The following is a 51,969-nucleotide window of genomic DNA, read 5'->3' on the forward strand; positions in this document are numbered from 1 at the left end:
GGCGAGCTGCTCACCGACGCCGCCGGTCAGCGTGGTCTCGGTGCTGTCGTGCACGATCCGAGCAACGATCTGCATGGTCAGTCCCTCCGTTCGGTGGTGCGGTGCCGGTAGATACCAAGCGACTGCCGGATGGCTTCGTCGTCGGCGACCTTTCGCGACGGCCGGCTGCGGCGGGCCTGACCGTTTAAGCCGGCGACCATCGCCTCGAACTCGAAGTCGTCGAAGCCGCCGGTCGGCGGGGCGAGCGTGGGCGTGGACATCACAGGCACTCCTCGTCAAGGTCGTTACGGGGTTCGTAGGTGGCGACACCAACCGCGATCCGGGTATCGACCGTCAGCACGGCGGTCAGGTCGTCGGGTGTGTCGTCGTCGTGGACGTCCAGCCACAGGTCCAGCAGGACGTCATCGGTGGCGACAGCGGGGGAGGTCATCGCAGTGCCTGCCGGCCCCGGTCGGTGGCCTCGACCGGCCCGTCCTTGCCGGGCATCCCGCCCGCCAGGTAGCCGTTACGCATGAGCGCGCCGATCCGGATCCGGGTGTCCTCGTCGACCGGACGGCCGCGCAGCAGGAACATCGACTCGGCGGGCACCAAGTGCCCGTAGGCCAGGCCACCTGCGTCGGCGGCCTCGATCAGCATCAGATCGAAAATGCAGAGCATGGTCATCGGATGGCCTCATCGAGGTGCAGGATCACGCTGCCGTAGCGGCGGTCCCAGGTGGCGTGCAAACCGTTCGTGGTGAACGCGTCGACCAGCAGATCGGCGAGGTCGGGGTGCCGGTGGTTGAACGCGAAGTACACGACGTCCACGGGGCGCCGGGTTTCGCGGTGCAGGAACACGTGCTCGTCGTCGGACACCACACCGCCGAGCTCGTCGGAGCCGGGGCAGGCACCCACCCAGCGCGGGTTACCGGCGGCGTGCTTGAGGTGCGAGTTCAGGTCGTCTTCGCCGACGATGCTGGAACCGGACCGGTCCACGTTGACGGCGATACCGGCCTGTCGCAGGGAGTCGACGGCGGTCGTGAACCGCTTCGCGTTGGTGGTCATCAGACGTCACCGCTCGCGGCGCGAATTTCCTCGAGCACCTTGCGGCGCTCGTCTTCGCGGGCGTTCACGATCTCTGCGGCCCGCTGCCGGGCGGCCTCGTCCAGCCACCGCTGCCGGGCCTGCTCGTTGTAGGCGTCGATCTGCTCGGCGAGGCTGTCATCACCGGCGTCGACCCCGAGCTTGTCTCGGAGAACAGCGATGTCGGCGGGGTCAGCGCCGGCGCGGGTCAGGATCCGCAGCCGGACCTGGTGCCGGTAGTTGATGCGCCACCGCGCCTGGTCGGGATCTGTGACGAACACGGTGGCGTACCCGCCGCCGCTGGGGGTGTGGGTGGTGCTGTAGCCGAGTGCTGCGGCCAGGTCGTCGAGTTCGTTGCCGGGGTGGTAGTCGAAACCGTCGGTGGCGATCAGGTATGCGGCACCGGTGGCGGCGTGGATGCGGCCGAGAAGGGCACCGAGGTCGGTGTTCACGACGCCACCTCGATGCCGTAGTGGGCGAGCATCAGGTCCACGTCTCGGGCCGTCCGGTCGTCGAGCTCGTCGACCTCGATCGCCGCCAGCTGGTCGAACGCCGTCTGGTCACGGACGGAACCGTCCGGGTTGAGGGCGTCGATGACGAGGGCGTGGACCGGGCCGATCGACCTGAGAAGCTGCTCCGCCTCGGCGGGGCTCAGTTCGTAGTCGGCGGGAGCGCGGAGTTGTGCGGTGTGCACGGGATGCCTCCTGGGAGGTATTCCGGCCGGGGCAGGGGAACCGATCGCGCCTGCTTGCCCGGCCGGGAGCTTCGGAAAGGTGCCGCAGTCAGCGGCGGGCAAGCGCAAAAAGCGCGGCGCGAACAACAGCCAGACCGTGGCGGAGAGCCGCAGCCGGCGAGAGAGTGACCGAACGCTGGGCGAGTCCGCCCTGCCGGTGGTCGGTGTACGTGATGTCGACGAGGGTTCCCTCGGACGTGCCATCCGCGGCGTCGTGACGAACCACGTCGACACCGATGAACTCGTCGGGGCCGCCCTCGGCGGACAGGACCCCGAGGTGGAACCGTTCGCCGTTGTCGGCGGCGGCGCAGTACAGGCCGCCACACCACGGATGGATGCAGGGGGTCGACGGAGGTGCGGTCACTACGACGTCGTTACCATGCGACATGGAGACGCCTTCCTTCTCTTAGCGGTGGAGTGGGTGCTCCGTAGGCCCCTGGGCTGGCGTTGCAGTCGCCGTTGCCTGGGGGCCGCCTTATTGGTTCCGTTGCTCCCCTGCGCTGGGCGTTTAGACCCTTGCGCTTCGGCTTGTTTAGGGGGCTAACTCAGCACATCACAGCCCCTTGGCGGCGTCAAGGATTCTGGCCAATATCGTTTAGTGGGGTATCGCGCCTAGCGTTTGTAGGTATAAACGTGACTACACTGAGCCCGCCCCTTACACGGACGGAGACACCCGGCGCATGGAAGACCCCGGCACCCTCGCCAACATCGAAGACCCGCGCCAGCGGGCCACAGCCGCCCACGCCCTCATCGAGGACTACCAGGCGGCCATCGGCGAACTGTCACGCATGCGCCGAGACGCCCTCGAAGAACTCCTCGCCGGCGACATGACCCAAACCCAGCTCGCCGACATGCTCGGCGTCACCCGCGGGCGTGTCTCCCAGCTCCTGTCCGCCGGCACACGCGCCGAACGGGCATTCCTCGGCACGGGCAGCGTCACCATCGCCCTCGGCGGCAAGCATGAGGCAGGGAAAGACAAGCCCGGCGCCGTGGTGTCCGCCGAAGCGATGGCCGCCTACGAGCGGTTGGCGGAGCTTGCCCGCACTCTCGGCCTCAAAGCCGACTACGAAGTAGTGCCGCCGCCTGGGTTCGTCAAACTGAACCGGCCCAACCTGATCGTCGCCTGCGGACCCCGGCTGTCGCCGCTCGTACAGCAGCTCCTCGAGTCCGACAACAACATTCAGTTCGCCAAAGATGCGGACGGGTGGCACCTCGTCGAACTACAGACTCGGACCGTGCATCGCTCGCCGAGCGACGGCGGCCGCAACGCTGACATCGCCTACATCGGCCGGCTTCCCCGACCCGACGGCAAAGGCACGTTCCTCTACATGGCAGGCATCCACGCCATCGGCACAGCGGGCGCCGCGCACTTCATCGAACACAACCTTGCTGACCTGCACAAGGAAACCAAGGGCCGCCGCTTCTCCATGGTCATCCGCTGCGAGTTCGATCCCGAGACACGACAAATCACTGGCAGCGAACGCCTGTCCCCGATCTACCGGCAAGACGGTGCGGCATAGTGAAACCAGCCGTGCCGGCGCCACCAAACCGGGACGCCTCGTTGAAGAAGCGTGAGGACGACTGACGTGCGCGCAATGCTCGCCACCGAGCCCGGCAACCCCGACAAGCCCAACGAAGACTGGGCGCTCGTCTCACCGGGCCTTGCTGTCGTCCTCGACGGCGCCACCGCCCGCACCGACACCGGCTGCGTTCACGGTGTCGCCTGGTTCGCGCACCAGCTCGGCGCCGCCATCGTCGCCAATGCAGCCGTCCGCGCCGCGAACCTCGCCGGATGCCTCGCGTCCGCCATAGACCGTGTTGCCAGCCTGCATCCGCAATGCGACCTCAACCATCCCGGCACACCGTCCGCCGCTGTCGGCATCATCCGCATCCACGGCAACGAACTCGAATACCTCGTCCTCAGTGACATCTCCATCTGCCTCGCCACGCGCGAAGGCGGGCGGCAGGTCATCACCGACAGCCGGGTCAGCGCCACCGCCCGCCGCGTACGAACCGAACTCGCGAACCTTGCCATCGGCAGCGACGAGCAAGCCGAAGCGCTGCTGCGCATGAAACGGGCCGAACTCGCCGCCCGGAACCGGCCCGGCGGCTACTGGGTGGCAGCCAACGACCCGACCGCGGCAGAGCATGCCATCACCGGCGCGGTGCCGCTACGCACCATCGAAGACCTCGTCGTCCTGACCGACGGCGCCGCCCGGATCGTCGATCCGTTTGGGCTGATGAACTGGAACGAGTTCGTTGAATCGCTGCGCGACCAAGGGCCAACGGAACTCCTCCGGAGAGTCCGCGAAGCCGAGGCCAAAGACCCCGACGGGCAGCGTTGGCCGCGCAACAAACGCAGCGACGACGCCACCATCCTGCACCTCAGCGACATTCCCCGCGGGTAAGGGCAGCGTTACCGCCGCTCACAATGCCCTGGTGCGGGATCCCTAGCAATCATGCGATCCTAGACTCCGGGCTTGACACCGGGCCCGATGAGACCAGGGACCCGCATGAACAACCCCGACCTGCAGCAGTGGCTCCTCGCACCCGACGGCATCGCCACCCGCCTCCGTGCGCTGCGCGGCAACACCAGAGGAACGGTGATCGCCGAAGCGGCCGGCATGCGCACGTCGAAGCTGTCAAAGCTCGAACTCGCCCAGCAGGAACCGACCGCCGACGACATTCGAGCCATCGTCGCGGCCGCCGGACAGCCAAAGCGGGTCGCCGACGAACTCGTGGCGAAGCTGGCCGAGAAGCCGCAGGTTCGCAGTTCGGCGCGGGTGAGCCGGTTCGGGCAGGCCGCCAGCCAGCAACGCCTTAACGCGCTGCTCGCCAAGAGCAGCCACGTCAGGTTGTTCGACGCCACCTACCTGCCCCGGCCGATGCAAATCCCTGAGTACGCGGCTGCCGTTCTTGAGGCTGCAGGCCGGCTACGGGGCATCACCGACAGCCCAACGCAGGCAGCTGCCGCACTCGCGGCCTCATCGCAGTACCTGTACGAACCCAGCCGCACATTCGAGATCGTCATCGCCGAACCGGCCCTGCAATGGGCGGTCCTTCCGGTGGCTGGCATGCGCATCCAACTGGAGCGGGTCCTCGACCTGGCGCGGCTGCCGAACGTCGACCTGCGAGTCCTGCCACTCCGCCAGCCCGGCATCGTTCCGCCGCCCTACGGGTTCGGTCTCGTAGACGGCGCTGGCTACACCGACGGCCTTGAAGGGCTAGACGACCTCGCCGATGTGCGGCTTGCCGGTCACATCGAGGCGATGGGCCGCCTCGCAGAGGCATCGGCGGCTGGCAAGGAAGCCAGCAATCTGATCAGGGAAGCGCTCAGGAGGCTCGCGGCATGACCTTCCGCAGAAACGAGGGCAGTGGACCGCCGATCGTGCTCATCGCGCAGATGGGTTGCGGCGCCGACATCTGGAAACCCCTGCTGCCGCACCTCGCCGGTCTTGAAGTCGTCACCTACGACCGGCCCGGCACCGGTGACACACCGCCGCGGCCGGCACCGAACCCGGCACTGCCGCACAGCGTGTTCGCCGCCGAACTCGCCCAGCTCCTCGACGACCAGCACGTGGCCGGTGCGGTCGTGCTGGTCGGGCACTCGTTCGGGGCACTCATTGCCCGCGCGTTCGTCGCCGCCCACCCGGACCGGGCGGCAGGGCTGGTCATCGTCGACGGCAGCATCCCGCAGTTCCACCTACACCCCAGCGCCGACCCGAAACTCGACGGGGACGGCTCGGACGCCACCGAAATCGACGTGGTCACCGGCCAGGTTGAAATCCTGTCCGCACCAACCCCCGACGTGCCCGCGCTGGTTCTGACTCGCACCCACGGCCGGTGGGACGGCGAAAACCCGCCACCCCACCCCGCCGTCGAAGACCTGTGGCAGGTCAGCCAGCGCCTGCTCGCCCGCGACCTACGCTGCCCGCTGCTGGTCGCCGACAACTCCGGACACCAGATGCAACATGAAGCGCCCGAGCTCGTCGCCTACGCCATCCGGGCCGTCCACACCGCGGTACGGTCCGGAGGACCCGTGCGCGTCGACCCAGCGGCGGTAGCGGACGCCGGAGGTCAGCTCGACTAGCGGCGGCCCGCACCCCACGCGGTGCGGCACGATCGGCTCCGGTCAGTCCTCGATCAGCAGCGTTTTCTGGCCGTTCTTCACGCTCGCATACCAATGCGGTTTGGACGTCATCACGTCAACGTCCATGTGCAGCGCCATCAGCGCCGCTGACGCCCGATCATGGGCGCCGGTCATCTGCTGCAACGCCACCAGCGAATCCCAGTCCTCCCCGTCGTCAACGATCAGGAACGTCGCCGGATGCTTCAGCAGCAGATCCAGGCGCTCCCGGTCGACCATCCCGGTCTGGTCGCCAGCCTGCACCAGGCACCACAGCGGGATCAGGACCGCGCCGCCCTCGTCGTCGATCTCGGCGAGGGTCTCACCCACCGCGAGGGAACCGCGCACCCACGACGTGACCGCGGTGGTGTCGAACACCAGGCAGACGTCACGCGGCTGGGTCATGCGGTCCGGGTGCGCAGGCTCGCCAGGAACGCGGCATTGCCGTCAGGGTCGCGATGGGCGGCCGCAGACTCGAGCCGTCGGCGCCGGGCGCGGGCTTTGCCCTCGTCGGTGACGGTCATGCCCATCCGCTCGAAAACCTCGTCCGAGCTGAGCTTCGAACTGGTGTCCTGTTCCATGGTCCCAGGGTAGACCGCATCCCTTGCCAAGCGGTATCGGCTGCCTGCCTACAACACCCCGAAGTGCAAGAACACGACGCAGTGCTCGTCCTCCCGCACCTCGTAGTAGGCGACGACAGGGCGCCCGTCGACGTGCACAGGCAGCCGATACAGGTCGAAGACCCTGGCGCGGACCCCGAACCAGTCTTCGAACGGACCCTCCTCGTTGAGGAACGGGTCGGTGTCGGCGTACGGGGCGTCCTGGCGGCTGTAGTGCCAGCGCTCGACTTCCGCAATTACCTCCGGGGGAGGCAGTGTGCAGTTCCTCCAGTCGCGCACCGCCTCCGGGAAGTTGTCCAGCCGCCATTTGTCGGGCCAGTCGGGCATGCGTGCTCCTTCGGGCGGGATCAGCCCCCGGTGTGCGCCTTCCGCCGGGCGGCGAAGTCCTCTGCTTCGCCCGCGGTGGGTGAGCTCTGGCGTTCGGCGGGGCGCCGGAACCAGTCGGTCAACCACGTCCACTCGATGCGGGGGTCATCGTCGTGGCGGCTAGCCAGCTGCCAGGCGCTGGAGATCTGCACCAGGGACAGCAGGTCGGCGTCGCTCATGTCGGCGTACCGGTGCAGGGTGTAGCCGATGAACCCGAGTTGCCGGTTATTCAGCGGCGCCTCGTCGGTGTCGACATCGACGTGCACCCCGGTCGGGGTGGCGAAGATCGGCTCGGCGAACAGTGGGGCGCCTGTGCCGGCAAGGTAGTGGCCTTGGCAGAAGAACAGCAGCAGCTGTTTGCGGGCTTCGGTCTGGTCAGGGCGTCGTGCGTCTATGGCTTTGATGACGGAGTTGGCGCTCGAAGTCATCGGTGCACGGTACTGCTCACGGTGAGATCGAATCGTTCCGCTTTGCAGGCCACCCACCCATTGGTCGTCTGGCTGATTGGGGGGTCGGTTGATCGTTGAGGTGGTCATCTGCGTGCCCCCGTTCGCGCCGCCGTCAACACGAAAGGTATCGATGTGATTACTCAGGGTGTGTCGGATCGAGGACTCGTGAGGGTGGGGCATGTTTCCTCCATCTGCAAATAGCGGGGTTGTGATCAGACGGTCTAATTGGCCTCGGTGCGGGTTCCGGCGCGTTGGGTGTTGAGCCACTTCTGATGTTCGAGTTCGGTTGCCAACTCTTCCGCCGTCGGGTCCGACTGCTTGGGGCCAAGAACGCGCCATAGGTTGGTCGACGCGCTGACCTCCTCGACCTCGCCGCCGTAGTCGGCCGGCGTGACGGCCGCAATCACGCGAACGTTGCCGCGTTCATCGCGCTGGATCAGCCAGCCGGCAACCGGGTTGGCAGTCCAGGCTGGTTCGTTCGTCTGCTGGTCCTCGAAGACGTAGACCGCGCGCCATCCGTGGGGTGCGGGCTTGAAGTCGATCGTGGTCCAGTCGGTCATGTCGTACTCCGTTCATCCAAGGTCAAAGGCGCGTCGAGGGGATGCCAGTGAGGGGTCTCGCGTGTGCCCCGCTAAGGGGTCTCAGGGGTCTCGCGTTGAGACCCCTACCGCAACCTGGGGCCCTATACGTAACGATGAATTTGTTGTTTACCTGGGGAAACGCAAACGCGATCTTGAGGTTTTTTGGCTGAGGGGTCTCAAACCGAGACCCCTAGACCCCTTAACGTGAAAAGTATTTGTGTCCGCTCTGGCCGCGGTACGCGATGCCTTCGACGCGGATCTCACCGGCGACCTCCAGTACGTCAACCGCCTGATCCATAAGAGAGCCGAGCGCCCCGAGCTTGCCCCGCAGCTTCGCACCCGAGACACCCTCGTTGCCCGCAACGCGGATGTAGCGCCGCACCCGGTCGACAGCCCGCCTCAGCCGCTCAGCCTCAACCCGCTCTTCGACGACCAGCGTGCGTTGCGCTTCGGCTTCACCGGTACGCCGGTTTTGGTCGCGGCCAACCTCCTGCAGCGCCCGTTGACAACGGCCCCGCTGATCATCGGACTCGGCCATGACCGCGCCCGACAATTCCCAGTCCTCGTCGAGGATGCTGGTTCGCCCGTCGAGGATTGCCAGGGCTGCCGCGACCTTCTCGCGAGTGAGCAACGCGTGCCCGTCCAAGGCGTCGCCGTCACCGCGTCGGCGGGCCTTGCGGGCGGCGATGATGGTTTCGCGGGCGGCTTCGCAGATCGGCATGACCTTACGCTCGTTGCGCCCGTGCCCGGTGAACGGCAGCTCGGTCCAGTTCGGCGCCTGCCACACAACTGGGGTGGGCTCCTCCACATCGTCGTCCGGGGCGTCCGGGTCGTCGCAGGACAGCCACACGAACCGCTGCGGCGTGCCGCCGTCGATCTCGTCGTCGTTGAGTAGCACCCCAGACCGCTTTGGCTGAATGCCCGCCAGCAGGCACAGCCGGTACGAATGCTCCGGCACCATGAGCCGTTTCGTCTCGTCCACGTAGAAGAACCCGAGTTGCTCACCCATGGCGGCCTGCCGCAGCTGCGGCATGATGGTGGAGGATTGGCGGCCCTTGAGCGAGGCAAGGGTGTCGATCTCCTGAATGGTGACGATGGCGTTGGCGTTCACCATCTCGATCTCGCCTTTGACGTTGCGCATGAACATGTGGGCAATGCCCTCGCCGGAACCCAGCGGGTACACCGGGGCAACCCGCTGGTCGAGGTCCACGGCTTGCTTGGCGACTTTCTCCGAGGCGCCCTTGGCTGCTCCTGCCGCGCCGACGAGGCCGATGAACAGGTTCAGCGATGCTTCGGTGCCGACGATTGCTGGGAGTTGGATTCGAGGCGGGGTCGCAGCGACTACGTGTGCAAGAACGGCGCCCAAGGTGGCCCACGGTGCGACGAGTCGAGCGCGGGCGAACTGCTGGATATGGGTGAGGATCGGCCTGCTCTTCCAGAAGTGCTCGCGCACGTTGTCGATCCGGTCCGCCTCGGCGGCCGTGAGAACGCCGCGCATCACAGGAGCGGTGCGCTCGGGGGTGACCGGCACCGGTTCGTCGGCCGGAGGTGCGCTTTCGTTGAGAAGCTCGTTGTCCCAGTGGACTGCGGTGGGGTCGTAGGTCACGCGGCCACCTGCGCAGGTGGGGTGTCGCGACCCCGGAAGTCGCCGGGCCGTGGAAGTCGTGCAGCGGCATCAGCCTCCGCACGCTCGGCGGCTTGGTCGTACCAGCGGCCCAGCGTGAACACCTTCGGCGGAGGCCAGGTTGCGTTCTCTTCGTCCACGCGCGCCCGATAGCCGGCGTGGAAGCCGCCGGCCTCTGTGATGCCGAGTTCGTACCCCGACTGGAAGGCGGCGTGGATCAGCCACGCGGCTTGCGCGCGATCGAAGCTGTCCTGGGTCCGAAGCGCCTGGGCGACGCGGTCGGCGTCGGGTTCTGGCGGAGACTCCCGCTGCGGGGTGCCATCAGTTACCGTCATGGAGACTCCTGCGTACGAGTTAGTGCGCGTCGAGGGCCGTGGTGATTGAGCACCGCGGCCCTTGTCATTTCTGGGGTTCGGCTGGCGCAGGGGCAGGCCAGGTGATCGAAAACCCCATTGCGCGGGCTTCGTCGGCCCACTGCAGAAGCCGGAGCAGGTAGGGCCGCATGTTGCGGGGGCCGGGCCGATTGTTCTCCCAGTTGCTCATCGAGCCGTCCGTGACGCCGAACTCGGCGGCGGCTTGTTCTTGAGTGAGTCCCTGGCTGCGGCGTAGCAGCTTGCGGATCGCAGGCGGCGGAAGAAGTTCGGCAGGGTCTTCCGCCGGTGGAGGGCTGATGTTTGCGCTGGTGCGCGTATTGGTGGTGATGGTCATGGACACGAGACTACATCCCTGACGCGGGATTCTCTAGGTATCCCTCGCCAGGCGTGTTACTGTTCCACCTATGCCCACGACGGTTGCCGCTCTGCGCCCCGACACCCTCCCCACCCCCGCCAGCACCACCACAGCGGAGGCGGAAGGGTGGATGGAGCGCGCCCAGCCGGCGGTTGCCGGGCCGGCGGTGACGGCATGAACAGCCGCCAGCACCTCGCCGAAGACCTCGAACGCCTCAAGAAGCGCACCCAGCAAGTCGGCTGGGTCGCCTGGTTCGTCGCGATCTTCGTCATGATCTACGGGACGCCGATCGTCTACGGGCTCGCCACCGCCCACGGCATCCCCGCCGGGGTCGCCTGGATGCTGTCCCTCGCCGCCGACGGCGCCCTCGTCGTCGGCCTCATCGCCACACCCGTCCTCGCCCAGCTCGGCGTCAAAGCCGGATGGGTAGGCACCCTGCGCTGGGTGTCCGGCGGCATCACCTGGGCACTGCAAACCGCGTCCAGCTGGATCGCCGTGAACGGCCCCGACTGGGTTGGTGTCGGCGTTCACACCGCCGGGCCGGCGCTCCTGTTCTTCGTCGTCGAAGCCGCCAGCTACTTCCAGCGGAAGGTCTCGACGGCGATCGAGACGAAAGCCCGCGCGCTTGCGGCAGCGGAACAGTCCGACGCCGACCGGCGCACTCACCTCGCCGAAACCGAAGGAGCCCTGCGGGCCCGCACCGCGGAGCTAACCGCCGCACGTGCCGAGATTGAATCGCTTGCTGAACGGCTTACGGCAATCGGCCAGCACGCTGACAGCACCAAGACCGAACTGGCCCTCACCGGTCAGCGGTACGAGAACGAGATCGCGTCGCTGCGGCAAGCTCTCACCGACCAGCGGAACACCCTTACCGCCGAGCACGACGAGACAGTGCGTCGGCTCCGGGAGAAGCACCGGGAAGCCCTCACCGCCGCCCGCGCGGAAACCAAGACGGTAAGCCTTACCGCCTACCGCAACCGGGCCGCCGGCGGAACCCGATCCGCAGCCACCGGTAAGGCCGAGCTGAGCGACGAAGACGCAGTTCAGATGATGCTTACCGCCCACGCCGACCCGAACCATGAGTGGTCGAAGAACGCGGTCCGCACCCTGACCGGTGTGGGCCTCAACAGGGCGCCGAAGCTCATCGGCCTTTGGCTTACCGCTGCCACCGAGAAGGCGACCGGCAGTAAGGCGGTCGGTGAGTGAGCCGCCGCCAACCGGTACGCCCCTACCGCAGCCACACCGGTGAGCCGAACGGCCGCCGTCCGACTCTCATCGAGGAGACCTCATGACCTTCGTTCTGGCGTTCGCCGGCACCGTGCTCGCCGCGCTGGCCGTCATCGCCTACGACCTGTACGCCACCCGCAACCCGCTGACTGGAGACCCGCGATGACGACCATGCCGCGTGAGGTCGCGATGCGCCGGCCCGCGAACGCTCCCGCCCAGCGCAGCAACGTGATCGAGGGCCGGTTCACGGTCCGCCGTAGCCCTGCCGCGCAGGCCCTGCGGTTCTTGTTTTACCTGGTCACCGCGTTCCTGCTCGCCGGGCTGCTCCTGTCCCTCGGCACCCAAAACCTGCTCTGACCAGCCCAAACTATTGAAGGAGACCGCCGTGACCGACGCTGCCACCGCCTACGGGCCCGCGCCGCGGGTGCGTCCCACGGGTGCGCCGTCGCGCCCGGCGGACCCCCGCCCGCACCTGCGGGCTGTGCCGAACCCGGACACTCTGCAACCTGAAACTGCAACGGAGGAGAACACCCCCTCCGGACACGTTTCCGCAGGCCAGATCGTTTCGGATGACGCGAATCCGGGTGCCGGGCCGTTGCAGATTGCAGGCTGGCGGGCCGCTGTAGCCCGCTCCCGCGACTACTGGACGCCGCCCGCGATTCACACCGACCAGCCGGCCTCGATGGCGGAACTGGCCGCCTACGCCCGCACCGCGCCGTGGACCGCCCAAACCAGCGGGCCGCTGCGCACCGCCGGCGTCATCTACGGATACGGCGTCGCCGTGCCGTACACGTACACCACCCGCTACCGCGAATGGGTCGCCCAGCGACCCGGCCGCCTCCTGCTCCACCTCGGCGGCATCAAACTCGCCGCCATGACCGGCCCCGGCATCTGGCTGGTCGACCACCTCATCTACCCGGCCGCGCACCTCGTCGGCCAGATCCTCCTCTAGAAAGGACCCCTCGATCATGGCCGGACGTAATCTCGTCGCCGAACGCGAAGGCGTACAGAAAGCCCAGCAGATCTCCATCTACATCCTCGGCTGGGCGGCCCAGGCCCTCGGCATCGTCGCCGGCGCCTACGCCGCGAACGCGTGGCCGGGCGGCGCCATCCGCTGGGTGTTCAACCTGATGCCCGGTGACTGGCTGATCCCGCTCACCCTGTTCATCGGGTTCATCGTGTGGGCCATCGACATCATCAACGACCTCACCCCGAACCAGGCAGCCGTGACCTTCGGGTTCATGGCCCCGATCCTCGCCCAGGGCACCGACAGCACCCTCGCCCTGCGGGTCCGGGACTGGTCGGATGCGCTGCAGGCCGGTGTCGGCGGGCAGATCGCCCCGTGGGTCGGCAACGTCGGCGCGGGCTGGCTGTCGGTGGCGCTCATGGCAACCGCCGTCATCATCGGCAAGCGGGTCCTGCAGAAGCAGGCGTCCGCTGCTGGCCGCGGTGGTGGGGGTGGCCGCTGATGTGGCTCGTCTCCGGCCTGGTGTTCCTAGCGAACCCGCTTATCGGCGCGGTGCTGCTGATGTCGGCGGCGATCACCACGAACATTCGTGCCACGAAGGTCGACGCCGAGTACGCGAAACGCGGTGAACTGCCCCCGACGGCCCGCCTGGTCGACGCCTGGCTGAACCGGCAGAAAGCCGCCGGGAAGGCACCGGAATCGGCGAAGGTGCGCCCGTACGGGTCGCTGGCGTACGCCCGGCAGCGGTGGCTGGCGATGTGGGAAGACCTGGGGGAGAAGCACCGCGAGCAGCGCGCCGCCCACAAGAAGCAGCTTGCGGAGGCGAAGAAGAACGGCACCCCGCCGCCGAGCAAGCCGTCGTTGACGGAACAACTGGGCGGTTGGAAGTGGTCGATTCCCGGTCTGACCCGCCGGGACGAGCCCGGCAGTCCGCCGCCTTCCGCCGCGAGCGCTGACCCGGAGCCGGCTGTCGCCGACGGGCCGGTCAGCACCTGCGACGAATGCGGCGTCCAGCTGCCCGACGGTGGCTGGAAACACCCGCCCGGCTCGACCTGCCCGAAAGCCGCAAAACCGTCTGGCTCCTCCGACAGCAACACTGCCGCTCCGGCCGCGCCGGAGGATCCGCTGCTGCGGTTCCTGTCGGATGCGCAGGAAGCGGCACGCCGCAACCCGATGCCCTTCGACCGGTGCCCGCGCTGCGGCACGACTGCCACGATCACCCCGTCGGGCTGGTGCGAAAAGTGCACCATGCAGGTCCCGCACGGCATGTGCGAGCACTGCCAGGGCGTGGTCCGCCTCGACGGCACAGTGTGGCGGCACGGCGCCCACTGGCCGTGCCGGCACACCCGTCCCGCGGCCGGCGACACCATTGCCTGCACCAACTGCCGCACCCGGATCCCGGTGCACCCGGCGATCGCTGACATGGGGGCGTCAGTGCGATGCCAGCACTGTGGCGCCCAGGTCGCCGCCCGCCCACCCAGGCCCGCCTCTGCCCTGCAGCGCTGTCCTCGGTGCAGCAAATGCGACGGCCCGACCGTCCCGTCGATGAACCAGCTGCGCGGCGGCTTCTGCCCGCGCTGCGACACCACCGATCTGCCGGCCGGCAGTGAACGTCACGGCAAATGCGACCGCTGTGGGCTGCCCGGCCGGCTTGTCGTCGCCCGCAAACGCAGCACGGAACTGCTCCACGACGCCAACGGGTCAACGATTTGCCCCTACGAGACGCCGCAGCTACGCGAACTGCGCCGCACCGATCCGGGCACGGCCCGCATCTACGACGAGATCGTCGCCAAGCACCTTCGCAACACCCCGGCCGTCGACACGCAGCAGACGGCCAAGACGCCCGTACCAGCCCGAGAAGAGGGAGCATCCATGCCCGAGCATTCCGGTGAAGTCACCGGCATCCCGTCCGCCGTCCACTACCTGCAGCAGATGGCCGCCGCGCACCGGCAGCACGCCGACAACGAGGCGATGATCGCCACCCTCGCGGGTTTCCACGTCGGTGCCACCGACCTGGCGCTGGTGCAGCAGGCCATTGCCGCCAGCAACAACGCGGCGGACCTGTACGCCGACGCCGCCACGACGATCGACGACGGTAACGCCGCGGTTCGGCAGGGCTACGCGTCCGCGCCGGACGCCGCCGACAAGCACGCCCAGATGGCGGAGTGAACGCCGTGACCGAGGAGAACACCGTGACCGTTCAGCAGTCCGCTGCGGGCGCCCGGCCCGCCAGTGAGATCACCGGGATCCGCTCTGCGGTGACCCGCATGGAGCAGATCGCCGCGCAGCATCAGACGCTCGGCTCTGGCGAAGGGTTCATCGGTTCCCTGAGCCGCATGGAGGTCGGCGACGACCACCAGCAGAAGGTCCGGGACGCGCAGGAAGCGTCCGGTGCCGCCGGCGCCGCCTGGGCGGAGGCGGCGGCACAGATTGCCGCGCACAACCTGCCCCTGCACGAGGCGTACCTGAACAACCCGAACGCGGCGAACAAGCACGCCAACACCAACGAGTAACCAGGTTGGCCCCGCCCACCATGGGCGGGGCCCCGAGATCTGAGGAACGGAGGCAGCGATGCCGACCCAGCAGAAACCGCAGCAGCCGGCCCGGCAGGCTGCCCCGCTCACCACCCGCGAGAAGATCGAACGTGCCCGGCTGCACGCGCAGACGGCACGCCGCCACGCGCAGACCGCGCACAGGTACACGGCCGGGGTGCAGAAGCAGGTCGCCCCGTTTGCCGGCATGGGCCTGCTCGTGCTCGCCGCGACGGCCCTGCACGCGGCGAAGGACGCCACCGCCGCCGACGCGGAGATCCTCGGCGGCACGGCCGCCGCCTGTGTGGTCATCGCCGTGGTCGCCGCACACCAGATGCGCCGGCGCCTCGACGACCGCAAGAGCCTGCACCGCGGCCTGGCGTTCGTCACCACCTGCGGGGTGTGGCTGATCACTACCACCGCCATCGGCGTGTCCTGGAACGCGGTCGGGTTGCTCGCCGCCATTGGCACCGCTCTTTCCCTGCACTACCTGCGCAAGGTGCGGATTCCCAACCGCGGCCCGGTGATGCCTGCCCCGCTGCCGGACCCGCTGAAGCCCGGCGTCAACCGGTACGTGGCCCGCTGGGACGAATACATCGGTTGCCCCGGCGGACAACTGCCCGGCTCGAAATTGGAGTCGCCGGAGCAGGTGAAAGCCGGGTGGCGGTTCGCGCTGCGGCTGGTCCCCGGCAAGCAGTCCATCGCCGCGCTCATGTCGGCGATGGTGCTGATCCGCGGCGGCCTCGGCCTGACCGTCGAGCAGGACGTCATCGCCGAACGCCACCCTGTTCTTGAGGAACCCGCCGTCCAGCTGACCGTGGTCACGAAGCCGCAGGTCCGCGACGACCAGGAATGGCCGGGCCCGCAGACGTTCCGGGACGGCTACGTCGACATGGGCCCGTTCATCGACGGTGAGGGCCACGCCCGGTGGAAGGTGTACACCAAGGACCGCATGGTCGGCGGTTACATCCAGGGCGGTGCCGGCGCCGGTAAGTCCCGCCTCATCGAGTCGATCGTGATGCCTATCGCCGACTCGCAGACCCATCCGACGGTGGTGTGGTACGGCGACGGGCAGGGTGGTTCGTCGTCGCCGACACTGATGCGCTGCGCCGATTTCTCGGCACGCACCCACGAGCAGATCAAGCAGATGTTTGCGTGCGCCATGTTGATCGTCGAGCTGCGCCAGGACGAAAACAGCGTGGAGGACGACCCGGACGAGGACGGCGAGTACGACGACACGATCGGGTTCGAACCCACCGCTGACCGACCTGGACTGCTACTCATCCTGGATGAGTGCCACAAACCCATGTCGAAGATCGAGAACGCTGAAGACTGGGTGGTCATCCAGTACATGGCGATGACCGTGGCCCGCGAAGGACAGAAGGTTGGTGTCCAAGCGATCCTCGCGTCCCAGGAGTCCACGCTCGGCGCGTTCGGTGGGGCCGGCAACAACGCGGAGATGCTGCGTTCCAACCTGCTCATGGGCAACGGTGTGATGATGCGGTCGAAGGACGCGAACGCCCGCCAGGTGTTCAAGGTCGACGACGATCCGTCGCAGTTCCCGGTGATGCCCGGCTACGCCCTGCTCATCGACCCAGAGGAAGGTGCCCGCACCGCCCCGTTCCGGGCCTACTTCCTCACCGACCGGCTCCGCAAAGAATGGCCGTCGAAGATCCGATGGCGGTCGCTGCCCGACGGCGACGCCAATACCGCCGGGATGGCCTATCTGATGCGGCACCAGCTCGCGGAGATGGCGAAGGAGGAAACCCGCCGCCGGATCAAAGAGCGCCGGGAAGGCCGCGGCATGACCAACCCCCTCGACCGGATCTTCGCGGCGGCGAAGGGTGGCGACGGCGCCGAACAGGTCACGCCGATCGAGGCGGAGCAGGTGGCGTCATTCCCGGTATGGAACCCGGTCACCGAGCAGGTCCAGGCGCGGCAGATGCATGACAGTCACCGCAAGGTGCTGGACGCGCTGAAGGTTGGCATCTGCTCGCCGAAGCCGATCGCGGAAGCCACCGGCATTGGGCAGCGGCAGGTCCACAACCTGCTGGACGAGTTGATGGACGAGTTCGGCCGGGTGGAACGTGACGGGCACGGCAAGTACCGGCTGGTGTCCACCGATGCGTGAGCTAGTCCTTGATCTCGCGGGCCAAGTAGACGATCCCGGACCGTTCGGGTTCCTCGGTGGAGATCTCGTACTGGTACACGTCGACAAGCATGAGGATGCGGCAGTTCCGTTTCTCGAAGAAGCCCACCTTGCGATCAATGAACTTGTCCCACACCTCGACTCGCACACCTGGCCGCGGTTCGAACGGCAGCTTGATGCTGTCGAGCAGCACCTTCTGGTGGTTGTCGGCGTCGATGAACTTCACCGTGACCATGCGCGCAGTGTAAGCACACTTGCACGCTGCGGCGAACCTGAAGGGGTGAGCGCGCAGTGATGGGGAAGTCGCATGCTCTGTCCGGCGCCGTCGGTTGGCTCGCCGGCAGCGCCGCGCTGACCGTAGCCGGGGTGTCCCTCGACCCGGCCACCGTGCTGTTCGGTGCCGCGATCTCCACCGGGTTCGCCCTCGCGCCGGACGTTGACCATCCGCAGTCCACGATCGCGCACACCCTCGGCTGGGCCACCCGCGGTCTCGCCACCGGAGTCAGCCGCAGCGCCGCCGCCCTGCGCACCGCGTCCTGCGCGCACTGCTCCACCGTCCCCGACCGGGGCGGGCACCGGGCTGTCACGCACACTGCTGCCGGTGCCGCGTTCGCCGGCTTGGTCGCCGCGAACCTGTGCCTGTGGGTCGGCCGGGGTGCCGCCCTGTGGGTCATCGCGATCGCCGTGTGGCTGGCCGCCCACTCCGCGCTGTCGTCGAGGACGCGGGCGCGGATCGGTGACATGATCCTGCCCGGCCGGTTCCGGCGTCTCGGCAAAGGAGCCCACCGCCTCGCCGCCGCTGTCGGGGCGGTGATGGTGGCCGGGCTGGTCGCCGCGATGGCGAACAGCGCGCTTCCCGCTGACGGCCTGTGGTGGATCGGCCTCGCCGTGTTCTGGGGCTGGCTCGCCCATATCCTCGGCGACGGCCTCACGTTCTCGGCAGTCCCGCTGTGGTGGCCGATCCCGATCCGGGGCTGCCGGTGGACGAACGTCGGCACCCCGAGGTGGATGCGATTCCGCACCGGCTCCCGCACCGAAACCGGTGTGGTGTGGCTGATGCTGCTCATCGGTGCCGGCTCGATCGCACTGCTCGGGAGCGCCTGGTGACCCGGACGCCCGATGACCATCCGGCCTGGTGCCTACGTGACGAGGTCGACGCGATCCTGCCCCGGCACCGTTCGGCGATTGTGCGGGTCGGCAGTGCCCGGCCCGGTGTGCTGTCCGATCGGGTTCAGGTCACCGTCCGGTTGACCGCGACCGCTCACGGCCCGGCCTGGGTGTCCGTGAACTGCGCCCACATGACCGGGGTGACCGTGGATATCAGCCTCGCCGATGCGGCGGCGCTGAGGGACGGACTGACTCGGCTTCTCCAGGCCGCCGAGCACAAGTAGCTGTATGACTGATCGGTGAGGGCGGTCAGATGAAAACCCTTTTCAATGTCATGTTTCGTCATGGGAGGTCTGGCCGCAGCATCACCCGCTATATCAGTCCAGGTGAGTTGCCGGAAGCGGGTGAGCGAGTCGAACTGAAGGACTCGGCAAATGACCCCTGTGTGATCGCTGGGGTGGTGGCGGCTCGCCATTGGTTCGTCAATATCGGCGTTGATAACACGGCGGAAGTTGTGGTGCTGGTTGACGTCGATATTGACGAACGCAAAGAGAGCCCCACCTCGTGGCCGCCTAGTAAGGCGGTGACACGAGGTGGGGCTCTTGTGCGTCGGGTGGCGGCAAATGTGACTTCGCCAGGGCATGCCACCCGACACGATCTTGGAGAGTAGGACAGGCGCGCTACCTGACGGTGGCGCGGCGGTCCTTCACGCCGGAGTTGATCGCGGCGCGTTGCACGGCGGTGTCGCGGAGCAAGCCGAAGTAGACCGCGACGGCGATGCCGAAGTTCACGGCGATGCCGTAGCCGACCTGCCACGCGTCGAACGACTCCCCGGTCTGGGTGGCGCCGAGCGCGGCCTCGAGGAACGCCTTCACCGCGGACAACGCCAGGAGGACGAGGCCTTTGGTGAACGCCGACCAGGACGACTTCATGAGCAGGCCGGCGAGCAGCGGCAGGATCACCGTCAGCGCGAGGGAAAGCAGCCCGGCGGGGGAGGCCTCGAACAGGTAGGTGGGCAGGGTGGGGAAGACGATCGAGTCCATGGGTGTCTCCTGCGGGGTGAGGGTGTGCGGAACTACAGGCCTGTAGTTCCTGGTCAGGGGGTGCGCCCGCAGGGTGGCGGGCTTAGCGTCGATGGATGGCCGAGCGGATCATCGGGGCGATGCGGACAGCCGACGGCTACTGGCGGGTTGAGGTCGTCAAAGAGGGCCGCGGTCAGTGGTTCCGGGTGTGGCACGGCGCGACCGTGGTCCATGACAGAGCCGGGATCAGCACGGTGCAGCGGATCCTGGGCGACACTTTCGACACGCTCCAGCCTGTGGAGATCGAGTCCGGCGCGGCCTGACCGCATGCCTCTGGGCGAGCATCGAAACGGGCCGCCTAGCAGCCACGTTGATCAATTCGCCGTGAGATAATCAAGGGGCACAAAAGGCGAGCCCGGACGCGGAGCTACCAACTCCGGCCGGGCTCTTGATCGCCGCTAGGAGGCGACCCACGATGCACCCTATTCTGCCATGCCCTGAGAACGTCTGTGCGATCAACGGGCAGGTGTTCGCATGAAGGTAATCCGCGTCATGCCCGACGAGGGATGGGTGCCGGTCGCCAATGCCGCCGCCCGAGACCACCGTCTGAGTTGGCGCGCGCGGGGCCTGCTGCTTGAACTGCTCTCGTACCCCGACGGCTGGGAGACCAGTGTTGACAAGCTGGTAGCGCAGGCACGCCGCGAAGGATCGGCCAGTGAAGGCCGACTCGCCATGCGTACCGCCATGAAAGAACTCGCCGACCTCGGATACGTCACCTACCGGCGCGGCCACGACGAGCACGGCAGGTGGACGACGGAGATGGTCGTCAGCGATGTACCCGGCAGCCCCGAAGCCTCGGACCGACGTACCAAAAACCGGAACGTCGGAATTCCGGAACCTCGGCTGCCCGGAACGTCGGAGAACCAGACGTCGGAGGATTGGTCCGTTACTAATAAGACGTACACGGACACGGTCACGAATACGGATCTTCAAAGAGGTTCCAACGAACATTCCACGTCGCTCGCTTCGCTCGCTGCCGCCGCTGACGCGGCGACGCGAATGAACGACCAGAAGCCGACGTTGGACGAGACGTATGCACTCGTCGACCGCATGCCGAAAGAGGTGCTGGCGAAAGCTTTGCTCGACCTCGAACGCCGCCGGGCAAGGATCTACCGAGAGGCGCGACGAGGAGCGATCGGCCAGTTCAAGCGGGAAAGTCCCGGAGTCTTCCGGGAAGGAAACTCATATGCGCGAGTCGACAACCTCAGCTACAAGTACGCCGTGCAGCACTACTTCCCGGACCTGCCGACGTGGATGGAGAAACCGCTCGGCTTGTTGCCGGTGAGGGGTTGAAGTTCAAAGGGGCACCGACGGCTAACCTGCGGTCATGAGCGTGGAGCGCATCGCCCTCGAACGGCTCGGCCCCGTCACCTGGGATCGGTGTTGGCGGCGCGGCACGGCGGAGATCCGGCTCGGCCAGGCCGAGGATGGGCGCTGGGTGGCCTGGCATTCGGAGAAACCGGAGGCCCGACTGTACGGGGACCCGCGCAGCGCGTGCGAGCTGATCGACGGCTGGATGCTGCGCGGCGAACCATGGACTGAGGTGGCCGCTACCGTCGAAGCGTGAACAGCCCGCAGGTCACCGTGTCGCCGGCGCACAACCGGGGGCAGCCCAGCATGCGCGGCGTCACCACCGGGCTGATCGCGGACGCGTACTGGCTCGGCGAGAACGTTGCAGACGAGTACGGGCTCCGCCGGCACGAGCTCCTAGTCGCGCTGTGGTTTGAGGCTTCGCAGGGCCAGCAGCGGTTCCGGCAGAATGAGCCCCGGCTATGGCCGATGTAGCCAGGCGCGGATAAGAACTCTCACGTCCGCGGCCCGATCCTTGGCAAATACCCAGAACGGAACCGGCTCGAATCTTTCCTGGCCCGACGTTTCGATCCAGTGCATGCCTGGGATGCGGCGTAGTCGCCGCCGCGCCTTGGTGAGAAGTTGCACGGTCACCACGGCCGTTGCGAAGTACGCAATCAGGGTTAGCCCTGCAAGGAAGATGCTCCAGGCGGAGTCTTCCGTGATCCCGGTGGTCAATAGCACTGCGGCCAGCGCAACGAGGGTCGTGGACGCCAGGGCAGCCGAGATGCGGAGTTCTTTGTGCGTCAAGTGCCGGTCGGGAATACGCCCGACGTAGACCGTGAACAGAGTCGTACAGGCCATGGCGATCAGCCATGTGATCGCGACCGGAGTCCGTGGCACCAGGCCCAGCATCACAGCCCCGCTTACGATGACGGCGGTGGCGATGAGGTTGGCGGCGACGTTGATGCTGACGTCTCTGGGGAGACGCGACCGTGTCGAGTCTGTGAATCCCATGTCTGCGATGGTGGGGTGCCACCGCAAGGCGGATCCCTCGATCGTGGCTGGCTCAGCTGCCGTCTTGCCCCGGCCGCCGTTCTTTGATCCACCTTTCGACGTCTGCAGCCAGCCACACTTTGCCCTGGCCGAGCTCGGCGACGGGCGCGGGGAACTTCGGGTGGCTGGTGAGGGCGTAGACGCGCTGCCGGCTGATGTTGCCGAGTCGGGCGCGGATCTCGTGGGCGCCCATCAGCTTGAGCCTAGATGTCATGAGACCAGCATAGGCATCAGTCAAGAGACATGGCGGTTGCCGATCCGAACCCACGGCTGGCGCCCATCCCCGAAGGCACATTCTCGCGGGAAGCTGGGTTGACGGACCGCATCTCTTCCAACCGAGCTGCTGACCAAACACACTAGCTGGTGTGGCAGGCCTGCCGAGCGGGGAAGGTGCAGAGATGAGCGACGTCTTCCGACTGTGCGTTGAAACCACTGACGGAGCCTCAACAAACATTGACAAGGTGCCAGCAACAGCCGTGATGGAAACGATGAATCGCTACGTCAACCGGCTGGGAGACGGTTTGTCGTTCATCGCCGCAGCTGGTCCCGTGTCATGGACCTGGGACGAGATTCACGCCATCCGCCTGGTGCGGGGCAGCTACACCGTCGAGGAGTATCCGTAAGGTGGCCGACCCGCTTCGGTCGGAGTGGCAACTTAAACTTCGCCGCGGCGCGGTACGGTGACCATTCAACACGTGGGGGAAGCTGGACCGAGCTTCCCCGGCCAAACCTCATTCTGCGTTCGCCCTGCCGTTCGATGACCCCACCTCGTCGGTGCGGACCATCTCCATCAGCGTCTCCCGCGACACATGCGGCGACAGCACCGCCGCCCGCCAGCGCCGCATCAAACCCATCAGCTCAGCGAGGCTGGTCCTCAGATCGGCCATCTCCTCCCGTGCCTGCCGGGCCTCCTCGCGGGCCTCCTTCGCCTCCTTAGTCACCTCCTTGACCCGCTCCTGCAGCGGCTCCACCAGGGTGAGCGCCGTATCAGTGAGCACATCTGCAGCCTCGGCCCGGATTTTGCGGCGCTGGAACACCGATCCGACCAGTGCCCCGAGCCCGCCGATGCCGCCGAGCACACCGATGACCGCCGTGACGATCTGCGTGGCGTCCACGGCTACTTCTCCTCGGCGAGCAACGTCACCTCAGCGGTGGTACCGGTACGGGCCGCTTTGGTGGCCCGGCCGATGTCCCGGACGATCTGCGCCACCCGCGCCCACGACGCGACCGCGATGGCGCCGATGAAGCTTCCGGCGGTGATGGCCTGTGACCCGGACACGGTGACGAGGGCGATCGTGTACATGGTGGTGGCGGCGGCGAGGACGAATACCCCGATCGACTCCAGCTTGAGGCTGGCGTACAGGGTGCCCGGCCAGAACACCCCGGTAAGACCGACAACGCCGCCGATCAGCAGCTCGTACGTCCAGATCTGCTGCACCACCGGATGCAGCGCGGACGCCACCGAACGCGGCGACAACTGCATGGTGAGGAGCGTGACCCCGGCCAGCGCGGCAGCAGCGAGGGTCATCACCTCGAACGGGTGCCGGCCGGTCACCACCTGAATTGGGCGCAGGAACCGGTTCGGCATCAGGCGGCGAGCATCTCGCGCAGCGCCCCGGTGACCGCGGACTGCAGTTCGTCGGCGCTGATGTCGTCCCGGTCGGCGGGCAGCATCCCGATCACTGCGGCGGCAACCGTCGGCGCGAGAGCCGCCGCGAGCGCCTTCTCGTCCACGAAGTCGAGCTTCGCGACCGCGGCGATCCCTGCCTGCGCGTTGCCGGCGTAGCCGCGGGCCGCGATCGTCGCGTTGTAGATGTTCGCGATGTATGACTCCGCCGACCAGTGGGTGTTCGGTGAGTTGTCCGGGTTCTTCGACCCGGCCGGGGCGCCGAGCACGCCGTCGGTGCGGAACACGGCGGCGGCGAGTGCGGCTTTGACGTCGGTGTCCTTGAGCAGCGTCAGGAACTCGTCCTTGGTCATGGTGTCATCCTCCTGTTGCTGCGGGGCGATGGATTGCTGCCATTCGACGTACGTCCAGCCCATGTCGATCGTCAGGGCCTTCCACATGTGCGGGAAGGAACCGACGATGGCGCGGCGGAACGAGTCGTGCCGGTGCCAGGTGTGCGTGGTGTCGCCGCTGGTCTCGTCGTCGTCGCGGTACTCGTTGTAGCCCTCGATGACACGGTCGTTGTCGATCTGCCCGAGGGTGTACGCGTAGACGTCGTCCGGGCGCAGATCGTCCGGGTCCCGCATCGCAGTGATCAGGCGCTTGGTGTACAGCGAGATCGTGCGGTAGTCGCCGCGCTGGGCGTCGCGGAACGTCCAGTCGTGTGCCGAGGTGAAGTTCTTCCACCACGGTCCTGTCCGGTCGGGTGCCCGCCGGATCGAATGGTCGGTACGACTATCGCCGAGCCCGTGATCCGGAAGCCGCGAGCCGTACGAGTGGTAGCCCGGCTTCAGGGCCAGCGTGCCGCCGTTCTCCGACTTCTCCGGCTCCAGCGCCTCGCGCATGCAGACCAGCCACCACAGGGCGTCCGTCATCCGCTGCGGGTTCGGGTTGGGCCGGGGGAGTGTGAAGTCCGGCGGAGCGCCGCGGGAGTGTGTGCGCGGGTGCATGACCATCAGGCCGCCTCCATCCGCTCCACCCGCCGGGCGGTGTCGATGACTGCGTCGGCGGTGTCGGCGTGCCACTGGTCGTGGATGCTGCGCCCCTTGTCGGGGATCGCGGTGCCGCAGATGACGCACGGGTAGAACGCGGTGTCGGTGGGCAGCGGGCGCGGGCCGATGCCGATGAAGTCGCCGCCGCTACTCACGGTGCTCTTCGAACCCGTTGAAGGCGGGCTGGGCGGCCTGGGCGAGCGCGGTGAGCCGGTCGATTTCGCGTTGCTGCATGGCGATGATCGCCGCCTGCTCGGCCAGTTTAAATTCGATGGGATAGTCCTGCTGGATCTGGCCCAGGAGGACTGCGGGGTCAAGCTGCATGCGGGTCTCCTAGCTCGACAGCAGTTCGATGAACAAAAATCCGGGGGCGGCTGCGGAGCCGCGGACCTGATGGTTCGCGGAGCCCGAGTTGCGTTGCGAGGTCAGGGCGAACGTCTTCGACCCGGACGCAACGGCCGTGTATTCCGCGTGGATGCGGCAGGTGAAGCCGACACCGGAGTTCGACAGGATCGCGTACTGGCCGATGTTGAGCTGGGTGCCGCTCACGCCGTCTTCGCGGATCCGCAGTTGGTTCGTTTCATTCACCGGGAAGGTGCCGGTACTGATCGACAGGCGGACGTCAGCGACAATCGCGTACGTCCAGCCGGCGACCAGCACCCCAGCGACGGTGAGAACCGACGTTTCGGCGGTGAACGTGGCACTGTCGGCGGTGAGTTTCGCAGTGTTAACGCGGCGCGCAAGTAGGGCCGCCGAGAGGACTTGGCCGGCTGGCATGCCACCTCCTACAGGGCCACATATGCCGGGTCGGCGAGCGATACTCGCGCCCCGCCCACATGGGGTTTGTTGACATTGTTTTTGGACCTGACCGCACCGGTGACGGTTTGCAGGTAGGGTCCAGTGCCGGTCGGGGCGGACATGCCGGCTGCGGGGACACCGATGACTTCACCGTCGATGTCCAGGTCGTAGCCGCCCGCGGTCGCCCATGTCTCCATCCGGCTCACCGTTTTGATGACGAACGTGGTGGCCGAGGCGTTCAGTGCCGCGTTGAGGGTGCTCGACAGTGAGTCCAGCAGCGAACCAGGGTCGTCGACGACCGCGACCCGCCACGGCTCAGCTGGATCCGTGTCCACCGAGGCAGCCCACGACCGTGGCGCGAGGGTCTCGGATCCGCCGACGATAACCTGGTCGATGGTGTCGACCCCGGCGATCGTCGGCTGGTTGAGGCGCTGAATGCGGGAACCGGGCCGGCACAGCAGCCAGTCGTCGATCAGGTCGGGGTTGGCGGCCAGGTCAATGCTGGCGGCCGGATAGGTGGCGCCTTGCGCGTCCGCGGTCAGGTGGACGCGCCAGCGGGCGTGATCGCCGAGCTGGGTGTCCGACAGCAGATCCAGCGTGGCCTTGCCGGGGATGGTGCCGCGCCGCTGCCGGTAAGTGGTGTCCGCTCCCCAGGTCGCCGACGACCCACCGGTCCGCTCAACCGTCCAGTAGTTCGGGGCCCGCGAGTTGAGGACTGGCACCAGCACTTGGGCGGGGTCGGTGCCCGCGGACCGGGCGTACGTGCCGAGGTCGATCACCATTGTCGGGTCCGGGTTGTAGCGGGCCGCCCGCGGCACCATCGTGTACCCGAACGCGTCTTCGTGCAGGATGGCCCCGGACTCGGCCTCTGCCGCCGCCTTGACCAAGTCCACGAAAGTGCCAGGCTGCTGAGTGTTGAGCTGGGTGATGCCGTCTGCCGGGGGAGTGGCGGTCACCTCGAACGGCACCCGTTCCTCAGCGGACAGCCGCCCAGCCCGCTTGTGGGCGGGTTCGCCCCACCAGCCGCGGTCCGCACGGTACTGGCCGTACTCGTCGACCTTGAACGGCAGCCCCGAACTGTCCGTGTTGCGCACCAGCAGGTGACCCATGATGAACTTCAGGCCCGCCTGGTTGGTGGAGGCGGTGACGTTCGCCCGGTCCGGGTTCAAGGAGATCGGCCCGAGTACGGAGCCGAGGGTGCCGGCAACCGTGCCGCTGCCCCACGTGTTCGCATTGAGCAGGATGTCGACGTCGATGTTGCCGCCGTCTTGGACCATGACGACGTCGATGAACATCCAGCCGACGAAGTTGTGGTTCGCGACGGCGACGGTGGTGTTGGTGCCGGCCTGCGTGTTGTAGGCGCGGACGATGTGGCCGGGCGTGTTGGTGGAGATCAACGCCCACCGGTCCCAGGTGCCGGTCGTTGACCATTCCAGCAGCCGGATTTCGCTGGTTGCTGGTAGGACGGCTTGGGTGAACTGGTTGACGGAGACGGTGACCGTCCACGCATTAGAGGTGACGAGGTTGGTGACCGACCCGGCCAGGCGGGCACCGGCTGCCAGGGACACCAGGTTTTTGGTGCCGTAGTTCGCCAGTTCGGCGTCGTCGGGAACACCGGTGCTGGCATCGAACACGACGGGGCCGGTGGGCAGCAGCGGTGGTTGCCCTTCCAGGGCGGACGCGGCCTGCGTGGACCGTTCAGCGTCTTCGAGCGGCCAGTAGGCAACCGGCTCCACCGCGCCTTTCTGCAGGGCGCGGCGCAGCGGTGACCACTCGGGTGCGTCCTTGCCTTCCAACCGGGTGCCGACCCCGCCCAGTTCGATCTGGGCGACGCTGTGCGCCGAGCCGTCAGCAAGCGGCAGGAAGGTGGTGCGGACGTCGGCGATGTAGCCTTCGAACCGCGAGTATTTGGGCTGCTCCACCCGGAAGTTGTCGACGGTGAACACGTACGGCAGCGCGTTCGTGGTTGACGCGAAAATCCAGGCCTGGAAGCCCAGGTAGTCCTGCCGCCCGGTCTGCACGGTCACCGTGTAGTCGATCGGCCAGTCGGAAGGTTCGGTGCCGGATGCCGCCCAGGCGCGCATCCGTACCCGTTCGCCGACGACGAGGAGCCGCAGCCGGATCATCTGCCCGGCCGCGTAGGTGAGGCCCGGCTGGCTCGCGGCAGCCAGATCCGACGTGTTGTGCCGCAGCCGTAGCCCGATGGTGCCGCCGGTGCCGAAGTCGAGGGCCGCCCACAGGTTGGTGTTCGCGGCGGTGCCCCGGAAGTAGATGCCGGCGCCGACCGCGTTGCCGACCGGAATGGCGGGAACCGCGACGTCGATGGTGGCGTCGATGTCGCGGTGCGGCACCACCGCCCGCGCCCGGCGGATCACGTCTTTCGCGGTGAACGTGATCTGCCCTTGGGTGCCGTTGGTGCTCATCGCGGCGGGGCTCGAATACGACCACATTGTCGGCCCGACGTCGGCGGGTCCGATTGAGTTGGTTTGCGGGGTGCCGGTGAACGTGTGCAACACGATCGGACCCGGCTTGGTGCGCACTTCCAGTTTGAACGGGGTGCCGGCGTCCACGTACGGCCACCACTGCGAGCCGGGATGCAGCGCGGTCAGCTGGCCGTCGTCGTTGAGCAGGTGCACGGTTGCGGACGCCGACCGGCTGCTGGACCCGCCGACGATCACACCCCACTGGATGGTGATCGGTGTCGGGAGCAGCCGGTCGGACAGGTCCGTCCACGTCCACGTGTCCGGGTCGGCGGTCAGGTCGGCACCGAACGCCGCGCTGGCGGTTATTTCCAGGTCGGCGCTGCCGGGGAACTCGCCGGTCGGGGATGTCACCAGCCCGCCCCCTTACTGCCAGGAGCCGGAGACTGATCCATGAAATAGGTCCAGAGCAGCGGATCGGCGCTCTGGCCCACCCCCGTTGGTCCGTTCCGGCACGCCATGACCCACCGGCTGCAATTCGAGCCAGAGGCTACGAACATCAGGCTTTAACAGTGGGCGTCTTCATGACGCAGTAGTGACTCCTTTAGATCCCAGCTGCACGCATGGATTCCCCTCGAATGCCGCAATGACCTGCACGTTTTCCTGTGCTGCCCCATGTCCCGCCAGCTGCTCAGAAGACCACGTCTCGCTATCCGCGACGGAGCGGAGTACCTCTCTGGCAGGGCCAAGAAAGGGCGGTTATGCGCGAGAGGTCCACCAGGCGGCTGTACAACTATGTCCAGGTCGGGGCGGCACCCGAGCGACTACTCGCCTGTCAGCGCTGGAGACGAGAAGCGCTCCAGCCTCACCCTCCAGGCAGGAGGGCCCTCCAGGCAGGAGGACTACACGAGGAGGCGCGATGCGGAAGCACCGCACCGGCCCTGCGAAACACCGAAAGCGCGAGGCTGCGCGACGCCAACGGAAGACGGCGCCGCAAACGACCCCTCAAGGCAATCGGTGGCGTCTCAACACTGAGGCGTCGGTCGTGGTGATGAGGTTCGCCACGGCGATGGTGCGGATGTTCCACACCATCAACGGAGAGGGTCCCGCCGGCTACTAACAACCGGCGAGACCCCGTTGAGGCGGGGCGCCCGAAAGCTTCGCGGGCGGAAGGGCGCTCCGTTCCTCCTCACCATCGCATGCTCCCAGCGATGTCAGGCGGTCAGAACTGAAAGCCGAGGGGGTTAGCTACCGAACGCCAACTGCGGGTCACCCCGATACGAGAACTTGATCAGGTTGCGGAAGGCGTCCAGGACTTGATCCCCGGTGGCCCCCGACACCCAGCGGGCCTCGAGAGTGCGGGAATCCGCCACCGCGAGGCTGCGGGTGATCGCCGCATCCGCGTCGAACCCGAGCCCCATCGCCGCGTCATCAATCTGCGGCAACGCGGACGCGGCCAGACGTTCGGCTGCCGCCTGCACCAGGCCGGCGTCGGCGTCGATTCCCAGGGCAAGGCCCTCCGGTACACCGCGGCCCAGCTTCGCTGCCTCTTTCGACGGCGAGTTGATGCCGAGTGCCGCTTGGATGGCGTTGGTGACATAGTTCTGCGCGAAGTTCGCCACCCGGTTCCACAGCCACGACGACAGTTCGGCGATGCCGTTCCACAGGCCGCGGACCACGTTGCGGCCGGCGGACACTAGCCACGAGCTGGCGTTCGACACCGCCCCGGTGACCTGGCTGCGGAGCTGTCCGGCCCTCGAGCGCAGGTCGCCGAGCCGGTTGGAGATCCCCGACATGAGCCCGCCGACCGCGTTGCGGCCGGTGCCGGCCAGCCACGACCCGGCGCCCGCGACAGCGTTCGTGACGGTCGTCTTCAGCTGCTCGGCTCGGCTGCGCAGCGACCCCAGCAGATTGGAGATCCCGTTCAGGAAGCCGCGCACCACGTCGGCGCCGATGCTGGCGAACACGGTGCTCGGGGACTTGATCCCGAACAGGTTCTTGACCGCGCTGATAACGCCGTTGAACGCCGCCTTCACCACGGCCTTGACGATCGGGCCTTGCGCGACGATCCCGGCGAGGAAACCGGTGACGATCCCCGCCGCGATGTCCGCGCCGAGGCTTTCGGACTCGTCGGACGAGAACGCGGACCGGATCTGCTCATACAGGCCAGTGATCTTGTTGCCGAGTTCGATGCCCTCCGAGATCGCCGCCTGCACCTTGCCGATGAAGTCTTGGATCTTCTGCTGGTTCTGCGGGTTCGCCAGGTAGTCGGCGACCTTCTGCAAGCCGATCCGGAACTTCTCCAGCGGGGACTCGCCGGGGTTTGTCGCCTGCGACCCGGTGATGATCTCGAAGATGGAGCCGATGATCGAAGCGACCGTGTTACCGATCGCGAAGATCTCCCGCAAAGCCTGGCTAGCCCGCTCGAAGAAGTCCTCAAGGCCGCCGGACCGTTCGCCCTGCTCCACCCAATCCGAGAACCGGGTAACGATCTCGGCCAGGCCCTCGCCGAGCTCCTTCAGGAACGGCGCCGACGCCTTCGCTAGCCGCCCGAACGCCGGAACCAGCTTGTTCGCGACCGCGTCGAGCAGCGGCTCCAGGCCTTGCCGGAAACCCTCCGCCGCGGCCTGGATGTTGTCCATGAACTCGGTCGTGGACAGCTGCGAGCCGAGATCCTTGAAGAAGCCGTTGAACGTGTCCGCGTACGCGCCGAGCGTCGTCTTCAGCCGCGGGATCCAGGCGTTCCCGAGGTTCGTGACCGTGCGGTCCAAGCCCTGGAACAGGCGCTGCTGCACGTCCAGCCGCAGATCGTCGAACGCGGGCTTCAACGCCTTGATCGCGTTGACGAACTTCTGCGCGGCCGGTGCCAGCTTGGTGACCTCCTTCGCCACCCCGCCGCCGCCCGAGGCGACCTTCTGCTGCGACTGGGCAAGAGAATCCTGCGCCGACTTCAGGCCATCGGTTGCGGACTTGACGCCGTCGAGGGCCGCTTTGACCCCGTCCTGCGCCGACGCGAGGGAGTCCTGGGCGTCGATGACCCCGAGCTGGGCGTCCCGGACACCCTTGAGAGCTTCTTCCTGATCTCGGTAGGCGTCCTGAACCTCGTCGGACCCCTCCACGCCTTTCCGGTTCGCTTCGTCGGTGGCCTCACCGAGATCCCCAGCAGTGTCCTTCGCCTCTTCGAGCGCCAACTGGGCGCGCTGATAGGCGAGCTCAGCGCGCTGAATGTCCGGCAGATTGCCGGTCACCCTGGCGGCCTCGAGCTCCCGCAGGGCGTCAGTAACGCCGAGCGCGGCCTCCTTCTCCGACAGTTGCGCGCCCCGCAACGCCCGGTTGAGGTCTTCGATGTTCTCCGCCGCGTCCTTACGCGCCTGGTTGATGGCCTTCTGCGCGTCGGTGACCCGCTTCTGCGCCTCCACCACCCGCAGCTGCGCCTCGGCATAGTTGCGTTCCGCCGCAGCCAGCGACCGCTCGGAGGCCTCGACCTGCCGATTTGCGGCGGCGATACCCCGCCGGGCGGCCTCCACCTGCCGGGCTGCTGCGGCGATCTGCCGGGCCTGGTTGACCGCACCCCCGCCGCCTCCACCGCCCCCACCGGTGTCCTTGAACGCCTCCCCGATGCCCTTGAACCCCAGCCCGAGAGTGCCGATCACCGCACCGACACCGGCCAGCGCACCGGGAATCGCCGCAGCAGCACCCGCCACCGCCGTGATAGCCGGCACCGCAGCCACAGCCGCGGCGGACAGCGCGGCCATCGCCGCGACAGCGCCAGCGACCAGCCCGACGATGATTCCGACGGGCCCGGACGCTGATGACAGCGCGCCGGACAGGCTGCTGCCGAGCTGCACGGCCTGACCGGCACCCCGCGAGATCGCGTCACCGAGGCCGTTGAACGCGCCCTTCAGCGCAGACACGCCGGGGATGGCGCCGGACAACATCCGGCCAATACCCGACAGCGCCCGCGACGGCTTGTCCGTGTCAACGTCAACTTCGACGTCCACGTGAACATCGGCGCCCTGACCGGCGCGCGCCGCCGCGGCACGGACCTGCTCCGGTAGCCGGGACGTGTCCGCATCCACCGGCACGCTCGCCTTGACGCCCTGCACCGCCGAGGACACGGCGGCCCGTAGCCTCTGCCCAAGTCCCTGGACGCCGTTTGTGTCGGCAGTGACCGGGACCTGTACCGGCCCGGACTGGGTGATGGCGTCCCGGATCGCGCGGGCCGGGTCAAGGTCCCGGAACGCGGCCTCGACCTTGTCTTTTAGGTCTTTGGCGAGCCGCCGCGCATCGGCGATGATCTCGACGCTGACTTCGCCGCTGGACACCGGGGAGGTCATGACACCCCCGGCCCGACTCAGGTCGTGGTGTCACCCGGCGGGATCAGCCCAAGATTCCGCAGCCGTTGTGCCACGTCCGCACCGACCGGTTTCTGCTTCGGCGTGCGCTGCTGCTGCGGCAGTTCGACCGGCTTCGGCTTAGCTCCCTTGCCACCCGACCGCTGCCAGTTCGCGCCGGCAAGCTGGTGGTCGATGCGCCGCAGCAGGAACTCGGTGACCCCCCACGCACCCATCGGCCCCCGCATTTTGCGGTGCAGTGCCGACTCCGGTGGCAGCGATTTGATCCGGACTAGGAGTTCCCGCGGGGAGTAGCGGCCTTCCTGGCGGGGACCGTAGAGCGCGTCCGCGAGCCGGATTTGGTAGTAGCGGTGGAGGTCCGCTTCGATGGCCTCCCCGTGCTCTTCGAGGAGCCGGCGGAGGCCGAGGCTTCCCCCTCGTCGGAACCCGAGTGGCTTTTCCACTGGTCGATCAGATCGAGGAGGACATTCAGCGGACGCTTCACCTTGATGAAGTCGGCGCCCTGACCGGCCCGGCCTTCGTCGAGGAGTTTCGCGAACAGGGCGGACACGTGCTCCTTGAGGACCGCGATGTCGGCTTCGGTCGCGTCGTCGCTGATGTTCGCAAACTTGCTGCCGAAGCTGAGCACATCGATGTGGGTGTCGAAGTCCAGCAGGTGAATGTTCGGCAGCATCCACCAGCGGTCCGCCCACCGGAACCAGAACTCCGGATTCTGCTCGGTGTGGACCTTCTGCAGGTCATAGCCCTGGCCGGGCGGCGGGGCGAACTCGGCGGTCACTCGGCCGCCCCCTGCCCGGAACCAGGCGCAGTCGGGGCGGACTCGGGGATCAGGCCGAGCCGCTGCAGGCGGGTTTCGACGGGAACGGTGTCGCCCTTGGCCGGCTGCTGTTGCGCCTGTCCGGCAGGGGCGACGCGGGCGGCGCGGGCACGCTTGCCGGTCATGCGGGCCTCCCGTTGCCGAGGGCCCGGTGCTCGCCGGTGTGAGCACGCCCGGCCTCCGCGGCAGACGGTGTGGGCTGCCAGCCAGGCACGTTCGCCCTCGGATCCGGCAGGTCAGGGTTGCCCCACGTTGTCATCGGCGGCTGGTTGCGGCGCTCGGGTGCCAGCTGTCGTGGCGGGATGCCCACCTGCAGCGCATCCGCTGCGACGATCAGCGACACCATCACTTTGCCGCCATCACCGGGATCGGCGACATACGCGGCGATGTCGAGGGGACGACCGTCGACGACGGCACGATAGCCGCCGTCGCCGGGCCGGTAGGCGATCTCAACACTGGTCATGCGGGGACTCCTTCTGCGGGTATGCGGGTTGCGGGAAAGGGGACGTCGCCGGCCCCCGCATCGGACCGGCGACGTCGATCATGGGTTAGGCGGCGAGGGAGCTGTCCAGCAGATAGCGGTAGGCGACGTTGCCGTTGGCGTCCGGGAACGCCTTGATCGTCCAGCCGTAGACGGTCACCTCAGTCGACGACCAGACGACGTCACCGCGCTCCGACACCTGACCGAGCGGCACGACGATGCGCTGCGCTTTGCCAGCGTCGGAGATGCCGTGCAGGATCCACGTCCGCACATCCTTGACCGGCGGCTTCTCGGCGATGGACACACCGTATGCGGTCTGCGTGATGGTGGAACCGGCGTACTGGATGCCCAGCGTCGTCAGGTTCGTTTCCATCGCGGCGAACGCGAACGTCTTCACGAACTCGCCGGGGATCGACGCGGCGAGCGCGTTGCCCTGCCACATGAAGATGTCCGTCGAGTCCTGCGACGTGGCATCAGTGAGGCCTTCGTCGGTGAGCGCGCCGACCTCTTTGTAGACCGCCGAGTTGATCGCGGTGGTCGGGTCGGTCGGCAGGACCGGGTTCGTCACTCCGAACCCGGAGACCGCGACGAGCCCGTTCTGATAGGCGCGGATCTTGGTGACGTCGACCGCCATGGGTCATCTCCTTGCATGGTGAAGGCCCGGCGGTCGCCGGGAAGGGGCGAAGCGGAAGGAAGGGGGATCAGATGCCAGGGACGCGAATGACCTGGAACTTCACGTCCGCGTTGTCACCAGAGATCTGCAGCGTGTCGGAGTAGTTCGCCAGCTCGTACGGGCCGAGCACCTTCGCCGTGTTCGCCGGCAGCGCGACCGTGCGGGTCGCCGCGGCAAGACCGTCGACGGTGGCAGTCGGCGTGATGGTCACGTTCCGCGGCGTCGACACGTTTGCGTTCGTGGCGATCACGATCACGGACTTGCCGTCCGAGGCGACACTGTTGCCGTTCGCCACATCCGCCGCGGTGCCCGCCGGGAGGGCGGTACCAGCCTTCGACGATTCGACGATGGTGAGCGGCGTGCGAGCCATGAGCTACCTCCGGGCATGACGAAAGCCCGGCGGGGCACGCCGGGTAGGGATGAGCAGGTTTCAGATGACGCCGTGCAGGATCACGCGGTAAGCCGCGCCGCGGCGAGCAACCGTCGCCGAAATCGCCGACCGGTTACTGCCGCCGGAGTCACGGAACGGCAGCCAGCACGGGGCCGCCACGGTCTCCACACCGGTCACGAAGATGCCGTTGGTGAACGTGTGGTGCGGAAGGTGGAAGCGCATCAGCGTGCGGATCTGCTCGCCCAGCGCCCGGCAGTTGTCGGCGACGGCACCGTAAATGTCAATGTCGAGGAGCGCCGTGTCCAAGGTGAGCTGGGTGTCACCTTCGTCAGCGGCCCGCTGTACGTGAATCAGCGGGGCTTCGAACTGCCAGTTCCGGGGGAGGGTGGGGTCCATCCACACCTTGTTGGTACTGCCGATCTGGTCTTGGAGCCAGTGCCCGATGAGTATTTCAGCGTCGGCGTAGTCAGGCATCAGCGACCCGCCGCCCGCAGCGCTCGCCGCATGATGTGCAAGGCGGGCGTGCCGGGATGGTTGACCCGTTTCACTGGGTGCCGTGCGCCCGGCCAGTGAAGGGCTTGCGCGTTCTTCGGTTCGATGACGTGCGGCTGGGTGCCGTGCTCCAGGATCAGCGCCTTCGGGTCGTCATTGACGACTTGCACGGCAGCCATACCCCTGATGCGGGTGCGCTCGGTGCGGAAGGCCCGGCCGTAGTCGCCGCTGACCTTATGAGGCTCGTAAATCTCGAGCGCCAGATCGATGACCCGGTCGGCGCGGCGCTCCAGTTCACGGTAGATCGAATTCGAGCGGCCGGCCTCACGGATACCACGGGTGTTCGGCCGGAACGTAACGCGGACACTGCCCACTTCGCACCCCCGGTTCCAAGTTGCGAAGACGGTGTGAAGCAGAATGTGAAGCTTGGCGCGCAGCTACCAGTAGCGGGGGTCGTCGTAACGCGGGTCGGCGGTCGGGAAACTCCAGGTGGGCGCAACAATTTCGATACCGTAGTCCGAGGTGCCCCCGGCGGCATTGTTGGCATCGGCGAGATCACCGAGCATGGCGTCAGCCCGGCGTTCCATGTCGTTGGCCCGCTGCAGCGACGCGGCGTCGTTGGGCCAGCTGCGTTCCACCCAGGCGGCGGCCAGCAGTGCAGCGACGGCGCGGGCCAGGTCGTGCATGCTGTCGCGCATCGGTGAGACGCGGGCAGCAACCCAAGCGACCGCGTCAACGATCAGCGCGTCCACGGCCACCCCTGACGGTGTGGTGGTGTGGTCGAACGTGAACTGGTAGATGTCCTGGCTGTTCACCACTGACGTGAGTGACCGTGCGAGGGTGCGGTGGGGCACGTATGTGGCGACCCGTGTCCGGGACGGTGTCCACTCCGGGCCGCCTGCAGCCGGCGACGGAACCACCCAGATCTCGATGTCTTCGGCACCGACACCTGTGCCCATCACTTGCCAGGACAGCACCCACCTGCGGGGTTGATCAAACACCACCGGATCAGCGGTGAGTCGCCGGGTCGGTTCGCCAGTGTCCGGGTCGGCGCCGAGCGGGCCTGGAGTGACTGGCACGCCGCTGCTGGTGCCGTCGGGCCGGTGCACCGTCAGCGTCCCCGTCGTGTCCACCCCGGCGGGGGTGACATCGAGGTACGGCTGGTCGACGTCACCGACGGACAGATCCGACACCTGGTCACCTCTTTCAGGTGCGGTGGGTGAGCCCACCAGAGAGACGGGACCTGTTACTGCCCGAGCGGTACCGGCCGGGGGTGACGAACACCCCGGTCCGCACGAGCGGTGTCGGAATACTCGCGACCGCCATAACCGTGGCCGGGCTGACCGTCCGGTCCGCCTGACCGATCACCGTGGGGCTCGCGATCGCCGCGACACCCGCCACCGTGGTCAGAGTGACGACCGTTTCGGTACGCACCGACGGCGCCGGGATTGCCGCCGCAGCCTGCACCGTTGCCGGCGAAACCGTGGTGGTTGAGCCCGCCGACACGGCCGGGGTGGGGATCGCGGTGGATGCGATAACTGTTGCCGGTGTGCGGGTGGCGATCGAGGTGGCCTGCACTGCTGGTGCCGGGATTGCCGTGACCGCACCCACTGTGGCGGGGGAGCGGGTGGCGCTCGTCCCGGCCTGAACAGTGGGTGCGGGGATCGCGGCAACCGCAGCGACGGTCGCGGGTGACCGGGTGACACTCGAGGTGACCTGCACCGTCGGGCTGGGGATGGCCGCGACCGCGGCAACCGTGCTCGGGCTGCGGCTGGCCGACGACGATGCGATGACCGTGGGCGTCGGGATCGACGCGACGGCCTGCACGGTGCCGGGCGTGACGTCGTCGTACCAGTCCACCGGGGTCGGCTGAACCAACCCGGACATGAGCGTGCTGGGTGGCGCGCCCATGTCGACCAGCATGTTGATCGTGGCCTGCTGCAGCACCAGTGAGGTGTTGTCGCTGCCGACCTGCCAGGTATTCGCCGAGTCCAGCGCCAGCGCGTAGTTGACCGTGCCCGCCGAGAACACGAGCGCCCCGCTGCCGCCGGGGTAGACCGACAACCTGTGTGTTGCCGTGCCCGCCTGGTCGTAGACATCGCCGGCGTCCACCAGCAACTGCCCGAACGCCACCGAGTAGGTGACGTCCGAAAGGTATCTGGCGCGGGGGTGGGCGGGTGCCATGTAGTTCGCGGCGGTGGTGCTCACTCCGAGCGGTCCCCAGCAGTTCCACTCGAAACCGAGCACCTCAGCGGGCGACGACCATGACCCGCTGGACAGTTCGGCCACCGACGTGTGACGCCAGAACGGCTGTGCCGTGTACCCGCCAGCGACGGGTGCGACCAGGCTTTTGAAGTTTGGCCCGTTCACGCAGAAGATCGACCCGAGCAGCGTGTTCTCCGGGGCGTTGCCGCCCTTGCCGGTGCCGTCCGGGTCACGCCACGCGCCAGTCCACTCCGGGCGGGTGCTGCCACGTCCCTGGATGGTCGACTTCTGGCACTCCTGCACGCGCGGGCGGCCCTGGCTGTCCGGCACTGAGCCGACGGTCCGCCAGAACACGTCATTGCCGCTGGAGAAAAACAGCGACACCCCGGCGTCGCGGGCGGCTTCCCACCCGGAGCGCATCTTGTCGCTCCAGTACTCGTTGTGGCCAACCGCAACCGCCACCGATACGCCGCCGTGTGTGCTGCCGTTACCGCGCAGGTGCAGGCCGGTCGGGTCTGCGCTGGCGTCGATGCAGCCGTAGTACTTGAGGTCGTGCCCGTTCCGCTCCAAAAACCTGATCATCGGGTACTCGGCGGTGAACAGGTTCGACCATTTGACCTGCCCGTAGCTGCGGCCGGCGTCGGCGGCGCCCCTGTTGACCATGGGGCGGTTCCAGCTGACGAACCGCGCGCAGTCCGAGTTGTACTGGTCGACGAGCGTGCCCGTGTACAGCGAGTTGCCGCCGTACTGGCCGCTGCCGAGTCCGCCCCACGCGTTGTAGGCCAGCCACGTTGAGTCGCTGGGCATCAGCATCAGGTCGGCCTGGCGGGCGTCGTCCCGGACGATGCACATCACGTGCGATGCGCCACCACCCGTGCGGGCCAGCCGCAGGATGTAGATTCCGCTCGGCGCCCAGGCCGGTGGCGTCCACGTGAGCGTGGTCGCCCAGCCCGAGCAGTCCGCTGAGATGAGCGTCGTGGACGGGTCCGCGTTGGCCGGGGCCGGCTGTGTCTTGCTCGCGGCGAGCTGCCCCGACGTGGGGGTGATGGTGCCGTAGCTTCGTGCGCCGTCGCCGCCGTACCAGCCGAGCCTGAAAATCTCGCCCGACCAGTCGGCACTCACCGAGCCGATTTTGAACTGGGCGGTCTCGGTCTTGTCGATGCTCAGGCCGTCGCAGAAACCCTGCAAATCCGGGTGCCCACCTAGGTTCGGCGACACCAGATCCCAGGTGGCGCGCGGCGTGCCCGTAAGCAGGTTCTCCGCCGCCACGATCGTCGGCCCGTACGCGACCGTGACCGTTGCTGTCGTCGAGCCGCCGTGCGTCGCCGACACCGTGGCCCGGACTGTCGCCACGCCTGATCCCGCAGGCGCGGTGTACAGGGGCATCGCGGTGTTGGCGTTCGCGAGCGACCCGGCCCCGGAGATGACCTCCCACGACCAGCCCGAAATCGACTGCCCGCCCGGCGGGGTAGCCGGCACGTCGAGCAGCACCGACTGTCCTGCGATCACTGGACGCGCCAGGCCGTTGCTGACGGTCGGCGGGACACCACCCACGGCAGGAGCCGGGATGCTGGCGACCGCCGTGACAGTGGCGGGGGAGACCAGGCCGGAGCCGGACGTCGAGAACGCAACCGGAGCCGACCACGCCGACCAGTTGCCCGCCGCGTCTCGCGCCCGAACCCGCGCCGAGTAGCCGGACGACGCGGTCAGGCCGGTCACCGACTGGCTGGTGCTCGCAGTCGTGAACGTGCGGACGTTCCCAGCCACAGGGGCCGGGATAGACGCGACCGCAGCAACCGTTGCTGGGGTGCGCGAGGCGCTGGCCCCGACGGTCGGCGCCGGAATCGACACCGTGGCCGCCACCGTGCCAGGTGAACGCGAGGCGTTGCCAGAGGTGGACACCGTCGGCGTGGGGATGCTCGCGGTGGCCGCCACCGTTGCCGGGGCCACCGCCGCAGTGAACGTCACCGTGGAGCTGTACGCCGACCAGTTCCCGGCCGCATCCCTGGCTCGCACCCGCACCGTGTAGGAGCCGCCCGGCGTGAGTCCGGTGACCGGCGTGCTCGTGACGTTGCCGACGGGAACGGTCCAGGTCGCCACGCCGCCCCCTTAGGGTCCGGTGACCTCAACCTCGTAGCCGGTCACCCCGACCGCATCCGTCGACGCCGTCCACGACACCGTGGCGGTGGTCGCACCGATCGCTGTCACCTGCAACCCGGTCGGGACCGTCGGCGCGGTCGTGTCGCCGGCTGGAACGGTGATTGACCAGACCGCCCACTCACGCGAGGAGCTCGCCCCGTACGTGCCCGCCGGAGTCAGCGACGTCGAGCCGTACGCGTCGACGTAGGCGACCGACACGTACGCGCCGTCAGTGACCGTGTCACCCGGCACCGTCGCGTCGTAGTCCTCCACGGAGGGTGTCGTCCACGTCGAGTTGTAGGCGGGGGTGGGATCGTTTGCGGCGACCACACCGGAGATCGCGGCGAACACCGACTGGCCGACCGTGATCCCCGACAGGGTGGGCGCAGTGTTCGTGCCGGCCGCCGACGTGCCCACGCCCCACGCGGAACCAGCCGGGAACTCGTACACCAACCAGGCCAGTGGGTAGTTGCCGTTCGACCGAGTCACCACCACCGACGACTCACCAGCCGTCGCCGTCTTCGTGGCGACGCTGAGCTCAGTGTTGTTGACCGGCTGCAGACGTTCCGTCCACGCGCCCGGCCACGACTGGACGATCGGGCCACCCGACACCACAACCAGGAGACCGCCTGCCGCAGCGGGCGTGAAGTTGATCGTCGCGTCGTTGACGCCAGGGGTGCGATTCGCGATGCCCACCGTCCGGTTGATCCATTCGGGCATCGGCTAGGGCGTCCAGTCGACCGTGGCCACGCCCGACGCACTCCAAGCGATCCCGAAAGTCCCCGCCGACGTCGATGCGGCCGTGATGAAGTCGACCAGCAGGATCAGGGCGTCAGCGGTCGGGGACGTCAGCGCATCCGCGTAGATCACGGCGGCCATCGCGTTCGACAGGGTGGTCCCAGAAACGCTGACATCGTTCATGTCCCACATCATCGTGCCCGCAGGCGAGATGGTGAGGGTGGGCGCCGTGCTCGTGCCACCCGCAGCAGCGGCGGACAGCAGTACCCCGCCGGCCGCCCAGCCCGTGCCGGACACCTCGTTCGCGGACAGGTTCGCCCACGACGTGTTGGTGTCGAAGGCCGGTGTGCTGGCATCAGACAGCAGCGCGATCTTGTGGGTGGCCAGGGTGAGGTCCAAGCCGACGTTGGTGGCGTCGAACTCGTCGACCATGTTCTGGGTGAACCACCCGGATGCGGTGATCGCCACGGTCAGGCCCCCTGTCCAGCAATGAACATGGCGCCGCCGCGCTGCCGCCGATGCGCCTTCCGAGCTGAGATGAGCGCGTCCGTCGCGGCCTGGTAGGCGGCGAGGGTGCCATCGCCGGGGTCACCGAGGTAAGCGGCCTGCGCGGCGATGTACTGCTCACTGGCGTCCGCGATGCGCTGGCTCATGTAGTCCGACACGCGCTTCGAGTCGTCCCCGTTCGGCCCCGCCGGCGGGTTCTCCGCAACCAGCGCGGTTACCGCCTCGTGCTTGTACGGGAAGTGTTCGTCGGGGTCGGCAAGCCGCCCGGCGCGAATCAGCGCCTGGGCTTGGACCACCGCATCCTGATAGGACTGCGGGTTATTGCCGGTCATTGGTTCTCCTCACCCGGACGGCGCGGACAGTGGCGGGCCGAACCGTCGCATCAACGCGGTCGCCCTTGGCGTGTTCAGTGGTGGTGGTCCCGGCCTCGTCGGTGGTGGCCTTCCACGGCACCCCGGTCTCCGGATGCTGGCGGCCTTCCCGGACGGTCGAGCCGGACCGGCGGGAGATAATCCCGATGCCCAACAGCCGGTCACGGTACGGATTCGACACGGCAACCCCCTTGGTGGCAGTCCCTACACTCGGAAACCCGACCGGAGGGCAGCGCGTTGGCGGACAAGCTGCAGAAAGCGCGGGCACAACGGCCCGCAATCACCGTTCACATGGCACCGCCCGAGCCCGCGGGGGAACGGTCCCGCTGGGTGGAATGGCTGAGCCTCACCATCGCCGTCGCCGCCATGGCAGTCGCCGGCATGACCTACCTCGATCAGCGGGACGTCAACTCGATCACCGAGGCACGCAACGAACGCCGGTACGCAGACCGGGTTGCGTGGTGGACGGAGGGCAGCTCGACTATCCTCCACGGCCCCAACGAGACCGTGCTGATGCTGCAGAACCGCACACCCACCCCCGTACGCGGGGTGGTCATCGAAATTTCCCTGATCACTGCAGGTGAGTCCGGCGTCAAACCCACATCGGAGCGAAGCGGGATATCCGGACCGGACGTGCCGCCCTGCAAAATCTTGCGGGTTCCTCTCCGAACTCGCGGCGACGACACCTTCTTCATCCCGAGGGCGGTGCACTTCGTTGACAGCGAGGGCCGCGGCTGGCGCAGAGACGACAACGGCGCGCTGTCCGCCGAAGACCCTCCTGACGCCTCGTTCACGGCGGATGGCCCCGTCTTCACAAAAATCTGGGGATTCGTCGCTGCGGGAGAGTCACCCGCCGAGGACTGCACGGACGCTTGAGGCGCGGGCCGGCCACCCGTCCCAGAGACCGGCCCGCGGGTTCAGGATTTCTGCTGCTCGGCCAGCTTGATCAGGTCGGCCTTGTCCACGGACTGAACGTCCTCGTACCGGCTCCCGCGAGAGACCAGGTACTCGACCCACACCGCCTGGGACGCCCGGCCATCCGGGGCCTTGCCGCCGAGCTCGGCCAGCTTCGCCTTGGCGGCGGCCCGCTTGGCGTCCACCTCGCTGGCGTTCGACGCTTCCCGCGGCGACTCTGCGGCCTTGTCGATGCCACTCTCGGCGCGAACCGCAGAAGCCACCTCGGCCGACACGTCAGAGGCAGGCGTGCCCGGCTCCTGGGCCGGCTTGCCCTGAAGGCTCTCCGTCGTCACCGAGTCCAGGCCGCGGGCCGGGTCCTGCGGCACGGACGCGTTCGGGGCGATCGGCTCCTCACCCGGCTCCGCCACAAACCCGCCCTCGAGCAGGAACTCCAGCCGCTTCGGGTCCACGCCGTCGGGCAGGAACGCACCCTTGTACAGCAGGTGCGTGGCGGTGACTCCGCTGTGATCGGTGACCGGCACGTGCGCGCACTCGGCGATCACCTGGTAGCGGGCGCCCATCAGGCGGTCCCGGTGCCGGTCAGCTTCACACCGGCGAGCGGGTCGGTGATGACCGGGACGGTGATGCGCCGGCCCCACATGTGCCACACGTCGCGTTCGGGCACCCGACGGGTCTGGACCTGGATGCCGTTCTCGGCGGTCGCGTAGCCGGGGTCGAGGTTCGCCTCATCGGCCATACCGCCGATCGCGCGGGAGTCGAACACCCACACGTCGTCGGTGCCGCCGGGCATGTTCGCGATCGGCGTGGTGAGCACCTTCAGGCCGGCGATCCGGTCGATGACACCGCCGTACACCGGGTTGTCGGTCGTCTCCCGCTTCCGCAGCGTGGCGATCTTGTCGTCGGACGCCAGGTACGCGTACTTCGCGTCGGTGATCAGGATCGTGTCTGCCCGGTAGCCCATCTCCCGGCCGGCGACCCGCGCCTTGCCCTTCTCGACGTCGAGGAGCATCTTCGGCGTGGTGCCGGTCCAGTCCGACGCCGTCAGGGTGTCGGTGACCGCCGACGCGAACGCGGCAATCGCCAGCCGGTCGATCTTCTGGGTGACGGTGTTCGACAGCACCCGCAGCGCCCAGTCGACGGCGTTGCCCATCGGGATCGACCGCTTGATGCGCTCGTCGGTGAGCTCGGTCGCCTGACCCCACTTCGACACGGCGGCGAGGGCGGCCGTGCCGGACTGCGGCAGCGCCCGCGGGTACTCGCTGCCCGGACCGACTGCGGTGACGCTGCGGTTGGTGAACAGCGGCTGGTCGTTGATCTCGTACTGGACGGCGCCGCCGCTGGTACGGAACCGGGCCGGCAGCAGCTCGTCGGCGATGAACCCGATGTCATCGAGCGCCTTCAGGCGGCGCTCGATCAGTGCCGGGTTGGCGAGTAGCCGGTTGATGGTGAGCAGGTCACCCGACAGAGTTGCCGGGGCCGGCGGATAGGTCTGGAGAGGCATCAGCCTGTCCCCTTTCGCCCTGCGTTGGGCATGAAAAACCCCGCACGCAGGGCGCCGGGGAAAGGTCTGGTGAGGTGGTGCTATTCAGTTGTGCCGGGCGGTCGGGATGCTGGTCAGCACTCCATCCAGGTGACCAGGGCGCCGTCTGCGGCGGTGGTCATGGCGATGCCGATGTTGCCGAGCCCGGCCGCCGCCGAGGCGACGGTGCCGTTCGCGGCGGCGTTCACCCGCGCGGCGGCGGTGATCGCACCGGACGCGACGGAGATGTGGACCTGGCCGCGGCCGTGGTAGGTGACGTTCGTGCCGGATCCGGCGTCGTGGGCGGCGGTGCCGACGACTGCGTTCGAGTCGGCGGCGGCGTGCGCGACGGTGCCGTTCCCGGACACCATCAGCTGCCGGCCGCCGGTGACGGCTCCTGAGGTGACGCCGGTGATCGCGTCACCGGGCATGTACAGCGGGGCGTAGTCAGCCATCAGGCACCTGCCTTCTCGCCGAACAGGCGGGCGTACTCGGCGTCGTCGAATGACGCGCCACCGGTCGGTTCCGGGCCGCCGGCCGTGCCGGACGCGGCGACCGGAACAGCGGTGCCGGGGGCGATGGACGCGAGAACGCGGGTGATCGCGCCGGGCGCCTCGTCGTAGTCGGTTTCCCACTGCGCCTTGTCAGCGGGCTTGATCTTGCCGTCCTTGACCGCAGCGTCGATCACACTGGCCTTGACGGTGGCAGCCTGCTCGGCCTTCGCCGAGGCGAGCTCGTCCGACATCGTCTTCACCTGGGACGCCAGAACCTGGACTTCCTTGGCGAGCTCCGTCTTCTCCTGTTCGGCCTTCTGCGCCTTCTCGGTAGCGGCAGCCGACGCGGCAACCATCTCCGGCGTCGGTTCGGGGGTGATGTTCTCGGCCTCGGTCAGCCGCGCCGCGTACGCCGTGAGCACGGCATCCTGGTCGGCGTCGTCGGACAGGCCGAGCCGCGAGCGGTGTGCGCTCAGATCGGTGGTGGACACAGGGTCCTCCTCCTTCGGTTCGGGGTTAACGTGCTCCGGCTCGGCGGCCGGGAGAATGGGCGCCGGATCGTCCGGCGAGGGAGCGGCGGGCTCGGATGCTTTGACCTTCTGGTTCGGCGTGTGCCCGAAGTGCTCGCGGTACCAGTCGGAGGCGATCCGTTTCGCTTTGCCGGGGTTCCCGACGTGCTTGGCGATCAGCCGGTACAGGGTGGTCCACGGATGCTTCGCGCCCGCCCACCGCTTCAGGCCTTCACCCAGCCAGTACCGCTTCAACTGGTCGTCGTCACCGGCCGCTGCGGCGACGGGCTCGCTGTCGAGGTCGTCGGGTTCGCTGATCAGCGGGATGTCGACGCGTTCGCCGGCGAACGCCAGCCGCAGCCGGTCGAACCGGACCGGGCCGACCTTCTCTGCCAGCTTCCCGACCTGGGTCAGGTCGCTGGTGTAGGCGGCTGTCATGTGGGCGTGCCACGGCCGGTGCTGTTCGGGCATCGGCACCGACCACAGCGCCTCGGACACGAGGGTGTGGACGGCGTCGAGGAGGTCACCGGACAGGCCCCATACGAGGCAGGTGTCCCGGTCGGGTTCCGCATTGCCGGGGTTGAACACGTTGACCGAGAACAGGTCGGCGCCGATGACGGGCAGCCCGTTCGCGGCGGTGGATACCGCGTCGATGACGTCCTGCTGGCCCTGCACACCGAGGTCGGCGGCCTCACCGAGGTAGGCGAGGGTGACGTGCAAGGCGTCAGCGGGTTCGCCGCCGTTGACGGCGATCCGTTCGGCGTCCTCAGCGGTGGGGATCAGGGCGACCATCGCGCCCGTGTGCTCGACGGCCTCGGCGGCGAGGATCGTGACCTGCACATGCTCCGCGCCGTCCGGAACCACAGCATCGGCGGCGGCAACACCGAGCATCGCAGGTAGGTCGTTGAGCCGGCGGATCGTCTTCACCGCGGGCGGGGTGACGCCGAGCAGTGCCACGGCGGTCAGGACGAACTTGTGCTTGTGGCCGCTTCCGCAGGTGTGGTTGTAGTTGCCCTCGATCGACCGGGACGGGTAGGCGGCGGCCTGCACAGAATGCAGCCACGGCAGGGTCACCTGGTCGCCGACGAGGGTGTGGCCGCCGTCGGTGAGGCGAAGGTTCTCGAAGTAGCCCATCGCCGGTTCGCCGTCGAAACGCTTGTCGATGTGGCCGAGCTTGATGACAGGCTTCTCGACAGCGGGGCAGGACTGTGCTTCGACGGCGGCGGCCAGATCTTCAGGTGTCGGGTTCCACGACCCGGACATGGTGGCCCAGTTGCCGGTCTTGACCAGTTCAACGCCTTCACGGCGGGCGAGTTCGATATCAGGCATCGCTCACCGCCTCAGACCCGTTCCGGCCAGTGCCACGTGCCACCCGGCCAATTGCCGGGCCCGGCCTCGTTGTTCGCGCCGCCACCCTCGCCGGTGTAGTAGCAGTCCTGGTTGAGGAAAACACCCGTCGGGTTCATCACGAACAGATCGACCGTTGTGTCGTTCTTGACGGCGGTGATGACCGCCGCGCGGCACTCCGACTTGAACGCCTGGGTCCCATCCGGGCGGACAGGGCTGCCGTGGGAAACGTAGTGCACAATGCGGCCGACGCTGGGCTTCTGGAACTCCACACCGGCCTCCTTTCGGAAGTCGGGTCGTGGTGTACCGGCTAAAGTCGGCGTGAAGTGGAAGCACGCCCGCTGAACCACAGGGCGGGAGGTCCGGTTCGAGTCCGCCTCCGCGTGCGGCTTTCTAGGAGTGGTGTAACCCGGTCGGCTTGCCGCAGCGCTGGCCGGGGCTTCTCACCACACGGGTTGCACAAAGCCTCTGCAACGGCCTCGTCCGTCGCAGGCGCGGAACGAACCGCCGCCCGGATAGTCGACAAGCGCATCCCGCAAGGTCACGTACGACTGCTTGCTCACTTCCCGGCAGGGGCTGCAGGTCGCTCGGTCCAGGGTTTCGTTCGAGCGGTAGGACCGGGCTGGATGTTCTTCAAGGACAGCCAGGCGGCCAGCAAACTGGCCGGCCGATAGCAGCGAGCCGATGTTGTCGCCGACCAGCCCATTCACCGACGTACCGAGCTCGGTGAGGTGCCGTTCAACTTCGTCCCGTACCTCCTGCGGGCCGACGCCGGCGAGCTGCAGCCCGGTTCGGGCGGCTCCGGACGCGTACCCGGCGGCGATGATCCGGGCAACCGCGTCCGCGTGCTGAACGACGCGGTCCGCGCCGGGCTGGTCCGGTGCGGTGATGTCGGTGCCCTGCGCGGCGGCTTCCGCCACCACCCCTGCGGCGGCGTCCGCGGCGAGGTCGGTGCCCGACTTGCGCAGCGGCACCGCAAGCGCGGCGACCACACCTGCTGAAACCTGCAGTTGGCCGAGCAGCGCCAGGTCCCCGACGTCGACAGCCGCACGCGCCTGATCGGCCAGCTCGGCAACCATCGGTGCGGCGAGTTTCGGCCAGCGCCGCAACAGGCGAGCCTTGACCGCATCCCACTGCTGCTGGATGCGGGCCGCCGCGTCTTCGTCGTCACCGAACAGGGACGGCTGGTTCTGCTTCCGCCGACGCGGCGACCGGGGCCGGGCCGCAGCAGCAACCTTGCCGACGTCGGATTCCAGCTCAGGATTGTCGTCCTTCGGCAGGTCCACACCCGGCGCCGTGGCCTTCGGTTTCGCCATGCCCTCGCGTTCCGGGAGCCGCCACTCGCGGCGGATCCACGCCTCAAGGGCAGGGTCCGCCGCGAGCCCCCCGGAGGCAAGCAGCATCTGCAGCGCTTCGGCCGTGACTTCCCGGCGGGAGCCGACGCCGGACACCACGATGCGGGGGACGGGTTCGTCTTCGCCCCAATTCCAGTCGACGATCCGCGCGGCGATCTGCCGGGTGGCGACGTCGGCAACGAACTCGGCCTCAGCTTCGAGGGCGAGGAGCAGGGCGTCGACGAACACACTGGCGGTGGCGCGGGAGCCGTGCGGGGTTTCGCCGAGCTCGAACGCGTTCATCAACGCCGACGCGGCGCACTGCTGATCGAGCCAGCGCAGGAACTCCTGCGTAGGTGGCAGGCTGCCGGTGATCCCGAGGATTTTCATGACGAAGCCGGGCGGGGTCGCAGCACCGGCGGAGATGCCGGCGCGGGCGGCCTGCGCAACTTCGGCGGCCTCACCCATCTGCGCCTGCGTCGGGTTCGTGCCGGGCAGCGCTTCGAGGACGGGGACGCCGGCGGACCAGCGGACGTTGGCGACGGCGAACGCCCGCCGAACCTCCTCCTTGATCAGCCACGAAGCATATGAAGGACGAAGGAGGGACGTGCCCGCCCAGTTCGAGCCCTCACGCTCACGCGCGTACCAGGCCAGGTTATTCGCCGGCATCTGCGGCGTGTGCAGGTTCGCCAGGCCGTCCTGGGTGGCGCCGGTCAGCAGGCCGGTTTTCCCGTCGGTGTGGATGTGGGAGATCGTCCACTGCGGGCGCTCCCACAACCCGGCCAGCCGCGCCGTACCGTCCGACACGTCGGCTTCGAGTTCGAACGCGGAGAACCCGAACGGCACCATGCGGAACACCGACCGCAAGTGGTCACCCCACGACACCCCGCGCAAACGGGCAGGACCGGGCGTCTCGTCCCGGCCCTTGATAGGCAGGCCGAGGCCGTCAGCGACCGCCGCGACCACCGGGGGGCGGCAGCCCGCCGGGTCCAGCTGCCACTGGGCGCGCAGCAGGTTCAGAATCCATCCCTGCTGAATGCTGGACAGCTTCGGGTCGCGGCGCATCTTCGAATACACCGGGATGCTCAGCGGGAACGTCAGATCCGGGACGTGCTCGAGAACGTCCAGGTACAGCGACGCGTAGCTGTCGTTGCCGAGGCGGTACGGGTCGACGTAGCCACGCGTGCTGGTCGGGGCGGTCACGGGACCACCACCTCAATCACATCGCCGCGCTCATCAGATCAACTTCACCGGGCGCTTGCACGCGGCGGGGGTACTGGATGCCGTTCGGCCGGCGCCACGCGCCCTCAGTCGTCCGCACGATGTACCTCAGCGCATCCACGCTGTGATCCGCATCCTTGATCGGGGCATCCACGCCCTGCTTGGCGAGCTTCGGATCCCACGAATACGACGGCAACTCGTCCAGCAGCGCCTTACACGAACGGTGCACCCGCAACTTGCCGGCCGCCATCACCGACGACACCGTGCGGATCCCATCGAGCACCGCGTTGTCGGCCGGTGTGGGGGAGATGCCGTCGCGCTGCAACTGCTGCATGAACGAAGCCGCCGACGGGTCCACAACCACCGACTCGGGCTGCACACCGCACCCGGCAAGCCAGGTACGCAGCCGCAGCGAATACTCCGCGTCGGTCAACTGGCGCAAGGTCAGCTTCGCGTCGTACCGGAACTCCGACGCCACGTACAGGGTTTGCGAGGCGTCCATGCCGACCAGCAGCGCCGAGAACGCGTTCGACGTGCCGTAGTCGATACCGACACCGAGCCACCGCCAGATCGGCGGGACCTCGTCGATGACGTACCGGTCGGCGTCCCACATGTCGTAGATGGCGCCTTCGGCCATGCACCACTCGCCGAGCACGAACCGCCGGTAGAAGACTCCGACGTTCTCGGCTTTGATCGCCGCCACGTACTCCGGGGTGAGGGCCGGGTTGTCGTCGAGGGTGAAGTGGAAGTGCGCCAGGTCCAGTTCGCCGGCGCGGAGGATGAAGTTCTTCCGCAGCCAGTGGCCGGGCCCGTCCGGGTTCGTCGTCAGCAAAGCTTTCGCACCTGGCACCGACAGGCGGGCCAGCATCTGCGAGAAGAAGCCCTCCGGCACCAGGGTCGCCTCATCAAGCAACGCCAGGCAGGCCGTGAGGCCACGCAGCCGACCCTCCGCGCGGGCATCCGACGCACCGATCAGATGCACGGTGCGGCCGAGGATGGTTGCGGTGGGCGCGCCGCGGGTGTGATGCACGTGGTCGGCGATCGGCCCGAACAGCGCCGGGTCCTGCATCGGTTCGAGAATGTTGCGTTCGATCGTCTGCAGCGTGCGCCCGCAAATCAGCACCAGCCCTGTCTGCGGCGCCCGCGACAGGTGGATCAGGAACGCCACCAGCGACCCGATGGTCTTCCCGCTGCGCACCGCACCCGACCACAGGGTCACGCGGGCATCAAACGACGCGGCGATCGACAGCACCTGCTTGCGGGACATCGGCAGGTGGTCGAGATTCACTGGCTCGCTTCCCGCGCGGCCTGCCCGATCGCCTCCGCCAGATCACCCAGCATCGAGCGGGCGCCCTCGTCGCCGCGGTCGGCGTCCAACTTCTCAAGTTCAGCGTGCCGCTGCAGGCTGATACCGATCGCCACGTACGCCTCTTTCGCCTCCTTCAGCGGAGGCAGGTCAAGGGTGACGAGTTCGGGGCCGTCGCTGCCGCGCTCGTAGTACGTGTACTTCGACCAGGCGCGTTCCCGGAAACGGGCCACGTCGTCGAGCAGGTCAGAAGCGATCTGCGCCCGCCGGGAGCGGTTGTCCGCTACGACCGCACGGGTGGCGTTTTCGGTCTGTGTCCGGGAGAACGCGTCCTTGATGCCGGCTTCGTTGGCGAGTTTGCCGACGGTGGGGGCGCTTACGCCGTGGTCTCGGCCGATCTGGGCGCGGCTCTTGGTGCCGGCTTTGATGTCGGCGAGGATCGCGGCGCGTTTATCGTCGGGGATGCGGGGCGGCACACATTCACCCCGCATATCTACGCAGTGTTACTGGCGGATGGTGTCGGCCCGAGGATCTCGGCTCTTCGGTGACTGTGTGTTGCTGGGGTGGCCCGCAGGTTGGGGTCTGCGGGCCACGTTCTCAGCGGCCGGCCTCGTCCTCGACAGGTTCGGTCGGCACGTCGGAGCCGTCGGCGTCACCGACCTGCGCGTCGGCGTCCGCAACAGCCTGCTTCAGCTCGTCGAACACGGTCTGCGCGTCCGGGGTCAGGTTGCCCTGAGCGGCGGCGAGCTGGTCGAGCTTGGCGTTGACGTCGTCCCGGAAGTCGACGAACGCGTTCTTCAGTTCGGTGAGCTGCTCTGCGGCGGTAGCCATGGTGTCCTCCAGGTTGGTGATGCCGAGGTATCGGCGAATCCGGGTGCGCATGCGGCCTCCCTATGCGGGGCCGGTGTGGTCGGTGACGAGCCGGCAGATCAGGGCGCGCAGGTCCCGCGACAGTGACAGCGGAGCCCAGTGAGAATTCCCGTTGATCACAAGATGTCCGCGGTCGCACACGTCGGCGCCGCGCAGCAGGTACGCGTCGGCGAGCCAGTCCAGGCTGAACGGCATCTCGTCCGGGTCAGCCGGGATCACCGTCACCTCGCTGCTGCAGGAGTTGTTCGATGCGGTCGAGGCGGTCACAGACGTTGTGGTCGTCTCCGGCTTCGGCGGCCTCTGCGGCACCCCAGGATGTCCAGGCTTGGGTGGCGAGGCTGAGCAGGATCACGAAGAGGACACTGTCGGACCACCACAGCAGTGCGGGGATCGCAAGTAGGACGCAGGCGGCGGTGGCGCTGCGGTGGATCCACACTCGGCGGCGCATCCCGGCTCCGTTCCCCGGACATGCGAAAAGCCCGCCGAACCGGGAAGGCTCTGGCGGGCTGTGAAGACAGTGGTGCTGGCTGTATGCATACCAGCCGGGACAGGTCGCGGCAAGTTTCAGCCCGGCGTGTTTTGCCTGCGCCGCATGGTTGCTGCTGCGGCGAGGACTTGCCCGGCGAGGTAGGTGCGTTCCCGGCCGCGCATCTTGAACCGGGGTAGCAGGGGTTCGCCGGGCTGTTCGGGGTGGTCGAGGCACGCCCAGTTCCGGATGCGTTGCACGGGCACGTTGATGAGCTCGGCGGCCTGGGCGGTGGTGAGTTCCCGGTCCGGGTCGACGATGTCCGGCTTGTCGAGCATCCAGTCTTCGCCGAACGCCGCGGCGGTCGCGTCGAGTTCGTCACAGGCGTCCACGTCGAGGGCGCGGAGCCGTGCCCTGTACATGCCGGCGACGCGGCGGGCGCGGTCGAGGGCGGTGTCGGCGGGGTTGGGCCACCGGCCGCGGCGTGGCTGGTTGTTGTAGGCCGGGTTCATGCAGCCACCTGCACCAGCTGGTCGCTGTCTTGGCCGGGCCACATCAAGTGCTGCTGGTAGTGCTCGTAGTCGGCGTACGGGCGGACGGCGCCGCAAGCCTCGCAGTGGACGTCCATGGGGTCGCCGTCGTGGGTGGGTTCGGACCGCCATAGGGGTCCGGGGAGGTCGCGGACGGGCCGGGCGTCGCAGGCCCAGCATTCGCCGGGCACGTAGAAGGTTCGGGTGGTGCGGCCCAGGGTGGCTCGCGCCCGGCTGTGGAGGCGCTGCAGGTGCTGCACGGCCTCCCACCCGTACCTGTCGGCGGGTTCGTCTTCGATGCCGGCCGGGTGGACGACGGTGGCTGCCAGCCGGGACAGGTGCCGTAGCCGTGGGGCGATGAGGTTGATGGCGCGTTGCAGGGCGGCGCCGCCGCGCAGGCGTGGCTGGGGGAGCGGGTGGCTGCGGGTGGTGGCCCATGCGGGTTGGGGGAGGAGCATGCCGTGGTTGAGGGCGTGCGCAGCCCGTAGTTCGCCTTCCCAGGTGGTGGCTGCGTGCACGATCTCGGCCTGCAGTGCTTCGACGTGGCCGGCGAGCAGCATCGGGCTTTCGTGGCCGCCGCCGGAGGTGTGTTCGCTGGGTGCCTGTGACAGGGACGCTTCGTGCAACTGGGCGAGGTCCACGTAGTCGTAGACGAGGCCGCGGATGTCGCGGTGCGCCCGGTCGAGGCAGGCGGTGCAGAACGGGTCGCTGG

The 51,969-nt window shown here is 67.9% G+C and carries 77 protein-coding genes (2 of these 77 cut by a window edge); 22 read left to right on the top strand and 55 right to left on the bottom strand.

Annotated elements, in window-relative coordinates:
- From AMIS_RS10080 to AMIS_RS10110, 8 genes are all read right to left on the bottom strand, one after another.
- A protein-coding gene (locus AMIS_RS10080) for a hypothetical protein (RefSeq protein ID WP_014442141.1) crosses the window boundary here: on the bottom strand, positions 1 to 75 show its start. It extends 135 nt beyond the left edge of the window; the window shows 75 of its 210 coding nt (coding positions 1-75); its start codon is at positions 73 to 75; the stop codon falls past the left edge of the window.
- A gap of 2 nt (positions 76 to 77) precedes the next feature.
- Positions 78 to 260, bottom strand: a complete 183-nt coding sequence (locus AMIS_RS10085; protein WP_014442142.1) for a hypothetical protein — start codon at positions 258 to 260, stop codon at positions 78 to 80.
- Positions 260 to 430, bottom strand: coding sequence for a hypothetical protein (locus tag AMIS_RS42455; protein ID WP_014442143.1), 171 nt, complete (start codon positions 428 to 430; stop codon positions 260 to 262). The genes AMIS_RS10085 and AMIS_RS42455 overlap by 1 nt, the downstream gene beginning before the upstream one ends.
- Entirely contained in the window at positions 427 to 663 is a 237-nt protein-coding gene (locus AMIS_RS10090; RefSeq protein ID WP_014442144.1) for a hypothetical protein, read from the bottom strand. The genes AMIS_RS42455 and AMIS_RS10090 overlap by 4 nt, the downstream gene beginning before the upstream one ends.
- Positions 660 to 1,043: a hypothetical protein gene (locus AMIS_RS10095; RefSeq protein WP_014442145.1), complete on the bottom strand. Its 384-nt coding sequence runs from the start codon at positions 1,041 to 1,043 to the stop codon at positions 660 to 662. The genes AMIS_RS10090 and AMIS_RS10095 overlap by 4 nt, the downstream gene beginning before the upstream one ends.
- The gene (locus AMIS_RS10100) at positions 1,043 to 1,513 is read right to left on the bottom strand and encodes a hypothetical protein (RefSeq protein WP_014442146.1); all 471 of its coding nucleotides are present in this window, start codon (positions 1,511 to 1,513) and stop codon (positions 1,043 to 1,045) included. Before AMIS_RS10100 ends, AMIS_RS10095 begins: the two co-directional genes overlap by 1 nt.
- On the bottom strand, positions 1,510 to 1,755 hold the full coding sequence (locus tag AMIS_RS10105; protein ID WP_014442147.1) for a hypothetical protein: 246 nt from the start codon (positions 1,753 to 1,755) through the stop codon (positions 1,510 to 1,512). The genes AMIS_RS10100 and AMIS_RS10105 overlap by 4 nt, the downstream gene beginning before the upstream one ends.
- An 88-nt stretch (positions 1,756 to 1,843) precedes the next feature.
- Complete coding sequence (locus AMIS_RS10110; RefSeq protein WP_014442148.1) at positions 1,844 to 2,182, bottom strand: hypothetical protein; 339 nt, start codon at positions 2,180 to 2,182, stop codon at positions 1,844 to 1,846.
- A gap of 292 nt (positions 2,183 to 2,474) precedes the next feature.
- Here AMIS_RS10110 and AMIS_RS10115 point away from each other — a divergent pair, with 292 nt between their 5' ends.
- From AMIS_RS10115 to AMIS_RS10130, 4 genes are all read left to right on the top strand, one after another.
- Positions 2,475 to 3,314: a sigma factor-like helix-turn-helix DNA-binding protein gene (locus AMIS_RS10115; RefSeq protein WP_014442149.1), complete on the top strand. Its 840-nt coding sequence runs from the start codon at positions 2,475 to 2,477 to the stop codon at positions 3,312 to 3,314.
- A 75-nt stretch (positions 3,315 to 3,389) separates the two neighbouring features.
- A complete protein-coding gene (locus AMIS_RS10120; RefSeq protein WP_014442150.1) occupies positions 3,390 to 4,202 on the top strand; it encodes a hypothetical protein in 813 nt (270 codons plus the stop codon).
- A 105-nt stretch (positions 4,203 to 4,307) separates the two neighbouring features.
- Complete coding sequence (locus tag AMIS_RS10125; protein WP_014442151.1) at positions 4,308 to 5,147, top strand: Scr1 family TA system antitoxin-like transcriptional regulator; 840 nt, start codon at positions 4,308 to 4,310, stop codon at positions 5,145 to 5,147.
- Positions 5,144 to 5,884, top strand: a complete 741-nt coding sequence (locus AMIS_RS10130; protein ID WP_014442152.1) for an alpha/beta fold hydrolase — start codon at positions 5,144 to 5,146, stop codon at positions 5,882 to 5,884. Before AMIS_RS10125 ends, AMIS_RS10130 begins: the two co-directional genes overlap by 4 nt.
- Before the next feature lie 42 nt (positions 5,885 to 5,926).
- On the opposite strand, the gene AMIS_RS10135 is transcribed toward AMIS_RS10130, so the two are convergent.
- The 8 genes from AMIS_RS10135 to AMIS_RS41560 form a co-directional block, all read right to left on the bottom strand.
- Entirely contained in the window at positions 5,927 to 6,325 is a 399-nt protein-coding gene (locus AMIS_RS10135) for a hypothetical protein (RefSeq protein WP_014442153.1), read from the bottom strand.
- The gene (locus AMIS_RS10140) at positions 6,322 to 6,501 is read right to left on the bottom strand and encodes a hypothetical protein (protein WP_041829663.1); all 180 of its coding nucleotides are present in this window, start codon (positions 6,499 to 6,501) and stop codon (positions 6,322 to 6,324) included. The genes AMIS_RS10135 and AMIS_RS10140 overlap by 4 nt, the downstream gene beginning before the upstream one ends.
- A gap of 48 nt (positions 6,502 to 6,549) precedes the next feature.
- Complete coding sequence (locus AMIS_RS10145; protein ID WP_014442155.1) at positions 6,550 to 6,867, bottom strand: hypothetical protein; 318 nt, start codon at positions 6,865 to 6,867, stop codon at positions 6,550 to 6,552.
- 20 nt (positions 6,868 to 6,887) lie between these two features.
- Positions 6,888 to 7,334: a hypothetical protein gene (locus tag AMIS_RS10150; RefSeq protein ID WP_051041891.1), complete on the bottom strand. Its 447-nt coding sequence runs from the start codon at positions 7,332 to 7,334 to the stop codon at positions 6,888 to 6,890.
- A gap of 242 nt (positions 7,335 to 7,576) precedes the next feature.
- On the bottom strand, positions 7,577 to 7,915 hold the full coding sequence (locus AMIS_RS10155; protein WP_014442157.1) for a hypothetical protein: 339 nt from the start codon (positions 7,913 to 7,915) through the stop codon (positions 7,577 to 7,579).
- 220 nt (positions 7,916 to 8,135) lie between these two features.
- Positions 8,136 to 9,542 (bottom strand): hypothetical protein, encoded by a 1,407-nt coding sequence (locus AMIS_RS10160; RefSeq protein WP_014442158.1) that lies wholly within the window; start codon positions 9,540 to 9,542, stop codon positions 8,136 to 8,138.
- Positions 9,539 to 9,895 carry a hypothetical protein gene (locus tag AMIS_RS10165; protein WP_014442159.1) on the bottom strand — a complete coding sequence of 119 codons (357 nt, stop codon included), beginning with the start codon at positions 9,893 to 9,895 and terminating at the stop codon, positions 9,539 to 9,541. The genes AMIS_RS10160 and AMIS_RS10165 overlap by 4 nt, the downstream gene beginning before the upstream one ends.
- A gap of 64 nt (positions 9,896 to 9,959) precedes the next feature.
- Positions 9,960 to 10,268 (bottom strand): helix-turn-helix domain-containing protein, encoded by a 309-nt coding sequence (locus AMIS_RS41560; RefSeq protein ID WP_014442160.1) that lies wholly within the window; start codon positions 10,266 to 10,268, stop codon positions 9,960 to 9,962.
- A gap of 70 nt (positions 10,269 to 10,338) precedes the next feature.
- On the opposite strand from AMIS_RS41560, the gene AMIS_RS44605 reads away from it, so the two are divergent.
- From AMIS_RS44605 to AMIS_RS10200, 8 genes are all read left to right on the top strand, one after another.
- Complete coding sequence (locus tag AMIS_RS44605; protein ID WP_269447711.1) at positions 10,339 to 10,467, top strand: hypothetical protein; 129 nt, start codon at positions 10,339 to 10,341, stop codon at positions 10,465 to 10,467.
- Positions 10,464 to 11,495, top strand: a complete 1,032-nt coding sequence (locus AMIS_RS10170; RefSeq protein WP_041829664.1) for a hypothetical protein — start codon at positions 10,464 to 10,466, stop codon at positions 11,493 to 11,495. The genes AMIS_RS44605 and AMIS_RS10170 overlap by 4 nt, the downstream gene beginning before the upstream one ends.
- A 183-nt stretch (positions 11,496 to 11,678) precedes the next feature.
- On the top strand, positions 11,679 to 11,873 hold the full coding sequence (locus tag AMIS_RS10175) for a hypothetical protein (RefSeq protein WP_014442163.1): 195 nt from the start codon (positions 11,679 to 11,681) through the stop codon (positions 11,871 to 11,873).
- Between the two features lie 238 nt (positions 11,874 to 12,111).
- Positions 12,112 to 12,468 carry a hypothetical protein gene (locus tag AMIS_RS10180; RefSeq protein WP_157434800.1) on the top strand — a complete coding sequence of 119 codons (357 nt, stop codon included), beginning with the start codon at positions 12,112 to 12,114 and terminating at the stop codon, positions 12,466 to 12,468.
- A gap of 16 nt (positions 12,469 to 12,484) precedes the next feature.
- Positions 12,485 to 12,985, top strand: coding sequence for a hypothetical protein (locus AMIS_RS10185; RefSeq protein WP_014442165.1), 501 nt, complete (start codon positions 12,485 to 12,487; stop codon positions 12,983 to 12,985).
- Positions 12,985 to 14,652: a hypothetical protein gene (locus AMIS_RS10190; protein ID WP_014442166.1), complete on the top strand. Its 1,668-nt coding sequence runs from the start codon at positions 12,985 to 12,987 to the stop codon at positions 14,650 to 14,652. Before AMIS_RS10185 ends, AMIS_RS10190 begins: the two co-directional genes overlap by 1 nt.
- On the top strand, positions 14,649 to 14,996 hold the full coding sequence (locus tag AMIS_RS10195) for a hypothetical protein (RefSeq protein WP_014442167.1): 348 nt from the start codon (positions 14,649 to 14,651) through the stop codon (positions 14,994 to 14,996). Before AMIS_RS10190 ends, AMIS_RS10195 begins: the two co-directional genes overlap by 4 nt.
- 58 nt (positions 14,997 to 15,054) lie before the next feature.
- Complete coding sequence (locus AMIS_RS10200) at positions 15,055 to 17,145, top strand: hypothetical protein (protein ID WP_014442168.1); 2,091 nt, start codon at positions 15,055 to 15,057, stop codon at positions 17,143 to 17,145.
- 1 nt (position 17,146) lies between these two features.
- On the opposite strand, the gene AMIS_RS10205 is transcribed toward AMIS_RS10200, so the two are convergent.
- Entirely contained in the window at positions 17,147 to 17,398 is a 252-nt protein-coding gene (locus AMIS_RS10205) for a hypothetical protein (RefSeq protein WP_014442169.1), read from the bottom strand.
- Between the two features lie 59 nt (positions 17,399 to 17,457).
- On the opposite strand from AMIS_RS10205, the gene AMIS_RS10210 reads away from it, so the two are divergent.
- The 3 genes from AMIS_RS10210 to AMIS_RS42460 are packed head-to-tail and all read left to right on the top strand — an operon-like array spanning position 17,458 to position 18,940.
- Entirely contained in the window at positions 17,458 to 18,270 is an 813-nt protein-coding gene (locus AMIS_RS10210; protein WP_014442170.1) for a metal-dependent hydrolase, read from the top strand.
- Positions 18,267 to 18,554, top strand: coding sequence for a hypothetical protein (locus tag AMIS_RS10215; protein WP_014442171.1), 288 nt, complete (start codon positions 18,267 to 18,269; stop codon positions 18,552 to 18,554). The genes AMIS_RS10210 and AMIS_RS10215 overlap by 4 nt, the downstream gene beginning before the upstream one ends.
- Positions 18,555 to 18,583: 29 nt before the next feature.
- Positions 18,584 to 18,940: a hypothetical protein gene (locus AMIS_RS42460; protein WP_157434802.1), complete on the top strand. Its 357-nt coding sequence runs from the start codon at positions 18,584 to 18,586 to the stop codon at positions 18,938 to 18,940.
- A 10-nt stretch (positions 18,941 to 18,950) separates the two neighbouring features.
- Here AMIS_RS42460 and AMIS_RS10220 read toward each other — a convergent pair whose 3' ends face one another.
- Entirely contained in the window at positions 18,951 to 19,313 is a 363-nt protein-coding gene (locus AMIS_RS10220; protein ID WP_014442172.1) for a hypothetical protein, read from the bottom strand.
- A gap of 95 nt (positions 19,314 to 19,408) precedes the next feature.
- Between AMIS_RS10220 and AMIS_RS10225 the strand changes: the two genes are divergently transcribed.
- The 4 genes from AMIS_RS10225 (at position 19,409) to AMIS_RS10240 (ending at position 21,137) form a co-directional block, all read left to right on the top strand.
- Positions 19,409 to 19,615, top strand: a complete 207-nt coding sequence (locus AMIS_RS10225) for a hypothetical protein (protein ID WP_014442173.1) — start codon at positions 19,409 to 19,411, stop codon at positions 19,613 to 19,615.
- Between the two features lie 211 nt (positions 19,616 to 19,826).
- A complete protein-coding gene (locus AMIS_RS40375) occupies positions 19,827 to 20,645 on the top strand; it encodes a hypothetical protein (RefSeq protein WP_014442174.1) in 819 nt (272 codons plus the stop codon).
- Between the two features lie 34 nt (positions 20,646 to 20,679).
- Positions 20,680 to 20,919 (top strand): hypothetical protein, encoded by a 240-nt coding sequence (locus AMIS_RS10235; protein WP_014442175.1) that lies wholly within the window; start codon positions 20,680 to 20,682, stop codon positions 20,917 to 20,919.
- Positions 20,916 to 21,137, top strand: a complete 222-nt coding sequence (locus tag AMIS_RS10240; RefSeq protein ID WP_014442176.1) for a hypothetical protein — start codon at positions 20,916 to 20,918, stop codon at positions 21,135 to 21,137. Before AMIS_RS10235 ends, AMIS_RS10240 begins: the two co-directional genes overlap by 4 nt.
- On the opposite strand, the gene AMIS_RS10245 is transcribed toward AMIS_RS10240, so the two are convergent.
- Both AMIS_RS10245 and AMIS_RS10250 read right to left on the bottom strand, forming a co-directional pair.
- Positions 21,123 to 21,659, bottom strand: coding sequence for a hypothetical protein (locus tag AMIS_RS10245; RefSeq protein ID WP_157434803.1), 537 nt, complete (start codon positions 21,657 to 21,659; stop codon positions 21,123 to 21,125). The genes AMIS_RS10240 and AMIS_RS10245 overlap by 15 nt on opposite strands.
- Positions 21,660 to 21,711: 52 nt before the next feature.
- Positions 21,712 to 21,912, bottom strand: coding sequence for a helix-turn-helix transcriptional regulator (locus tag AMIS_RS10250; protein WP_014442178.1), 201 nt, complete (start codon positions 21,910 to 21,912; stop codon positions 21,712 to 21,714).
- 184 nt (positions 21,913 to 22,096) lie between these two features.
- Here AMIS_RS10250 and AMIS_RS42465 point away from each other — a divergent pair, with 184 nt between their 5' ends.
- On the top strand, positions 22,097 to 22,321 hold the full coding sequence (locus tag AMIS_RS42465) for a hypothetical protein (RefSeq protein WP_014442179.1): 225 nt from the start codon (positions 22,097 to 22,099) through the stop codon (positions 22,319 to 22,321).
- Positions 22,322 to 22,429: 108 nt separating this feature from the next.
- Here AMIS_RS42465 and AMIS_RS10255 read toward each other — a convergent pair whose 3' ends face one another.
- From AMIS_RS10255 to AMIS_RS10330, 18 genes are all read right to left on the bottom strand, one after another.
- The gene (locus tag AMIS_RS10255) at positions 22,430 to 22,813 is read right to left on the bottom strand and encodes a hypothetical protein (RefSeq protein WP_014442180.1); all 384 of its coding nucleotides are present in this window, start codon (positions 22,811 to 22,813) and stop codon (positions 22,430 to 22,432) included.
- Positions 22,814 to 22,815: 2 nt separating this feature from the next.
- A complete protein-coding gene (locus AMIS_RS10260; protein WP_014442181.1) occupies positions 22,816 to 23,286 on the bottom strand; it encodes a hypothetical protein in 471 nt (156 codons plus the stop codon).
- Positions 23,286 to 24,320, bottom strand: coding sequence for a hypothetical protein (locus tag AMIS_RS10265; RefSeq protein ID WP_014442182.1), 1,035 nt, complete (start codon positions 24,318 to 24,320; stop codon positions 23,286 to 23,288). Before AMIS_RS10265 ends, AMIS_RS10260 begins: the two co-directional genes overlap by 1 nt.
- Positions 24,320 to 24,511, bottom strand: coding sequence for a hypothetical protein (locus AMIS_RS10270; protein ID WP_014442183.1), 192 nt, complete (start codon positions 24,509 to 24,511; stop codon positions 24,320 to 24,322). The genes AMIS_RS10265 and AMIS_RS10270 overlap by 1 nt, the downstream gene beginning before the upstream one ends.
- Positions 24,504 to 24,680 carry a hypothetical protein gene (locus AMIS_RS42470; protein ID WP_014442184.1) on the bottom strand — a complete coding sequence of 59 codons (177 nt, stop codon included), beginning with the start codon at positions 24,678 to 24,680 and terminating at the stop codon, positions 24,504 to 24,506. Before AMIS_RS42470 ends, AMIS_RS10270 begins: the two co-directional genes overlap by 8 nt.
- Positions 24,681 to 24,689: 9 nt before the next feature.
- Positions 24,690 to 25,133, bottom strand: coding sequence for a hypothetical protein (locus AMIS_RS10275; protein ID WP_014442185.1), 444 nt, complete (start codon positions 25,131 to 25,133; stop codon positions 24,690 to 24,692).
- A gap of 8 nt (positions 25,134 to 25,141) precedes the next feature.
- Positions 25,142 to 27,988, bottom strand: coding sequence for a hypothetical protein (locus AMIS_RS10280; protein WP_014442186.1), 2,847 nt, complete (start codon positions 27,986 to 27,988; stop codon positions 25,142 to 25,144).
- 830 nt (positions 27,989 to 28,818) lie between these two features.
- Positions 28,819 to 31,911: a phage tail protein gene (locus tag AMIS_RS10285; protein ID WP_014442187.1), complete on the bottom strand. Its 3,093-nt coding sequence runs from the start codon at positions 31,909 to 31,911 to the stop codon at positions 28,819 to 28,821.
- 17 nt (positions 31,912 to 31,928) lie between these two features.
- The gene (locus tag AMIS_RS10290) at positions 31,929 to 32,144 is read right to left on the bottom strand and encodes a hypothetical protein (RefSeq protein ID WP_041829668.1); all 216 of its coding nucleotides are present in this window, start codon (positions 32,142 to 32,144) and stop codon (positions 31,929 to 31,931) included.
- A 56-nt stretch (positions 32,145 to 32,200) separates the two neighbouring features.
- Entirely contained in the window at positions 32,201 to 32,707 is a 507-nt protein-coding gene (locus AMIS_RS10295) for a hypothetical protein (RefSeq protein ID WP_014442189.1), read from the bottom strand.
- Entirely contained in the window at positions 32,704 to 32,871 is a 168-nt protein-coding gene (locus AMIS_RS42475) for a hypothetical protein (protein ID WP_014442190.1), read from the bottom strand. The genes AMIS_RS10295 and AMIS_RS42475 overlap by 4 nt, the downstream gene beginning before the upstream one ends.
- Positions 32,868 to 33,209, bottom strand: coding sequence for a hypothetical protein (locus AMIS_RS10300; protein WP_014442191.1), 342 nt, complete (start codon positions 33,207 to 33,209; stop codon positions 32,868 to 32,870). The genes AMIS_RS42475 and AMIS_RS10300 overlap by 4 nt, the downstream gene beginning before the upstream one ends.
- Positions 33,210 to 33,294: 85 nt before the next feature.
- Entirely contained in the window at positions 33,295 to 33,861 is a 567-nt protein-coding gene (locus tag AMIS_RS10305) for a phage tail tube protein (RefSeq protein WP_014442192.1), read from the bottom strand.
- A 67-nt stretch (positions 33,862 to 33,928) separates the two neighbouring features.
- Positions 33,929 to 34,270: a hypothetical protein gene (locus AMIS_RS10310; protein WP_014442193.1), complete on the bottom strand. Its 342-nt coding sequence runs from the start codon at positions 34,268 to 34,270 to the stop codon at positions 33,929 to 33,931.
- A 60-nt stretch (positions 34,271 to 34,330) separates the two neighbouring features.
- On the bottom strand, positions 34,331 to 34,765 hold the full coding sequence (locus AMIS_RS10315) for a hypothetical protein (protein ID WP_014442194.1): 435 nt from the start codon (positions 34,763 to 34,765) through the stop codon (positions 34,331 to 34,333).
- Positions 34,765 to 35,157: a hypothetical protein gene (locus tag AMIS_RS43625; protein WP_014442195.1), complete on the bottom strand. Its 393-nt coding sequence runs from the start codon at positions 35,155 to 35,157 to the stop codon at positions 34,765 to 34,767. The genes AMIS_RS10315 and AMIS_RS43625 overlap by 1 nt, the downstream gene beginning before the upstream one ends.
- A gap of 63 nt (positions 35,158 to 35,220) precedes the next feature.
- Positions 35,221 to 35,976, bottom strand: a complete 756-nt coding sequence (locus AMIS_RS10325) for a hypothetical protein (RefSeq protein WP_014442196.1) — start codon at positions 35,974 to 35,976, stop codon at positions 35,221 to 35,223.
- A 13-nt stretch (positions 35,977 to 35,989) separates the two neighbouring features.
- Entirely contained in the window at positions 35,990 to 38,755 is a 2,766-nt protein-coding gene (locus AMIS_RS10330) for a fibronectin type III domain-containing protein (protein WP_157434804.1), read from the bottom strand.
- Positions 38,756 to 38,795: 40 nt separating this feature from the next.
- Here AMIS_RS10330 and AMIS_RS10335 point away from each other — a divergent pair, with 40 nt between their 5' ends.
- Positions 38,796 to 39,017, top strand: a complete 222-nt coding sequence (locus AMIS_RS10335) for a hypothetical protein (protein ID WP_041829670.1) — start codon at positions 38,796 to 38,798, stop codon at positions 39,015 to 39,017.
- 80 nt (positions 39,018 to 39,097) lie between these two features.
- Here the strand turns inward: AMIS_RS10335 and AMIS_RS10340 are convergent, their stop codons facing one another.
- Genes AMIS_RS10340 through AMIS_RS42485 form a run of 4 tightly spaced genes read right to left on the bottom strand, consistent with a single transcriptional unit; the run spans position 39,098 to position 40,924 of the window.
- Positions 39,098 to 39,847 (bottom strand): fibronectin type III domain-containing protein, encoded by a 750-nt coding sequence (locus tag AMIS_RS10340; protein ID WP_014442198.1) that lies wholly within the window; start codon positions 39,845 to 39,847, stop codon positions 39,098 to 39,100.
- A gap of 3 nt (positions 39,848 to 39,850) precedes the next feature.
- Complete coding sequence (locus AMIS_RS10345) at positions 39,851 to 40,333, bottom strand: hypothetical protein (RefSeq protein WP_014442199.1); 483 nt, start codon at positions 40,331 to 40,333, stop codon at positions 39,851 to 39,853.
- A 2-nt stretch (positions 40,334 to 40,335) separates the two neighbouring features.
- Positions 40,336 to 40,704, bottom strand: coding sequence for a hypothetical protein (locus AMIS_RS10350; protein ID WP_041829671.1), 369 nt, complete (start codon positions 40,702 to 40,704; stop codon positions 40,336 to 40,338).
- Entirely contained in the window at positions 40,691 to 40,924 is a 234-nt protein-coding gene (locus AMIS_RS42485; RefSeq protein WP_014442201.1) for a hypothetical protein, read from the bottom strand. The genes AMIS_RS10350 and AMIS_RS42485 overlap by 14 nt, the downstream gene beginning before the upstream one ends.
- 56 nt (positions 40,925 to 40,980) lie before the next feature.
- Here AMIS_RS42485 and AMIS_RS10355 point away from each other — a divergent pair, with 56 nt between their 5' ends.
- Positions 40,981 to 41,619, top strand: coding sequence for a hypothetical protein (locus AMIS_RS10355; protein WP_014442202.1), 639 nt, complete (start codon positions 40,981 to 40,983; stop codon positions 41,617 to 41,619).
- Positions 41,620 to 41,660: 41 nt separating this feature from the next.
- Here AMIS_RS10355 and AMIS_RS10360 read toward each other — a convergent pair whose 3' ends face one another.
- From AMIS_RS10360 to AMIS_RS10420, 13 genes are all read right to left on the bottom strand, one after another.
- Positions 41,661 to 42,221: a hypothetical protein gene (locus AMIS_RS10360; protein ID WP_014442203.1), complete on the bottom strand. Its 561-nt coding sequence runs from the start codon at positions 42,219 to 42,221 to the stop codon at positions 41,661 to 41,663.
- Entirely contained in the window at positions 42,221 to 43,162 is a 942-nt protein-coding gene (locus AMIS_RS10365) for a phage major capsid protein (RefSeq protein WP_014442204.1), read from the bottom strand. Before AMIS_RS10365 ends, AMIS_RS10360 begins: the two co-directional genes overlap by 1 nt.
- Positions 43,163 to 43,275: 113 nt before the next feature.
- Complete coding sequence (locus tag AMIS_RS10370; protein WP_014442205.1) at positions 43,276 to 43,635, bottom strand: DUF2190 family protein; 360 nt, start codon at positions 43,633 to 43,635, stop codon at positions 43,276 to 43,278.
- Complete coding sequence (locus AMIS_RS40380; protein ID WP_014442206.1) at positions 43,635 to 45,512, bottom strand: phage protease; 1,878 nt, start codon at positions 45,510 to 45,512, stop codon at positions 43,635 to 43,637. The genes AMIS_RS10370 and AMIS_RS40380 overlap by 1 nt, the downstream gene beginning before the upstream one ends.
- Before the next feature lie 11 nt (positions 45,513 to 45,523).
- Positions 45,524 to 45,802: a hypothetical protein gene (locus AMIS_RS10380; protein ID WP_041829673.1), complete on the bottom strand. Its 279-nt coding sequence runs from the start codon at positions 45,800 to 45,802 to the stop codon at positions 45,524 to 45,526.
- 171 nt (positions 45,803 to 45,973) lie between these two features.
- On the bottom strand, positions 45,974 to 48,067 hold the full coding sequence (locus AMIS_RS10385; protein ID WP_014442208.1) for a phage portal protein family protein: 2,094 nt from the start codon (positions 48,065 to 48,067) through the stop codon (positions 45,974 to 45,976).
- 16 nt (positions 48,068 to 48,083) lie between these two features.
- Positions 48,084 to 49,337, bottom strand: a complete 1,254-nt coding sequence (locus tag AMIS_RS10390; RefSeq protein ID WP_231859271.1) for a PBSX family phage terminase large subunit — start codon at positions 49,335 to 49,337, stop codon at positions 48,084 to 48,086.
- A gap of 32 nt (positions 49,338 to 49,369) precedes the next feature.
- Entirely contained in the window at positions 49,370 to 49,867 is a 498-nt protein-coding gene (locus tag AMIS_RS10395) for a hypothetical protein (protein ID WP_157434805.1), read from the bottom strand.
- Between the two features lie 121 nt (positions 49,868 to 49,988).
- The gene (locus tag AMIS_RS10400) at positions 49,989 to 50,273 is read right to left on the bottom strand and encodes a hypothetical protein (protein ID WP_014442211.1); all 285 of its coding nucleotides are present in this window, start codon (positions 50,271 to 50,273) and stop codon (positions 49,989 to 49,991) included.
- Between the two features lie 9 nt (positions 50,274 to 50,282).
- Positions 50,283 to 50,480 carry a hypothetical protein gene (locus AMIS_RS10405; RefSeq protein WP_157434806.1) on the bottom strand — a complete coding sequence of 66 codons (198 nt, stop codon included), beginning with the start codon at positions 50,478 to 50,480 and terminating at the stop codon, positions 50,283 to 50,285.
- Positions 50,467 to 50,709, bottom strand: coding sequence for a hypothetical protein (locus AMIS_RS10410; RefSeq protein WP_157434807.1), 243 nt, complete (start codon positions 50,707 to 50,709; stop codon positions 50,467 to 50,469). Before AMIS_RS10410 ends, AMIS_RS10405 begins: the two co-directional genes overlap by 14 nt.
- 116 nt (positions 50,710 to 50,825) lie before the next feature.
- Entirely contained in the window at positions 50,826 to 51,239 is a 414-nt protein-coding gene (locus tag AMIS_RS10415) for a hypothetical protein (RefSeq protein WP_014442214.1), read from the bottom strand.
- Positions 51,236 to 51,969, bottom strand: the 3' portion of a protein-coding gene (locus AMIS_RS10420; RefSeq protein ID WP_157434808.1) for a hypothetical protein. It continues 103 nt past the right edge of the window; only the last 734 of its 837 coding nucleotides appear in the window; the start codon falls outside the window, past its right edge; the stop codon is at positions 51,236 to 51,238. The genes AMIS_RS10415 and AMIS_RS10420 overlap by 4 nt, the downstream gene beginning before the upstream one ends.

Origin of the sequence: Actinoplanes missouriensis 431 (assembly GCF_000284295.1) — a bacterium.
Taxonomy (GTDB): Bacteria; Actinomycetota; Actinomycetes; order Mycobacteriales; family Micromonosporaceae; genus Actinoplanes; species Actinoplanes missouriensis.

Coding starts and splice junctions, on each gene's coding strand:
- AMIS_RS10095 (WP_014442145.1), bottom strand. CDS start 1,043: ATGACCACCAACGCGAAGCGGTTCACGACCGCCGTCGACTCCCTGCGA.
- AMIS_RS10085 (WP_014442142.1), bottom strand. CDS start 260: ATGTCCACGCCCACGCTCGCCCCGCCGACCGGCGGCTTCGACGACTTC.
- AMIS_RS44605 (WP_269447711.1), top strand. CDS start 10,339: ATGCCCACGACGGTTGCCGCTCTGCGCCCCGACACCCTCCCCACCCCC.
- AMIS_RS42475 (WP_014442190.1), bottom strand. CDS start 32,871: ATGACCGGCAAGCGTGCCCGCGCCGCCCGCGTCGCCCCTGCCGGACAG.
- AMIS_RS10190 (WP_014442166.1), top strand. CDS start 12,985: ATGTGGCTCGTCTCCGGCCTGGTGTTCCTAGCGAACCCGCTTATCGGC.
- AMIS_RS10210 (WP_014442170.1), top strand. CDS start 17,458: ATGGGGAAGTCGCATGCTCTGTCCGGCGCCGTCGGTTGGCTCGCCGGC.
- AMIS_RS42470 (WP_014442184.1), bottom strand. CDS start 24,680: ATGCAGCTTGACCCCGCAGTCCTCCTGGGCCAGATCCAGCAGGACTAT.
- AMIS_RS10115 (WP_014442149.1), top strand. CDS start 2,475: ATGGAAGACCCCGGCACCCTCGCCAACATCGAAGACCCGCGCCAGCGG.
- AMIS_RS10285 (WP_014442187.1), bottom strand. CDS start 31,911: ATGACCTCCCCGGTGTCCAGCGGCGAAGTCAGCGTCGAGATCATCGCC.
- AMIS_RS10220 (WP_014442172.1), bottom strand. CDS start 19,313: ATGGACTCGATCGTCTTCCCCACCCTGCCCACCTACCTGTTCGAGGCC.
- AMIS_RS10310 (WP_014442193.1), bottom strand. CDS start 34,270: ATGGCTCGCACGCCGCTCACCATCGTCGAATCGTCGAAGGCTGGTACC.
- AMIS_RS10145 (WP_014442155.1), bottom strand. CDS start 6,867: ATGCCCGACTGGCCCGACAAATGGCGGCTGGACAACTTCCCGGAGGCG.
- AMIS_RS10415 (WP_014442214.1), bottom strand. CDS start 51,239: ATGAACCCGGCCTACAACAACCAGCCACGCCGCGGCCGGTGGCCCAAC.
- AMIS_RS10225 (WP_014442173.1), top strand. CDS start 19,409: ATGGCCGAGCGGATCATCGGGGCGATGCGGACAGCCGACGGCTACTGG.
- AMIS_RS10135 (WP_014442153.1), bottom strand. CDS start 6,325: ATGACCCAGCCGCGTGACGTCTGCCTGGTGTTCGACACCACCGCGGTC.
- AMIS_RS41560 (WP_014442160.1), bottom strand. CDS start 10,268: ATGACCATCACCACCAATACGCGCACCAGCGCAAACATCAGCCCTCCA.
- AMIS_RS10140 (WP_041829663.1), bottom strand. CDS start 6,501: ATGGAACAGGACACCAGTTCGAAGCTCAGCTCGGACGAGGTTTTCGAG.
- AMIS_RS10300 (WP_014442191.1), bottom strand. CDS start 33,209: ATGACCAGTGTTGAGATCGCCTACCGGCCCGGCGACGGCGGCTATCGT.
- AMIS_RS10150 (WP_051041891.1), bottom strand. CDS start 7,334: ATGACTTCGAGCGCCAACTCCGTCATCAAAGCCATAGACGCACGACGC.
- AMIS_RS10275 (WP_014442185.1), bottom strand. CDS start 25,133: ATGCCAGCCGGCCAAGTCCTCTCGGCGGCCCTACTTGCGCGCCGCGTT.
- AMIS_RS40380 (WP_014442206.1), bottom strand. CDS start 45,512: ATGCCTGATATCGAACTCGCCCGCCGTGAAGGCGTTGAACTGGTCAAG.
- AMIS_RS10235 (WP_014442175.1), top strand. CDS start 20,680: ATGAGCGTGGAGCGCATCGCCCTCGAACGGCTCGGCCCCGTCACCTGG.
- AMIS_RS10365 (WP_014442204.1), bottom strand. CDS start 43,162: ATGCCTCTCCAGACCTATCCGCCGGCCCCGGCAACTCTGTCGGGTGAC.
- AMIS_RS10245 (WP_157434803.1), bottom strand. CDS start 21,659: ATGGGATTCACAGACTCGACACGGTCGCGTCTCCCCAGAGACGTCAGC.
- AMIS_RS10175 (WP_014442163.1), top strand. CDS start 11,679: ATGACGACCATGCCGCGTGAGGTCGCGATGCGCCGGCCCGCGAACGCT.
- AMIS_RS10315 (WP_014442194.1), bottom strand. CDS start 34,765: ATGCCTGACTACGCCGACGCTGAAATACTCATCGGGCACTGGCTCCAA.
- AMIS_RS10185 (WP_014442165.1), top strand. CDS start 12,485: ATGGCCGGACGTAATCTCGTCGCCGAACGCGAAGGCGTACAGAAAGCC.
- AMIS_RS10290 (WP_041829668.1), bottom strand. CDS start 32,144: ATGGGTGCGTGGGGGGTCACCGAGTTCCTGCTGCGGCGCATCGACCAC.
- AMIS_RS10155 (WP_014442157.1), bottom strand. CDS start 7,915: ATGACCGACTGGACCACGATCGACTTCAAGCCCGCACCCCACGGATGG.
- AMIS_RS10350 (WP_041829671.1), bottom strand. CDS start 40,704: ATGACCGGCAATAACCCGCAGTCCTATCAGGATGCGGTGGTCCAAGCC.
- AMIS_RS10205 (WP_014442169.1), bottom strand. CDS start 17,398: ATGGTCACGGTGAAGTTCATCGACGCCGACAACCACCAGAAGGTGCTG.
- AMIS_RS10165 (WP_014442159.1), bottom strand. CDS start 9,895: ATGACGGTAACTGATGGCACCCCGCAGCGGGAGTCTCCGCCAGAACCC.
- AMIS_RS10410 (WP_157434807.1), bottom strand. CDS start 50,709: ATGCGCCGCCGAGTGTGGATCCACCGCAGCGCCACCGCCGCCTGCGTC.
- AMIS_RS40375 (WP_014442174.1), top strand. CDS start 19,827: ATGAAGGTAATCCGCGTCATGCCCGACGAGGGATGGGTGCCGGTCGCC.
- AMIS_RS10090 (WP_014442144.1), bottom strand. CDS start 663: ATGACCATGCTCTGCATTTTCGATCTGATGCTGATCGAGGCCGCCGAC.
- AMIS_RS42455 (WP_014442143.1), bottom strand. CDS start 430: ATGACCTCCCCCGCTGTCGCCACCGATGACGTCCTGCTGGACCTGTGG.
- AMIS_RS42465 (WP_014442179.1), top strand. CDS start 22,097: ATGAGCGACGTCTTCCGACTGTGCGTTGAAACCACTGACGGAGCCTCA.
- AMIS_RS10170 (WP_041829664.1), top strand. CDS start 10,464: ATGAACAGCCGCCAGCACCTCGCCGAAGACCTCGAACGCCTCAAGAAG.
- AMIS_RS10250 (WP_014442178.1), bottom strand. CDS start 21,912: ATGACATCTAGGCTCAAGCTGATGGGCGCCCACGAGATCCGCGCCCGA.
- AMIS_RS10370 (WP_014442205.1), bottom strand. CDS start 43,635: ATGGCTGACTACGCCCCGCTGTACATGCCCGGTGACGCGATCACCGGC.
- AMIS_RS10260 (WP_014442181.1), bottom strand. CDS start 23,286: ATGCCGAACCGGTTCCTGCGCCCAATTCAGGTGGTGACCGGCCGGCAC.
- AMIS_RS10120 (WP_014442150.1), top strand. CDS start 3,390: ATGCTCGCCACCGAGCCCGGCAACCCCGACAAGCCCAACGAAGACTGG.
- AMIS_RS10360 (WP_014442203.1), bottom strand. CDS start 42,221: ATGGGCGCCCGCTACCAGGTGATCGCCGAGTGCGCGCACGTGCCGGTC.
- AMIS_RS10400 (WP_014442211.1), bottom strand. CDS start 50,273: ATGCGCACCCGGATTCGCCGATACCTCGGCATCACCAACCTGGAGGAC.
- AMIS_RS10265 (WP_014442182.1), bottom strand. CDS start 24,320: ATGGTCATGCACCCGCGCACACACTCCCGCGGCGCTCCGCCGGACTTC.
- AMIS_RS10340 (WP_014442198.1), bottom strand. CDS start 39,847: ATGCCCGAATGGATCAACCGGACGGTGGGCATCGCGAATCGCACCCCT.
- AMIS_RS10125 (WP_014442151.1), top strand. CDS start 4,308: ATGAACAACCCCGACCTGCAGCAGTGGCTCCTCGCACCCGACGGCATC.
- AMIS_RS10200 (WP_014442168.1), top strand. CDS start 15,055: ATGCCGACCCAGCAGAAACCGCAGCAGCCGGCCCGGCAGGCTGCCCCG.
- AMIS_RS42460 (WP_157434802.1), top strand. CDS start 18,584: ATGAAAACCCTTTTCAATGTCATGTTTCGTCATGGGAGGTCTGGCCGC.
- AMIS_RS10130 (WP_014442152.1), top strand. CDS start 5,144: ATGACCTTCCGCAGAAACGAGGGCAGTGGACCGCCGATCGTGCTCATC.
- AMIS_RS10110 (WP_014442148.1), bottom strand. CDS start 2,182: ATGTCGCATGGTAACGACGTCGTAGTGACCGCACCTCCGTCGACCCCC.
- AMIS_RS10305 (WP_014442192.1), bottom strand. CDS start 33,861: ATGGCGGTCGACGTCACCAAGATCCGCGCCTATCAGAACGGGCTCGTC.